The 57,218-nt window shown below is 39.8% G+C and carries 59 protein-coding genes, 1 other RNA gene and 5 pseudogenes (2 of these 65 running past the window's edge); 48 read left to right on the forward strand and 17 right to left on the reverse strand.

What is annotated here, in order from left to right:
* From ACYVQ1_RS06070 to ilvC, 5 genes are all read left to right on the forward strand, one after another.
* Positions 1–1,507 carry the 3' portion of a DAK2 domain-containing protein gene (locus tag ACYVQ1_RS06070; RefSeq protein ID WP_461250153.1) on the forward strand. Its footprint begins 161 nt before the window's first position, so 1,507 of the gene's 1,668 nt are visible here — the last part of the coding sequence; its start codon lies off the left edge, out of view; the stop codon is at positions 1,505–1,507.
* 168 nt (positions 1,508–1,675) lie between these two features.
* Positions 1,676–3,397 carry a dihydroxy-acid dehydratase gene (gene ilvD / locus ACYVQ1_RS06075; protein WP_461250154.1) on the forward strand — a complete coding sequence of 574 codons (1,722 nt, stop codon included), beginning with the start codon at positions 1,676–1,678 and terminating at the stop codon, positions 3,395–3,397.
* 133 nt (positions 3,398–3,530) lie between these two features.
* The gene (locus ACYVQ1_RS06080) at positions 3,531–5,231 is read left to right on the forward strand and encodes an acetolactate synthase large subunit (protein WP_461250155.1); all 1,701 of its coding nucleotides are present in this window, start codon (positions 3,531–3,533) and stop codon (positions 5,229–5,231) included.
* Positions 5,224–5,700 carry an acetolactate synthase small subunit gene (gene ilvN, locus ACYVQ1_RS06085; RefSeq protein WP_461250156.1) on the forward strand — a complete coding sequence of 159 codons (477 nt, stop codon included), beginning with the start codon at positions 5,224–5,226 and terminating at the stop codon, positions 5,698–5,700. The genes ACYVQ1_RS06080 and ilvN overlap by 8 nt, the downstream gene beginning before the upstream one ends.
* Positions 5,701–5,775: 75 nt before the next feature.
* The gene (ilvC, locus tag ACYVQ1_RS06090; protein WP_064523521.1) at positions 5,776–6,798 is read left to right on the forward strand and encodes a ketol-acid reductoisomerase; all 1,023 of its coding nucleotides are present in this window, start codon (positions 5,776–5,778) and stop codon (positions 6,796–6,798) included.
* 154 nt (positions 6,799–6,952) lie between these two features.
* On the opposite strand, the gene tyrS is transcribed toward ilvC, so the two are convergent.
* Positions 6,953–8,209 carry a tyrosine--tRNA ligase gene (gene tyrS, locus ACYVQ1_RS06095; protein ID WP_461250157.1) on the reverse strand — a complete coding sequence of 419 codons (1,257 nt, stop codon included), beginning with the start codon at positions 8,207–8,209 and terminating at the stop codon, positions 6,953–6,955.
* 101 nt (positions 8,210–8,310) lie between these two features.
* Here tyrS and pbp1b point away from each other — a divergent pair, with 101 nt between their 5' ends.
* From pbp1b to ACYVQ1_RS06180, 17 genes and pseudogenes are all read left to right on the forward strand, one after another.
* Positions 8,311–10,734: a penicillin-binding protein PBP1B gene (gene pbp1b / locus ACYVQ1_RS06100; RefSeq protein ID WP_461250158.1), complete on the forward strand. Its 2,424-nt coding sequence runs from the start codon at positions 8,311–8,313 to the stop codon at positions 10,732–10,734.
* A 359-nt stretch (positions 10,735–11,093) separates the two neighbouring features.
* Positions 11,094–14,675: a DNA-directed RNA polymerase subunit beta gene (rpoB, locus tag ACYVQ1_RS06105; RefSeq protein WP_347105863.1), complete on the forward strand. Its 3,582-nt coding sequence runs from the start codon at positions 11,094–11,096 to the stop codon at positions 14,673–14,675.
* 100 nt (positions 14,676–14,775) lie between these two features.
* Entirely contained in the window at positions 14,776–18,414 is a 3,639-nt protein-coding gene (rpoC, locus tag ACYVQ1_RS06110) for a DNA-directed RNA polymerase subunit beta' (RefSeq protein WP_037603707.1), read from the forward strand.
* Positions 18,415–18,576: 162 nt separating this feature from the next.
* Entirely contained in the window at positions 18,577–18,939 is a 363-nt protein-coding gene (locus tag ACYVQ1_RS06115; RefSeq protein ID WP_455443589.1) for a DUF1033 family protein, read from the forward strand.
* Positions 18,940–19,019: 80 nt separating this feature from the next.
* Positions 19,020–19,958: a competence type IV pilus ATPase ComGA gene (gene comGA / locus ACYVQ1_RS06120; RefSeq protein ID WP_461250159.1), complete on the forward strand. Its 939-nt coding sequence runs from the start codon at positions 19,020–19,022 to the stop codon at positions 19,956–19,958.
* Positions 19,840–20,940: a competence type IV pilus assembly protein ComGB gene (gene comGB / locus ACYVQ1_RS06125; RefSeq protein WP_461250189.1), complete on the forward strand. Its 1,101-nt coding sequence runs from the start codon at positions 19,840–19,842 to the stop codon at positions 20,938–20,940. Before comGA ends, comGB begins: the two co-directional genes overlap by 119 nt.
* Positions 20,941–20,948: 8 nt before the next feature.
* Entirely contained in the window at positions 20,949–21,263 is a 315-nt protein-coding gene (comGC, locus tag ACYVQ1_RS06130) for a competence type IV pilus major pilin ComGC (protein ID WP_037611125.1), read from the forward strand.
* Positions 21,223–21,651, forward strand: coding sequence for a competence type IV pilus minor pilin ComGD (comGD, locus tag ACYVQ1_RS06135; protein WP_461250190.1), 429 nt, complete (start codon positions 21,223–21,225; stop codon positions 21,649–21,651). The genes comGC and comGD overlap by 41 nt, the downstream gene beginning before the upstream one ends.
* Positions 21,652–21,682: 31 nt before the next feature.
* Positions 21,683–21,913, forward strand: a complete 231-nt coding sequence (comGE, locus tag ACYVQ1_RS06140; RefSeq protein ID WP_002887015.1) for a competence type IV pilus minor pilin ComGE — start codon at positions 21,683–21,685, stop codon at positions 21,911–21,913.
* Positions 21,900–22,337 carry a competence type IV pilus minor pilin ComGF gene (gene comGF, locus ACYVQ1_RS06145; RefSeq protein WP_037601472.1) on the forward strand — a complete coding sequence of 146 codons (438 nt, stop codon included), beginning with the start codon at positions 21,900–21,902 and terminating at the stop codon, positions 22,335–22,337. The genes comGE and comGF overlap by 14 nt, the downstream gene beginning before the upstream one ends.
* Complete coding sequence (comGG, locus tag ACYVQ1_RS06150; RefSeq protein WP_021144683.1) at positions 22,315–22,632, forward strand: competence type IV pilus minor pilin ComGG; 318 nt, start codon at positions 22,315–22,317, stop codon at positions 22,630–22,632. The genes comGF and comGG overlap by 23 nt, the downstream gene beginning before the upstream one ends.
* 44 nt (positions 22,633–22,676) lie before the next feature.
* Positions 22,677–23,633: a class I SAM-dependent methyltransferase gene (locus ACYVQ1_RS06155; protein ID WP_014632544.1), complete on the forward strand. Its 957-nt coding sequence runs from the start codon at positions 22,677–22,679 to the stop codon at positions 23,631–23,633.
* 56 nt (positions 23,634–23,689) lie between these two features.
* Complete coding sequence (locus ACYVQ1_RS06160) at positions 23,690–24,883, forward strand: acetate kinase (protein WP_064523500.1); 1,194 nt, start codon at positions 23,690–23,692, stop codon at positions 24,881–24,883.
* 251 nt (positions 24,884–25,134) lie between these two features.
* The gene (locus ACYVQ1_RS06165; protein WP_002885716.1) at positions 25,135–25,332 is read left to right on the forward strand and encodes a helix-turn-helix transcriptional regulator; all 198 of its coding nucleotides are present in this window, start codon (positions 25,135–25,137) and stop codon (positions 25,330–25,332) included.
* Positions 25,333–25,343: 11 nt separating this feature from the next.
* Positions 25,344–26,000 carry a lysostaphin resistance A-like protein gene (locus ACYVQ1_RS06170; RefSeq protein WP_461250160.1) on the forward strand — a complete coding sequence of 219 codons (657 nt, stop codon included), beginning with the start codon at positions 25,344–25,346 and terminating at the stop codon, positions 25,998–26,000.
* A gap of 371 nt (positions 26,001–26,371) precedes the next feature.
* Positions 26,372–27,574, forward strand: a pseudogene (locus tag ACYVQ1_RS06175) (IS110 family RNA-guided transposase).
* Positions 27,575–27,760: 186 nt separating this feature from the next.
* Positions 27,761–28,074: pseudogene (locus tag ACYVQ1_RS06180) on the forward strand (transposase); the annotation flags it as partial.
* A gap of 94 nt (positions 28,075–28,168) precedes the next feature.
* Here ACYVQ1_RS06180 and ACYVQ1_RS06185 read toward each other — a convergent pair.
* The 5 genes and pseudogenes from ACYVQ1_RS06185 to ACYVQ1_RS06205 form a co-directional block, all read right to left on the reverse strand.
* Positions 28,169–28,321: pseudogene (locus ACYVQ1_RS06185) on the reverse strand (transposase); the annotation flags it as partial.
* A gap of 80 nt (positions 28,322–28,401) precedes the next feature.
* Entirely contained in the window at positions 28,402–28,662 is a 261-nt protein-coding gene (locus tag ACYVQ1_RS06190) for a hypothetical protein (protein WP_461258410.1), read from the reverse strand.
* Between the two features lie 28 nt (positions 28,663–28,690).
* Positions 28,691–28,831 (reverse strand): transposase, encoded by a 141-nt coding sequence (locus tag ACYVQ1_RS06195; RefSeq protein ID WP_461250191.1) that lies wholly within the window; start codon positions 28,829–28,831, stop codon positions 28,691–28,693.
* The gene (locus tag ACYVQ1_RS06200; protein ID WP_461250161.1) at positions 28,809–29,570 is read right to left on the reverse strand and encodes an IS110 family RNA-guided transposase; all 762 of its coding nucleotides are present in this window, start codon (positions 29,568–29,570) and stop codon (positions 28,809–28,811) included. Before ACYVQ1_RS06200 ends, ACYVQ1_RS06195 begins: the two co-directional genes overlap by 23 nt.
* Before the next feature lie 220 nt (positions 29,571–29,790).
* Positions 29,791–30,117: pseudogene (locus ACYVQ1_RS06205) on the reverse strand (ISL3 family transposase); the annotation flags it as partial.
* Between the two features lie 128 nt (positions 30,118–30,245).
* On the opposite strand from ACYVQ1_RS06205, the gene ACYVQ1_RS06210 reads away from it, so the two are divergent.
* The 7 genes from ACYVQ1_RS06210 (at position 30,246) to ACYVQ1_RS06240 (ending at position 35,911) form a co-directional block, all read left to right on the forward strand.
* The gene (locus ACYVQ1_RS06210) at positions 30,246–30,371 is read left to right on the forward strand and encodes a hypothetical protein (protein WP_455454760.1); all 126 of its coding nucleotides are present in this window, start codon (positions 30,246–30,248) and stop codon (positions 30,369–30,371) included.
* A 20-nt stretch (positions 30,372–30,391) separates the two neighbouring features.
* A complete protein-coding gene (locus ACYVQ1_RS06215) occupies positions 30,392–30,514 on the forward strand; it encodes a hypothetical protein (protein WP_461250162.1) in 123 nt (40 codons plus the stop codon).
* Between the two features lie 246 nt (positions 30,515–30,760).
* Positions 30,761–31,765: a peptidase M50 family protein gene (locus ACYVQ1_RS06220; RefSeq protein ID WP_461250163.1), complete on the forward strand. Its 1,005-nt coding sequence runs from the start codon at positions 30,761–30,763 to the stop codon at positions 31,763–31,765.
* Positions 31,749–33,122: a HesA/MoeB/ThiF family protein gene (locus tag ACYVQ1_RS06225; RefSeq protein WP_461250164.1), complete on the forward strand. Its 1,374-nt coding sequence runs from the start codon at positions 31,749–31,751 to the stop codon at positions 33,120–33,122. Before ACYVQ1_RS06220 ends, ACYVQ1_RS06225 begins: the two co-directional genes overlap by 17 nt.
* 209 nt (positions 33,123–33,331) lie before the next feature.
* A complete protein-coding gene (locus ACYVQ1_RS06230) occupies positions 33,332–34,165 on the forward strand; it encodes an ABC transporter ATP-binding protein (protein WP_455454764.1) in 834 nt (277 codons plus the stop codon).
* Entirely contained in the window at positions 34,158–34,871 is a 714-nt protein-coding gene (locus ACYVQ1_RS06235) for an ABC transporter permease (RefSeq protein WP_455454765.1), read from the forward strand. The genes ACYVQ1_RS06230 and ACYVQ1_RS06235 overlap by 8 nt, the downstream gene beginning before the upstream one ends.
* 377 nt (positions 34,872–35,248) lie before the next feature.
* Complete coding sequence (locus tag ACYVQ1_RS06240; RefSeq protein ID WP_461250165.1) at positions 35,249–35,911, forward strand: lysostaphin resistance A-like protein; 663 nt, start codon at positions 35,249–35,251, stop codon at positions 35,909–35,911.
* A 26-nt stretch (positions 35,912–35,937) separates the two neighbouring features.
* Here ACYVQ1_RS06240 and proC read toward each other — a convergent pair whose 3' ends face one another.
* Positions 35,938–36,708, reverse strand: coding sequence for a pyrroline-5-carboxylate reductase (proC, locus tag ACYVQ1_RS06245; RefSeq protein WP_461250166.1), 771 nt, complete (start codon positions 36,706–36,708; stop codon positions 35,938–35,940).
* Positions 36,709–36,723: 15 nt separating this feature from the next.
* Complete coding sequence (pepA, locus tag ACYVQ1_RS06250) at positions 36,724–37,791, reverse strand: glutamyl aminopeptidase (protein WP_461250167.1); 1,068 nt, start codon at positions 37,789–37,791, stop codon at positions 36,724–36,726.
* Between the two features lie 99 nt (positions 37,792–37,890).
* On the opposite strand from pepA, the gene ACYVQ1_RS06255 reads away from it, so the two are divergent.
* From ACYVQ1_RS06255 to tadA, 8 genes are all read left to right on the forward strand, one after another.
* Positions 37,891–38,175: a DUF4651 domain-containing protein gene (locus ACYVQ1_RS06255; RefSeq protein WP_461250168.1), complete on the forward strand. Its 285-nt coding sequence runs from the start codon at positions 37,891–37,893 to the stop codon at positions 38,173–38,175.
* Complete coding sequence (locus ACYVQ1_RS06260; RefSeq protein WP_461250169.1) at positions 38,172–38,486, forward strand: thioredoxin family protein; 315 nt, start codon at positions 38,172–38,174, stop codon at positions 38,484–38,486. The genes ACYVQ1_RS06255 and ACYVQ1_RS06260 overlap by 4 nt, the downstream gene beginning before the upstream one ends.
* Before the next feature lie 3 nt (positions 38,487–38,489).
* Positions 38,490–39,014: a hypothetical protein gene (locus tag ACYVQ1_RS06265; protein WP_461250170.1), complete on the forward strand. Its 525-nt coding sequence runs from the start codon at positions 38,490–38,492 to the stop codon at positions 39,012–39,014.
* Positions 39,015–39,045: 31 nt separating this feature from the next.
* On the forward strand, positions 39,046–39,669 hold the full coding sequence (gene ytpR / locus ACYVQ1_RS06270) for a YtpR family tRNA-binding protein (protein WP_461250171.1): 624 nt from the start codon (positions 39,046–39,048) through the stop codon (positions 39,667–39,669).
* A 137-nt stretch (positions 39,670–39,806) separates the two neighbouring features.
* Positions 39,807–40,838 (forward strand): YeeE/YedE family protein, encoded by a 1,032-nt coding sequence (locus ACYVQ1_RS06275; protein WP_060971581.1) that lies wholly within the window; start codon positions 39,807–39,809, stop codon positions 40,836–40,838.
* Positions 40,839–40,852: 14 nt separating this feature from the next.
* A complete protein-coding gene (locus ACYVQ1_RS06280) occupies positions 40,853–41,080 on the forward strand; it encodes a sulfurtransferase TusA family protein (protein WP_260231683.1) in 228 nt (75 codons plus the stop codon).
* A gap of 228 nt (positions 41,081–41,308) precedes the next feature.
* A complete protein-coding gene (locus tag ACYVQ1_RS06285; RefSeq protein WP_002885697.1) occupies positions 41,309–41,701 on the forward strand; it encodes a single-stranded DNA-binding protein in 393 nt (130 codons plus the stop codon).
* A gap of 761 nt (positions 41,702–42,462) precedes the next feature.
* Positions 42,463–42,981, forward strand: coding sequence for a tRNA adenosine(34) deaminase TadA (gene tadA, locus ACYVQ1_RS06290; protein WP_461250172.1), 519 nt, complete (start codon positions 42,463–42,465; stop codon positions 42,979–42,981).
* Positions 42,982–43,066: 85 nt separating this feature from the next.
* On the opposite strand, the gene ACYVQ1_RS06295 is transcribed toward tadA, so the two are convergent.
* From ACYVQ1_RS06295 to ACYVQ1_RS06305, 3 genes are read right to left on the reverse strand one after another with little or no spacing between them, the layout of a single operon-like run.
* Positions 43,067–43,321, reverse strand: a complete 255-nt coding sequence (locus tag ACYVQ1_RS06295; protein ID WP_461250173.1) for a hypothetical protein — start codon at positions 43,319–43,321, stop codon at positions 43,067–43,069.
* A gap of 52 nt (positions 43,322–43,373) precedes the next feature.
* Positions 43,374–43,541 (reverse strand): class IIb bacteriocin, lactobin A/cerein 7B family, encoded by a 168-nt coding sequence (locus ACYVQ1_RS06300; RefSeq protein ID WP_461250174.1) that lies wholly within the window; start codon positions 43,539–43,541, stop codon positions 43,374–43,376.
* Between the two features lie 21 nt (positions 43,542–43,562).
* Positions 43,563–43,721 carry a class IIb bacteriocin, lactobin A/cerein 7B family gene (locus ACYVQ1_RS06305; protein ID WP_461250175.1) on the reverse strand — a complete coding sequence of 53 codons (159 nt, stop codon included), beginning with the start codon at positions 43,719–43,721 and terminating at the stop codon, positions 43,563–43,565.
* A 321-nt stretch (positions 43,722–44,042) separates the two neighbouring features.
* On the opposite strand from ACYVQ1_RS06305, the gene ffs reads away from it, so the two are divergent.
* The 7 genes from ffs (at position 44,043) to ACYVQ1_RS06340 (ending at position 49,103) form a co-directional block, all read left to right on the forward strand.
* Positions 44,043–44,128, forward strand: an RNA gene (gene ffs / locus ACYVQ1_RS06310) — signal recognition particle sRNA small type.
* 14 nt (positions 44,129–44,142) lie between these two features.
* The gene (locus ACYVQ1_RS06315; protein ID WP_461250176.1) at positions 44,143–44,982 is read left to right on the forward strand and encodes a methyltransferase domain-containing protein; all 840 of its coding nucleotides are present in this window, start codon (positions 44,143–44,145) and stop codon (positions 44,980–44,982) included.
* Positions 44,983–45,095: 113 nt separating this feature from the next.
* Positions 45,096–45,848, forward strand: a complete 753-nt coding sequence (locus ACYVQ1_RS06320) for an HAD family hydrolase (RefSeq protein WP_461250177.1) — start codon at positions 45,096–45,098, stop codon at positions 45,846–45,848.
* An 85-nt stretch (positions 45,849–45,933) separates the two neighbouring features.
* The gene (gene dapD / locus ACYVQ1_RS06325) at positions 45,934–46,632 is read left to right on the forward strand and encodes a 2,3,4,5-tetrahydropyridine-2,6-dicarboxylate N-acetyltransferase (RefSeq protein ID WP_461250178.1); all 699 of its coding nucleotides are present in this window, start codon (positions 45,934–45,936) and stop codon (positions 46,630–46,632) included.
* Positions 46,633–46,708: 76 nt separating this feature from the next.
* Positions 46,709–47,842, forward strand: coding sequence for an N-acetyldiaminopimelate deacetylase (locus ACYVQ1_RS06330; RefSeq protein WP_461250179.1), 1,134 nt, complete (start codon positions 46,709–46,711; stop codon positions 47,840–47,842).
* A 68-nt stretch (positions 47,843–47,910) separates the two neighbouring features.
* Positions 47,911–48,438 carry a 5-formyltetrahydrofolate cyclo-ligase gene (locus ACYVQ1_RS06335; RefSeq protein ID WP_060971573.1) on the forward strand — a complete coding sequence of 176 codons (528 nt, stop codon included), beginning with the start codon at positions 47,911–47,913 and terminating at the stop codon, positions 48,436–48,438.
* Entirely contained in the window at positions 48,429–49,103 is a 675-nt protein-coding gene (locus tag ACYVQ1_RS06340) for a rhomboid family intramembrane serine protease (RefSeq protein WP_461250180.1), read from the forward strand. The genes ACYVQ1_RS06335 and ACYVQ1_RS06340 overlap by 10 nt, the downstream gene beginning before the upstream one ends.
* Before the next feature lie 45 nt (positions 49,104–49,148).
* On the opposite strand, the gene galU is transcribed toward ACYVQ1_RS06340, so the two are convergent.
* The 6 genes from galU to ACYVQ1_RS06370 all read right to left on the reverse strand — a co-directional run bounded on the left by galU (position 49,149) and on the right by ACYVQ1_RS06370 (position 54,570).
* Positions 49,149–50,063 (reverse strand): UTP--glucose-1-phosphate uridylyltransferase GalU, encoded by a 915-nt coding sequence (gene galU / locus ACYVQ1_RS06345; RefSeq protein ID WP_060971572.1) that lies wholly within the window; start codon positions 50,061–50,063, stop codon positions 49,149–49,151.
* A 17-nt stretch (positions 50,064–50,080) separates the two neighbouring features.
* Positions 50,081–51,103: an NAD(P)H-dependent glycerol-3-phosphate dehydrogenase gene (locus ACYVQ1_RS06350; protein WP_060971571.1), complete on the reverse strand. Its 1,023-nt coding sequence runs from the start codon at positions 51,101–51,103 to the stop codon at positions 50,081–50,083.
* A 118-nt stretch (positions 51,104–51,221) separates the two neighbouring features.
* A complete protein-coding gene (locus tag ACYVQ1_RS06355) occupies positions 51,222–51,782 on the reverse strand; it encodes an MptD family putative ECF transporter S component (RefSeq protein ID WP_002891982.1) in 561 nt (186 codons plus the stop codon).
* Between the two features lie 8 nt (positions 51,783–51,790).
* A complete protein-coding gene (locus tag ACYVQ1_RS06360; RefSeq protein ID WP_060971570.1) occupies positions 51,791–52,582 on the reverse strand; it encodes a formate/nitrite transporter family protein in 792 nt (263 codons plus the stop codon).
* Positions 52,583–52,698: 116 nt separating this feature from the next.
* Positions 52,699–53,949, reverse strand: coding sequence for an NAD(P)H-dependent oxidoreductase (locus ACYVQ1_RS06365; protein ID WP_002885631.1), 1,251 nt, complete (start codon positions 53,947–53,949; stop codon positions 52,699–52,701).
* Positions 53,950–53,967: 18 nt separating this feature from the next.
* Positions 53,968–54,570: an NADPH-dependent FMN reductase gene (locus ACYVQ1_RS06370; protein WP_002886986.1), complete on the reverse strand. Its 603-nt coding sequence runs from the start codon at positions 54,568–54,570 to the stop codon at positions 53,968–53,970.
* 206 nt (positions 54,571–54,776) lie between these two features.
* Between ACYVQ1_RS06370 and ACYVQ1_RS06375 the strand changes: the two genes are divergently transcribed.
* The 4 genes and pseudogenes from ACYVQ1_RS06375 to ACYVQ1_RS06390 all read left to right on the forward strand — a co-directional run.
* The gene (locus ACYVQ1_RS06375; RefSeq protein WP_002886985.1) at positions 54,777–55,223 is read left to right on the forward strand and encodes a dUTP diphosphatase; all 447 of its coding nucleotides are present in this window, start codon (positions 54,777–54,779) and stop codon (positions 55,221–55,223) included.
* Between the two features lie 9 nt (positions 55,224–55,232).
* Positions 55,233–55,699, forward strand: a pseudogene (locus tag ACYVQ1_RS06380) (isochorismatase family protein).
* Positions 55,696–57,057 (forward strand): DNA repair protein RadA, encoded by a 1,362-nt coding sequence (gene radA / locus ACYVQ1_RS06385; RefSeq protein ID WP_461250192.1) that lies wholly within the window; start codon positions 55,696–55,698, stop codon positions 57,055–57,057. Before ACYVQ1_RS06380 ends, radA begins: the two are co-directional and overlap by 4 nt.
* An 88-nt stretch (positions 57,058–57,145) precedes the next feature.
* Positions 57,146–57,218, forward strand: partial view of a TIGR00266 family protein gene (locus ACYVQ1_RS06390; RefSeq protein ID WP_037598509.1) — the beginning only. It continues 623 nt past the right edge of the window; 73 of the gene's 696 nt are visible here — the first part of the coding sequence; the start codon lies at positions 57,146–57,148; its stop codon lies beyond the right edge, outside the window.

Below are 57,218 nucleotides of genomic sequence, written 5' to 3' on the forward strand. Positions count from 1 at the left end.
TGTCGCAGATCAATCAGCTTCAACAGTTGGTGAAGTTGGTCAGATTTTATCTAAAGGTCTTTTGATGGGTGCCCGTGGTAACTCGGGTGTTATCACGTCACAATTGTTCCGTGGATTTGGTCAAAGTATCAAGGATAAAACGGAACTTGATGGTCAAGATTTAGCTCATGCCTTCCAAGCAGGGGTTGAAGTTGCCTATAAAGCAGTTATGAAACCTGTCGAAGGAACAATCCTTACAGTATCACGTGGTGCAGCTTCAGCAGCGATTAAGAAAGCTGAATCTACAAATGATGCTGTTGAGGTTATGCGTGCAGCTCTCGATGGAGCTAAAGCTGCCTTGGCTAAGACACCAGAGATGCTTCCAGTTTTGAAAGAAGTTGGTGTGGTAGACTCAGGTGGTCAAGGTTTGGTCTTCATTTATGAAGGTTTCTTGTCAGCCCTCACAGGTGAGTATATCGCTTCAGAGGACTTCCAAGCGACACCTGCTACGATGACAGAGATGATCAATGCAGAACACCATAAGTCAGTTGCTGGTCATGTTGCAACAGAAGACATTACCTTCGGTTACTGTACGGAAATCATGATTGGTCTCAAACAAGGTCCGACTTATGTGAAAGACTTTGATTACGAAGAGTTCCAAAATTACTTGAGTAACCTTGGGGATTCTCTTCTTGTGGTTAACGACGATGAAATTGTAAAAGTTCACGTCCATACAGAGGATCCAGGTCTTGTTATGCAAGAAGGTCTTAAATATGGGGCTCTTGTCAAAGTTAAGGTTGACAACATGCGTAACCAACACGATGCACAAGTTCAAAAAGAAGAAGCTATCCAAGCTGCACCTTCTGCTCCTAAAGACTTTGCCCTTATTGCAGTTGTTGCCGGAGATGGACTTGCAGATATCTTTAAATCACAAGGTGTTGACTATGTGATTTCAGGTGGTCAAACAATGAACCCATCAACAGAAGATATTGTTAAAGCTATTGAACAGGTCAATGCTAAGAATGTAATCATCTTGCCAAATAATAAAAACATTTTTATGGCAGCGCAATCAGCTGCTGAAGTAGTAGATGTCAATGCGGCTGTTGTTGAAACACGTACAGTTCCACAAGGATTTACAAGTTTGCTTGCTTTTGATCCTAGCCAAAGTATCGAAGCTAATGTTGAAGCTATGACAGCTAGTCTTTCAGATGTAACAAGTGGTAGCGTGACATTGGCGGTACGTGATACAACTATTGATGGTCTTGAGATTCATGAAAATGATATCCTTGGTATGGTGGATGGTAAGATCCTTGTGTCTACACCAGATATGGACCAAGCCCTTCTTGACACCTTTGACAAGATGATTGACGAAGACAGTGAAATTGTTATGATTTACGTCGGCGAAGAAGGTAATCAAGAACAAGCTCAAGCACTTGCGGAAAAATTGGAAGAGGTTCACGAAGATATCGAAGTTGAAATCTTCCAAGGAGACCAACCAGTTTATCCATACCTCTTCAGTGTTGAATAATTTTGAATAATCATTTAGGAAGTCTTAGGGCTTCCTTTTTGTTTTGTCAGTTTTGATATAGCAGGGATATCTTTTCGGAATTGCAAAAATATTCTGAAAACTCCTTGACATTACTTTCCAAAGTGGTAACATATGTTGTAAGAAATTTTATAGATTGAAGGTAACATCATGAGAAGTGATATGATCAAAGTTGGTGTTGATAAGTCACCAGCACGCGGACTTTTGTATGCGACTGGGCAAGTTAAATCTGCCAAGGATATGCAAAAGCCCTTCATTGCTATTTGTAACTCTTATATTGATATTGTTCCAGGGCATGTTCACTTGCGTGAATTGGCAGATATTGCCAAAGAAGCTATCCGTGAGGCTGGTGGTATTCCTTTTGAGTTTAATACCATTGGTGTGGACGATGGGATTGCCATGGGGCATATTGGGATGCGTTACAGTCTTCCATCTCGTGAATTGATTGCCGATTCTGCAGAAACAGTTATTAATGCCCACTGGTTTGACGGGGTTTTCTACATTCCTAACTGTGATAAGATTACACCAGGGATGATTTTGGCGGCTATGCGTACTAATGTGCCAGCAGTATTTTGTTCTGGTGGACCTATGAAGGGTGGCGTTGACATGACTGGTCATCAAGCGACGCTATCAAGTTTGTTTGAAGCTGTAGGTACCTACCAGGCTGGAGATATGAGCAAGGAAGAGCTCGATTATTTGGAGAAAAATGCTTGTCCAACTTGTGGTTCATGCTCAGGAATGTTTACCGCTAACTCAATGAACTGTTTGATGGAAGTTTTGGGCCTTGCCCTTCCAGGTAACGGTACTATCCTAGCTGTTTCAGATGAACGTCGTGAATTGGTTCGTCAAGCAGCCACAAAATTGATGGATAACATCAAAAATAATGTTCGCCCACGTGATATTGTGACCAAAGAAGCCATCGATGATGCGTTTGCTCTAGATATGGCCATGGGTGGTTCAACCAATACTGTTCTTCATACTCTTGCTATTGCGCGTGAGGCCGGTATTGACTATGATCTTAAAGACATTAACGAGATTGCCAAGAAGACCCCTTATCTCTCTAAAATTGCACCTTCAAGTGTTTACACTATGCATGATGTCCATGAAGCTGGTGGTGTTCCAGCCATTATCAATCAGTTGATTAAAAAAGGTGCTATTAAGGGTGATCGTATTACAGTTACTGGTAAAACTTTGAAAGAAAACGTAGCTGGTACTGAAATCAAGAATGAAGAAATTATCCATCCAATTGAGCATCCTATCTCACCAGTTGGTGGTTTGTCTATCCTTTACGGAAATATTGCTCAGGATGGAGCTGTTATCAAGGTCGGTGGTGTAGATCCATCTGTTAAAACTTTCCGTGGTAAAGCTATTTGTTGTGATTCACAAGATCAGGCCCTTGAATTGATTGATAATGGAACAGTTAAGAAGGGCCATGTCGTTGTCATTCGTTACGAAGGTCCTCAGGGTGGGCCTGGTATGCCAGAAATGTTGGCACCAACTTCTAAGATTGTCGGACGCGGTCTTGGTAAGGATGTGGCTCTGATTACGGATGGTCGTTTCTCAGGAGCTACTCGTGGTATTGCTATTGGTCACGTTTCTCCAGAAGCAGCAGAAGGTGGTAATATCGCCCTAATCGAAGATGGGGATGAAATCGTGATTGACCTACCAAATCGTACCCTTGATCTGCTTGTCGATGATGCAACCCTTGAAGAACGCCGCAAACATTTGAAACCTTTCAAATCAAAAATTTCAAGTGGTTGGTTGCGTCGCTATACAGCCTTTGCTAAATCAGCCAATGTTGGCGGAACTTTGATGAGTGACGAAGAATTCGAAGAACGTAAAGCAGAACGTCAATCACAAGAAAAAAACTAAGAACATTCTTTCCGAAGAGTTTGTGATATTTTTCTCTGAAACCCTTGCAAATTTAGTTAAAAATGTTATCATAGTATACAAGGTTTTGAATTTTTAGACAATTCGAAAAAAACAACTGCTAAAGGAGGTCCATGTGAAGAAAATTGAACTTGAAGAAGCACGCTCTGGTGCTGATTTAATTCTTGATACACTTCTTGAACTTGGGATTTCAACTATTTTTGGGTATCCTGGCGGAGCGGTTCTTCCTTTGTATGATGCTATTTACAAAAATGAAGAGATTAATCATATCTTATCTCGTCATGAGCAAGGAAGTCTGCACGAAGCTGAGGGTTATGCTAAATCAACTGGGAAACTTGGTGTTGCTCTTGTAACGAGTGGCCCCGGTGCAACGAATGCTATTACCGGCATTGCAGATGCTATGAGTGATAGTGTACCTCTCCTAGTCTTTACAGGTCAGGTTGCAACACCAGGTATTGGTAAGGATGCCTTCCAAGAGGCTGACATTGTCGGAATTACCATGCCAATTACTAAATACAACTACCAGATTCGCGATACGGCTGATATTCCGCGTACTATTCGAGAAGCGGTTTATATCGCAACGACAGGACGTCCTGGTCCGGTTGTTATCGACCTTCCAAAAGATGTTGTAGCTAAGGAAACAGCCTTCATCAACGATCCTGAAATCAATCTTCCAAGTTACCAACCGACGCTAAGACCAAACGAGATGCAAATTAAGAAAATCTTGAAACAGTTGGGCAAAGCTAAGAAGCCGGTTATTGTAGCTGGGGGTGGAGTGGCTTATTCTGAATCTGCTAAGGAGTTAGTTGCTTTTGCAGAACGCTACCAAATTCCAGTTGTTACAAGTCTTCTAGGTCAGGGAACAATTGCTACTAGTCATCCCCTCTTCTTGGGTATGGGTGGTATGCACGGTTCATATGCATCTAATATTGCTATGACTGATGCTGACTTTATGATTGCCATAGGTTGTCGTTTTGATGACCGCTTGACAGGTAATCCAAAAACATTTGCTAAGAATGCCAAGGTTGTTCATATTGATGTGGATCCGGCTGAGATTGGCAAGATTATTGCGGTAGATTTACCAGTTGTTGGTGATGCCAAGAAAGCTCTTGAAATGCTCTTAGCAGAACCAGTGGTTAAGAACAACACTGAAAAATGGATTGAAAAAGTCACAAAAGATAAAGAGCGTGTACGTTCTTACGATAAGAAAGAACGTATGGTACAGCCTCAGGCAGTTATCGAGCGTATCGGTGAATTGACTAAGGGTGATGCAGTTGTTGTCACTGACGTTGGGCAACATCAAATGTGGACAGCTCAGTATTATCCATACCGAAATGAGCGTCAACTGGTGACATCAGGTGGTCTTGGAACCATGGGATTTGGTGTTCCAGCAGCAATTGGTGCTAAAATTGCTAATCCTGATAAAGAAGTTATCCTCTTTGTTGGTGATGGTGGTTTCCAAATGACGAACCAAGAATTGGCTATTTTAAATATTTACAAGGTGCCAATCAAGGTTGTTATGTTGAATAACCACTCACTTGGTATGGTGCGTCAATGGCAAGAGTCCTTCTACGAAGGGCGCACGTCAGAGTCTGTCTTTGACACTCTTCCTGATTTTCAACTAATGGCTCAAGCTTATGGCATTAAGTCTTATAAGTTTGATAATCCAGAAACGATTAATCAGGATTTGGAAGTTATCAAAGAGGATGTGCCGATGTTCATCGAGGTTGATATCTCTCGTAAAGAGCATGTTTTGCCAATCGTTCCAGCTGGTAAGAGTAATCATGAAATGTTGGGGGTGAAGTTCAATGCGTAGAATGTTAACAGCTAAACTTCAGAACCGCTCAGGTGTTCTTAATCGCTTCACTGGAGTGCTTTCACGCCGTCAGGTCAATATTGAGAGTATTTCCGTTGGAGCAACGGAAAATCCTGATGTTTCACGTATTACAATTATCATTGATGTGAATTCTCATAATGAGGTTGAGCAGATTATTAAACAGCTTAATCGTCAGATTGATGTGATTCGCATTCGTGACATCACTGATCGTCCCCACTTGGAGCGTGAGGTTCTATTGGTCAAGGTGTCGGCACCAACTTCTAAACGTGCTGAAATCTTGGCAATCATTCAACCCTTCCGTGCTTCGGTGGTGGATGTTGCACCAAGCTCTATCACTATCCAGATGACTGGTGATGCTGAAAAGAGTGAGGCGCTTCTACGAGTTATTCGACCTTACGGTATCAAGAATATTGCTCGTACGGGTGCTACTGGATTTACCCGCGATTAAAAAATCCATTATAAATTTGTTAACCCAGCCTTAAAAAGGCAATTAAATATTATTTTAGAAAAGAGACATACTACTATGGCAGTTCAAATGGAATATGAAAAAGACGTAAAAGTACCAGCACTTGATGGTAAAAAAATAGCCGTTATCGGTTACGGTTCACAAGGTCACGCTCACTCACAAAACTTGCGTGATACAGGTCACGATGTTATCATCGGTGTTCGTCCAGGTAAATCATTTGATAAAGCTAAAGAAGATGGTTTTGATACTTACACAGTAGCAGAAGCAACTAAATTGGCTGATGTTATCATGATCTTGGCTCCAGACGAAATCCAACAAGAACTTTATGAAGCAGAAATCGCTCCAAACCTTGAAGCTGGTAACGCTGTTGGTTTTGCTCACGGATTCAACATCCACTTTGAATTCATTAAAGTACCAGCAGATGTTGATGTATTTATGTGTGCACCTAAAGGACCAGGTCACTTGGTACGTCGTACATTTGAAGAAGGCTTTGGTGTACCTGCTCTTTACGCAGTATACCAAGATGCTACAGGTAACGCTAAAGACATCGCTATGGACTGGTGTAAAGGTGTTGGTGCAGCACGTGTTGGTCTTCTTGAAACAACATACAAAGAAGAAACTGAAGAAGATTTGTTTGGTGAACAAGCAGTTCTTTGTGGTGGTTTGACTGCCCTTATCGAAGCTGGTTTTGAAGTCTTGACTGAAGCTGGATATGCTCCAGAATTGGCTTACTTTGAAGTGCTTCACGAAATGAAATTGATCGTTGACTTGATCTACGAAGGTGGATTTAAGAAAATGCGTCAATCAATTTCAAACACTGCTGAATTCGGTGACTACGTATCAGGTCCACGTGTTATCACTGAACAAGTGAAAGAAAATATGAAAGCAGTTCTTGCTGACATCCAAAACGGTAAATTCGCTAACGACTTCGTTAACGACTACAAGGCTGGACGTCCAAAACTTACTGCTTACCGTGAAGAAGCTGCTAACCTTGAAATCGAAAAAGTTGGTGCTGAATTGCGTAAAGCAATGCCATTCGTTGGTCAAAACGACGACGACGCATTCAAAATCTATAACTAATGTGATAGTCTCGAAAACCAGCCTAGTGCTGGCTTTTTTGTGTTCTGAAGAGAGTAGTTGGGAATCAATCCTACTGCTCTTTTTTGGTAGATAAATTGTAAAATATAGTGCAACAAAAAAACTCACTCTATTAAGGAGTGAGAATAGCCATAAATTAGTAAGTCAAGACAAAGTTTTTCTTCTTACCACGACGGATAACAGTAATTTCATTATCAATTTTATCTGTATCTGAGAGAGTGTAATCCAAGTCTTGTACACGTTCACCGTTGATGTAGATAGCGCCGTTTTGGACATCTTCACGTGCTTGACGTTTAGATGGTGAAATTTTTGCATTGACGAGAAGTTCAACGATGTTCAGATTTTCATCTGCTGAAATTTCATAAGTTGGGACACCGTTAAGGGCAACTTTAAGGTCGCGTGCTGAGAGAGCTTTAAGGTTACCAGCGAAGAGTTGTTCAGTGATGTGAACAGCTTGTTCGTAGGCTTCTTTACCGTGAACCAAAGTAACAACTTCACGAGCCAAAACCTTTTGTGCCAAACGTTGGTGACGAGCTTGGTCAAATTCTTTACCGATCTCTTCGATTTCTTCAAGTGACAAGAAAGTGAAAATCTTCAAGAAGCGAACGGCGTCATCATCCATGACGTTGAGCCAGAATTGGTACATTTCGTAAGGGGTTGTTTTAGTAGCATCAAGCCAGACAGCGTTACCTTCTGATTTACCGAATTTCTTACCAGTTGAATCTGTGATAAGTGGTACAGTGATGACGTGTCCAGATTTATCTGCTTTACGACGCAAGAGCTCAGTACCTGCTGTCATGTTACCCCATTGGTCAGAACCACCAATTTGGAGGGTTACGCCGTACTTATCGTTGAGTTCATAGAAATCGTAACCTTGCATGATTTGGTAGGCAAACTCAGTGTAAGAGATACCTGTTTCGATACGTTTCTTAACAGATTCTTTACTCATCATGTAGTTAACTGTGAAGTATTTACCTACGTCACGCAAGAAATCAATGAAGCTGACTGAACCAAACCAGTCATAGTTGTTGACCATAACGGCCTTGTTGTCACCATTTTCAAAATCAAGGAAACGAGAGAGTTGTCCTTGGATTTTTTCAACCCAACTTTCAACAGTTTCTTTGGTTTGCAGGCTACGTTCAGCATCTTTAAATGATGGGTCACCAATCAAACCTGTTGCACCACCAACGAGGGCGTAAGGCTTGTGTCCAGCCAATTGAAGTCGGCGACTTGTAAGGATAGCGACAAGGTGTCCAAGGTGGAGACTGTCTGCTGTTGGGTCATAACCAGTGTAGTATGAGACTGGTCCCTCTTCAAAGGCTTTTACAAGGGCTTCTTCATCAGTGGTTTGAAAAATCAAGCCACGTGCTTTTAGTTCTTCAAAAATTGTCATGATATTCTCCAGTAAAGTATATTCTGCACCATTATACCAAAAGAAAGCAACCCTATGCAAGCTTTGTCAAAGTTTGTTATAATAGGCTTTGAGGTATTTCTATGAATTTTGAAAAAATAATAAATTATTTTAGGCGACTAGGGCAGACTATTCGTACAAAGTTTGCTGGTTCTAGGTCTAAAAGAGGAGATAAATCTTTTAAAGAAAGGAAAGCTACGACTGGATCTAAGTGGAATCGTAAGCAAGCACGGAAGTCGCCTGAGGATGGGATGACACTCTTAGACATGGGTGATATTTTCTTAAAAACCTTAAAGCTCTTGTCTGATTTCTTTTATGTGGTTATTATCGTTCTTACCTTATTCGGTGCAGGAATTGGTTTGGGTTATCTGGGGAGTCAAATTGAGTCTGTTCCGTCGATTAAGGACAAAACCTTGTTGAATCAGATTAGTGAGGTTAGTTTGGTATCTTCGATGAGCTATTCCGATTCCAAGAAGATTGCGGATATTGATACTGACTTGCTGAGAACACCTATTGAGAGCGATGCGATTTCTAACAATGTCAAAAATGCCATCATTGCGACTGAGGACGAAAATTTTAAAAAGCATAAGGGTGTTGTACCAAAGGCAGTTTTTAGGGCTTTGGTGTCATCAGTTTTGGGGGTTGGCTCTTCAAGTGGTGGTTCGACGCTAACGCAACAGTTAATCAAGCAACAGGTAACAGGCGATGCGCCAACCTTTAAACGTAAGGCGGCGGAGATTATCTATGCCTTACAATTGGAGCGTCGCGCTTCTAAAAATGAAATTTTAACCGATTATCTGAATGTTTCTCCTTTTGGACGTAACAACAAGGGGAAAAATATTGCTGGTATTGAGGAGGCTGCTCAAGGTATCTTTGGGGTATCTGCAGCGGATTTGACAGTTCCTCAGGCGGCCTATCTGGCAGGTTTGCCACAGAGCCCGATTGTATACTCACCTTATACAGCTGACGGTCAATTAAAAAATGCAGAGGATCTTTCTTATGGCTTAGCACGTCAGCAAGATGTACTCTACAATCTTTATCGCGGTGGCTATTTAGATAAGTCGCAGTATGAAAGCTATAAGGATTATGATATCACTAAAGATTTCAAGGCTGGTGAGAAGTCTGATGCCGTAAGTCATGACTATTTGTACTATTCTGTCATGTCTGAGGCTCAGGATGTCATGTATGATTATCTCGTTAAACGTGACAAGGTATCGAGTCAAGATTTGAAAAATGATAAGACCAAGGAAAGCTATCGTGAGAGGGCCCTACAAGAGCTACAAACCGGTGGCTACAGCGTTAAGACAACTATTGATAATGCAGTTTATAATGCGATGCAAGATGCTGCGAGTCAATATGGTGGCCTCCTCGACCAAGGTGGGAATAGTGGAGTTGAAGTCGGAAATGTGCTCATGGATAATGCGACTGGAGCAATTCTAGGATTTGTTGGTGGTCGTAGTTACGAAAATAATCAAAATAACCATGCCTTTGATACGGCACGCTCCCCAGGCTCATCTATTAAGCCTATTATTGCTTATGGAATTGCTATTGATCAAGGTTTGATGGGTAGCTCAAGTATCCTTTCTAACTACCCAACTAATTTTACGGGTGGAACGCCTATTCTCCATGATGGTGATAAGGGTACAGCTATGATGAACCTACAAGAGGCACTCAATACCTCGTGGAATATTCCAGCCTTTTGGACTTATCAAATGCTTCAACGTCATGATGTTGATGTTGAGGGTTACATGACCAAGATGGGCTATAAGATTGCTAACTACAATATCGAGAGTTTACCTCTTGGCGGGGGAATTGAAACCACGGTTGCCCAGCAAGTAAATGCCTATCAGATGCTTTCAAATGGTGGCGTCTATGAGAAGGGTCATATGATTGATAGTATTACTGACCGGACTGGCGAAGTTATCTATCAGCATAAATCTGAAGGGGTTCAAGTCTTTTCAAGAGCTACGGCTAGCATCATGGATAACCTGCTCAAGGAAGTTGTGGTTAAGGGAGCGACAACTCAATTTCATTCTGAATTGAAAAATGTCAATGGTGCAGCAGCCTCAGCTGACTGGATGGGTAAAACAGGAACGACAGATAACTTTGCGGATGCTTGGTTGATCGTCTCAACGCCTGGTATTACTCTTGGTGGTTGGGCTGGTTATGACAATAATACACCAACCAATTCTAAAACGGGTTACACCTACAATGCGCAATATATGGCTCGTTTAACTTCCGCCATCTACAATGCCAATCCAGGTATTTTTAAAACGGGAGATAAGTTTAATATCGATTCAAGTGCTATTAAGGCAAGTGTGCTCAAATCAACAGGCCTTAAACCAGCAACAGTGTCTGTCAATGGTCGTAATGTTTCTGTAAGTGGTGAAATGGTTGATACTTATTGGGCTAAAAATGGGCCTGGAGATACAACCTACAAATTTGCTATTGGTGGAACTGACAGTGACTATCAAAAAGCCTGGTCTAGTATTCTTGGAGGCCATTAGGAATTCCCAAGAATACTTGCAAAAAAGCAAAAAATTAGGTATAATGTAGACAACTATTTGTCGTCTTACTTGGTTGAAATATTGTCCAATCAAGAGATACAGCAGTTAAATCAACGTTTTTTCGGTCAGATTTAGCTGCTATTTTTGTGCTTATTTTTAGGATTTTCAAGTGTTGTAACTCATATTTAAAGGTTCTAAAAATTCACAAACTAAGTTTTTTGCTTATCCTTAATCAGATAAGTGGATGTTAGTGTTGAATCACTTGTTAATGGGACAAGTAACTGAACAAGGCAGAAGACAAATATTTAAAGTGCACGACTTGCAAAGCAGGTCTCGAATGTAGAAAAGGAGTAGAAGACTTGGCAGGACATGACGTTCAATACGGGAAACATCGTACCCGTCGTAGTTTTTCAAGAATCAAAGAAGTTCTTGATTTACCAAACTTGATTGAAATCCAAACGGATTCATTCAAAGAATTCTTGGATACTGGTCTTAAAGAGGTTTTTGAGGATGTACTTCCTATCTCAAACTTCACAGACACTATGGAATTGGAATTCGTTGGTTACGAATTGAAAGAGCCTAAGTATACACTTGAAGAAGCTCGTATCCACGATGCATCATACTCAGCACCTATCTTTGTGACTTTCCGTCTTATTAACAAAGAAACTGGTGAAATCAAAACTCAGGAAGTCTTCTTCGGAGATTTCCCTATTATGACTGAGATGGGTACTTTCATCATCAATGGTGGTGAACGTATTATCGTTTCTCAGTTGGTGCGCTCACCTGGTGTTTACTTTAACGATAAGGTTGATAAAAACGGTAAAGTGGGTTATGGATCAACAGTTATCCCTAACCGTGGGGCATGGCTTGAGCTTGAAACAGATTCAAAAGACATTGCCTACACTCGTATCGACCGTACACGTAAGATTCCATTCACAACGCTTGTGCGTGCGCTTGGATTCTCAGGTGATGACGAAATTGTTGATATCTTTGGTGATAGCGAGTTGGTTCGTAATACCATTGAAAAAGATATCCACAAAAACCCAGCAGATTCACGTACTGATGAAGCGCTTAAAGAAATTTATGAACGTCTTCGTCCAGGTGAACCAAAAACTGCCGACAGCTCACGTAGCTTGCTTGTAGCTCGTTTCTTTGATCCACGTCGTTATGACTTGGCTGCTGTTGGTCGTTACAAAGTCAATAAAAAACTTAACATCAAGACACGTCTTTTGGGACAAACAATTGCTGAAAACTTGGTAGATCCTGAAACAGGTGAAATCCTTGTTGAAGCTGGTACTGAAATGACACGTGATGTGATTGATTCAATCGCAGAATACTTGGATGGTGATTTGAACAAATTTGTATACACACCAAACGATTATGCGGTGGTTACAGAACCTGTTGTTCTTCAAAAATTCAAGGTTGTTGCACCAAATGATCCAGATCGTGTGGTTACAATTGTTGGTAATGCCAACCCAGATGATAAAGTTCGTGCTTTGACAACAGCGGATATCTTAGCTGAAATGAGTTACTTCCTCAACCTTGCCGAAGGTATCGGTAAAGTAGACGATATCGACCACCTTGGTAACCGTCGTATCCGTGCGGTTGGTGAATTGCTTGCTAACCAATTCCGTATTGGTTTGGCTCGTATGGAACGTAACGTACGTGAGCGTATGTCAGTTCAAGATAACGAAGTCTTGACACCACAACAAATCATCAATATTCGCCCTGTAACTGCAGCTGTTAAAGAATTCTTCGGTTCTTCACAGTTGTCACAGTTCATGGACCAACACAACCCATTGTCAGAGTTGTCACACAAACGTCGTTTGTCAGCCTTGGGACCTGGTGGTTTGACACGTGACCGTGCCGGATATGAAGTTCGTGACGTGCACTACACGCACTATGGTCGTATGTGTCCAATTGAAACACCTGAAGGACCTAACATCGGTTTGATCAATAACTTGTCTTCATACGGACACCTTAACAAGTATGGTTTCATTCAAACACCATATCGTAAGGTTGACCGTGCAACTGGTAAAGTAACCAACGAAGTGATTTGGTTGACTGCTGATGAAGAAGATGAGTACACAGTTGCTCAGGCTAACTCTAAATTGAACGAAGATGGAACATTTGCAGAAGAAATCGTTATGGGTCGTCACCAAGGTAATAACCAAGAGTACCCATCACACCTTGTAGATTTCGTGGATGTTTCTCCTAAACAGGTAGTTGCCGTTGCGACAGCATGTATTCCTTTCTTAGAAAACGATGACTCTAACCGTGCCCTTATGGGTGCCAACATGCAACGTCAGGCTGTGCCTTTGATTGATCCTAAAGCACCTTATGTTGGTACTGGTATGGAATATCAAGCTGCCCACGATTCAGGAGCTGCAGTTATCGCCCAACACGACGGTAAAGTTGTCTACTCTGATGCTGATAAAGTTGAAGTTCGTCGTGAAGATGGTTCTCTTGATGTTTATACTATTCAAAAATTCCGTCGTTCAAACTCAGGTACTGCCTATAACCAACGTACTTTGGTTAAGGTTGGCGATATTGTTGAAAAAGGTGACTTTATCGCTGATGGTCCATCTATGGAAGGTGGAGAAATGGCCCTCGGTCAAAACCCTATCGTCGCATACATGACATGGGAAGGTTACAACTTCGAGGATGCCGTTATCATGAGTGAGCGTCTTGTGAAAGATGACGTTTATACATCTGTTCACTTGGAAGAATTCGAATCAGAAACACGCGATACAAAGCTTGGGCCTGAAGAAATCACACGTGAATTGCCAAACGTTGGTGAAGAAGCCCTCAAAGACCTTGACGAAATGGGTATTATCCGTATCGGTGCTGAGGTTAAAGAAGGTGACATTCTTGTTGGTAAGGTAACACCTAAGGGTGAAAAAGACCTTTCTGCTGAAGAACGTCTTCTACACGCTATCTTTGGTGATAAATCTCGTGAAGTACGTGATACGTCACTCCGTGTCCCTCACGGTGGTGATGGTGTCGTTCGTGATGTTAAAATCTTCACACGTGCAAACGGTGACGAATTGCAATCAGGTGTTAATATGCTTGTTCGTGTTTACATCGCTCAAAAACGTAAGATCAAGGTCGGAGATAAGATGGCCGGTCGTCACGGTAACAAAGGGGTTGTTTCTCGTATTGTTCCGGTTGAAGACATGCCTTACCTTCCAGACGGTACACCAGTTGATATCATGTTGAACCCACTTGGGGTACCATCACGTATGAACATCGGTCAGGTTATGGAACTTCACCTTGGTATGGCTGCACGTAACTTGGGTATCCACATCGCAACACCAGTCTTTGATGGAGCAAGCTCAGAAGACCTCTGGGATACTGTTCGTGAAGCAGGTATGGATAGTGATGCTAAGACAATCCTTTACGATGGACGTACAGGTGAACCATTTGATAACCGTGTGTCAGTTGGTGTCATGTACATGATCAAACTTCACCACATGGTTGATGATAAACTTCACGCTCGTTCAGTAGGTCCTTACTCACTTGTTACCCAACAACCTCTTGGTGGTAAAGCACAATTTGGTGGACAACGTTTCGGTGAGATGGAGGTTTGGGCCCTTGAAGCTTATGGTGCATCAAATATCCTTCAAGAAATCTTGACTTACAAGTCAGATGACGTTAACGGACGTTTGAAAGCCTATGAAGCTATCACTAAAGGTAAACCAATTCCAAAACCAGGTGTACCAGAATCATTCCGAGTACTTGTTAAAGAATTGCAATCACTTGGTCTTGATATGCGTGTCCTTGATGAGGATGACTACGAAGTTGAATTACGTGATCTTGATGAAGGTGAAGACGATGATGTCATGCACGTTGATGATCTTGAAAAAGCACGTGTACAACAAGCCAAAGAAGCTGCTGAATTAGAAAAAGCTAAAGAAGAAGCTTCAGATAAAACAGAATAAAATAAGCTTTAGAGAGGGAGTTCACTCTCTCTGCTAAGGTAGCTGATAAAGGTGAGAATAGCGCTGCTATTGTCAATAGAACAAAAGAAAGGTAATACTAGTGGTTGACGTAAATCGATTTAAAAGTATGCAAATCACACTAGCTTCACCAACTAAGGTCCGTTCATGGTCTTATGGTGAAGTTAAGAAACCTGAAACAATCAACTACCGTACGCTCAAACCAGAACGCGAAGGTCTCTTCGACGAAGTGATCTTTGGTCCTACCAAAGACTGGGAATGTGCGTGTGGGAAATACAAACGTATCCGTTATAAAGGTATCGTTTGTGACCGCTGTGGTGTTGAAGTAACACGTGCTAAGGTTCGTCGTGAACGTATGGGTCACATCGAGTTGAAAGCACCAGTATCACACATCTGGTACTTCAAGGGAATCCCTTCTCGTATGGGATTGACTTTGGACATGAGTCCTCGTGCGCTTGAAGAAGTTATTTACTTTGCAGCTTACGTGGTTATTGATCCAAAGGAAACACCACTTGAACCAAAATCTCTCTTGACAGAACGTGAATATCGTGAAAAATTGCAAGAGTATGGACACGGTTCATTTGTCGCTAAAATGGGTGCCGAAGCTATCCAAGATCTCTTGAAACAAGTAGATTTGGAAGCTGAAATTGCTGAACTCAAAGAAGAGTTGAAAACAGCAACTGGTCAAAAACGTGTTAAAGCTGTTCGTCGTTTGGACGTTCTTGATGCCTTCTACAAGTCTGGTAACAAACCAGAATGGATGGTGCTTAACATCTTGCCAGTATTGCCACCAGACCTTCGTCCAATGGTTCAATTGGATGGTGGACGTTTTGCGGCATCTGACTTGAACGATCTTTATCGTCGTGTTATCAACCGTAACAATCGTTTGGCTCGTTTGCTTGAATTGAATGCCCCAGGTATCATCGTGCAAAACGAAAAACGTATGTTGCAAGAAGCGGTAGATGCCCTTATCGATAATGGACGTCGTGGTCGTCCAATCACTGGACCAGGTAGTCGTCCACTTAAATCTTTGAGCCACATGCTTAAAGGTAAACAAGGTCGTTTCCGCCAAAACTTGCTTGGTAAACGTGTTGACTTCTCTGGACGTTCCGTTATCGCCGTTGGTCCAACACTTAAAATGTACCAATGTGGTGTGCCACGTTTGATGGCCATCGAACTTTTCAAACCATTTGTGATGCGTGAAATCGTTGCGCGTGAATACGCAGGTAACGTGAAAGCCGCTAAACGTATGGTTGAACGTGGTGATGAACGTATTTGGGATATTCTTGAAGATGTTATCAAGGAACACCCAGTACTTCTTAACCGCGCACCTACCCTCCACCGTTTGGGTATCCAAGCCTTCGAACCTGTCTTGATTGATGGTAAGGCCCTTCGTCTTCACCCATTGGTATGTGAGGCCTACAATGCCGACTTTGACGGTGACCAAATGGCCATCCACGTTCCATTGTCTGAAGAAGCTCAAGCTGAAGCACGTTTGCTCCTTCTTGCGGCTGAACACATCCTTAACCCTAAAGACGGTAAACCGGTCGTAACGCCATCTCAGGATATGGTTCTTGGTAACTACTACTTGACTATGGAAGAAGAAGGCCGTGAGGGTGAAGGTATGGTCTTCAAGGATATTGATGAGGCAGTTATGGCTTATCGTAATGGTTATGTTCACTTGCATAGCCGTGTCGGTATCGCAGTAGACAGCATGCCTGATAAACCTTGGAAAGAAAACCAACTTCACAAGATTATGGTTACAACTGTTGGTAAGATTCTCTTTAACTCAATCATTCCAGCAGAAATTCCATATCTTCAAGAAACAACAAATGAGAACTTGACAGATAGTACACCAGATAAGTACTTCCTTGAACCAGGTCAAGATATCCAAACAGTTATTGATAGTTTGGAAATTAATGCACCATTCAAGAAGAAAAATCTTGGTAACATCATCGCTGAAACCTTCAAACGTCTTCGTACGACTGAAACATCAGCCTTCCTTGACCGTTTGAAAGACCTTGGTTACTACCACTCAACACTTGCTGGTTTGACAGTGGGTATCGCCGATATCCCAGTTATCGATAACAAACAAGAAATTATCGATGCTGCTCACCACCGTGTTGAAGAAATTAACAAGGCCTTCCGTCGTGGTTTGATGACAGATGATGACCGTTATGTTGCTGTTACAACAACATGGCGTGAAGCGAAAGAAGCACTTGAAAAACGTCTGATTGAGACACAAGATCCTAAGAACCCAATCGTTATGATGATGGACTCAGGAGCTCGTGGTAACATCTCTAACTTCTCTCAACTTGCCGGTATGCGTGGTTTGATGGCTGCTCCTAACGGACGTATCATGGAATTGCCTATCCTTTCAAACTTCCGTGAAGGTTTGAGCGTTTTGGAAATGTTCTTCTCTACTCACGGTGCGCGTAAAGGTATGACCGATACGGCCCTTAAGACAGCCGACTCAGGTTACCTTACTCGTCGTTTGGTTGACGTTGCCCAAGATGTTATCATCCGTGAAGATGACTGTGGAACAGACCGTGGTCTTCTCATCCGTGCGATTACTGACGGTAAAGAAGTTACGGAAACACTTGAAGAACGTCTTCAAGGTCGTTACACTAAGAAATCAGTTAAGAATCCTACAACAGGTGAAGTAATCGTAGGTCCAGATACTTTGATTACTGAAGACATGGCTGCTGCTATTGTCAATGCTGGTGTTGAAGAAGTAACTATCCGTTCAGTCTTTACATGTAACACACGTCACGGTGTCTGCCGTCACTGTTACGGTATCAACTTGGCAACAGGTGATGCGGTTGAAGTTGGTGAAGCAGTTGGTACTATCGCCGCTCAATCTATCGGAGAACCTGGTACACAGCTTACTATGCGTACCTTCCACACCGGTGGGGTAGCCTCAAACACCGATATCACACAGGGTCTTCCACGTATCCAGGAAATCTTTGAAGCACGTAACCCTAAAGGGGAAGCGGTTATCACTGAAGTTAAAGGTACTGTTATTGAAATCGAAGAAGATGCCGCAACACGTACTAAGAAAGTCTTCGTTCAAGGTAAGACTGGAATGGGTGAATACGTTGTTCCATTTACAGCTCGTATGAAAGTTGAAGTGGGTGACGAAGTACACCGTGGTGCAGCCTTGACAGAAGGGTCAATCCAACCTAAACGTCTCCTTGAAGTGCGTGATACCTTGTCAGTTGAAACTTATCTTCTTGCAGAAGTACAAAAAGTTTACCGTAGCCAAGGGGTAGAAATCGGTGATAAACACGTCGAAGTAATGGTTCGTCAAATGCTTCGTAAAGTACGTGTTATGGATCCAGGTGATACAGATCTCCTTCCAGGTACACTCATGGACATTTCTGACTTCACAGATGCTAACAAGGATATTGTTATCTCTGGTGGTGTTCCTGCAACATCTCGTCCAGTCCTTCTTGGTATTACGAAAGCCTCACTTGAAACAAATTCATTCTTGTCAGCGGCTTCCTTCCAAGAAACAACACGTGTGCTTACAGATGCAGCTATCCGTGGTAAGAAAGACCATCTCCTTGGTCTTAAAGAAAATGTTATCATTGGTAAGACTATTCCTGCTGGTACAGGTATGGCTCGTTACCGTAACATTGAACCACTTTCAGTTAACGAAGTTGAAGTTATTGAAAATATTGCTGTTGATGAAGCAATTGTGGAATCATCTGAAGACTAAAACGAAATCAAAAGAACTCACAATTCATTGTGAGTTCTTTTCGTATTTATATGACTAGAATTTCTTCAATTTTTGATAAATATAAAATATAAGACCATTTTTTTTATCTTTTCCAGAAAATTTTGTATAATAGGAACACCAAAGATGAAGTGAGAAAGAAAAATGTACCAAGTAGTTGAAATGAAAGGGGATTTGGAACCGTGGTGGTTCTTAGAAGGCTGGCAAGAAGATATCATCAGTACTAAGGAATTTGAAAATTTTTATGATGCCCTCAAGTACTATAAAAAACTTTGGTTTGCCATGGAAGAAACCTTGCCAAGCTATATCAGCCGTAGTAGTGTCATGACTGCTTTTTGGAACCAAGAGGATAAACACTGGTGTGAGGAGTGTGACGAATATCTGCAGGTCTATCAATCGATTGCTCTTTTGGATGATTGGCAGGAAATTCCTGAGGAAAAATACCGTCCGGGATATGAAAAGCGAAATGACCTTCCAAATCATGCCCACTGTAAAATTAAACGTTAAACAATGCAGAAGCTCGAATTTTTTCGGGCTTCTTTTCATTTTCTTAAACTTTTTACGAATAGGTCTATGAGGAGGTCCTTATGGTAACAGAATTTGCTAAGGAAATGATCAAAAATGCTGATAGTTGTGGGGCTCAAGACATCTATGTCATTCCACGTCAGGATAATTACGAGCTCTATATGCGAGTTGGCCAAGAGAGGAGATTGATTGATGTATATCGGCCTGATTTCATGGCTAGTCTTATTGGTCACTTTAAATTTGTGGCGGGAATGATGGTGGGTGAGAAGCGTAGGAGTCAACTAGGTTCCTGTGACTATGATTGTGGTGGTCAAAGGGTTTCTCTGCGTTTATCAACCGTTGGGGATTATCGCGGCTTAGAAAGTTTAGTTATTCGTGTTCTACATTCCGAACGTCGAGAATTGGTGTATTGGAATCAAGGAATCCAGCCGATTATGGATGCTTTGGATTATCGTGGCTTGTATCTCTTTGCAGGTCCCGTAGGTTCTGGAAAGACTACGCTTATGCATGAATTGGTTCAGGAGCGTTTTAAGGGACAGCAGGTGATTTCGATTGAAGATCCTGTGGAAATTAAACAGGATAATGTCTTGCAACTCCAGGTAAATCAAGCAATTGACATGACCTATGATAATTTGATTAAGCTATCACTACGTCATCGCCCGGATGTTTTGATTATTGGAGAAATTCGGGATAAGGAGACTGCTCGAGCGGTTATTAGAGCTAGTCTGACAGGAGTGACTGTTCTTTCAACTATTCACGCAAAGAGTGTGGCAGGTGTTTATGAGCGTCTTCTGGACCTCGGTGTAGATAAGTCTGAGTTGGATAATGCTCTTCAAGGGATTGCCTATATGCGTTTGATTAAGGGAGGAGGTGTGATTGATTTTGCCAGTGAAAATTTCCAAAGCCATTCGTCAACCAGCTGGAACCAACAGTTGGAAGGCTTGGTTCAACAAGGACATCTCACTGAAGGGGATATCCAAGGGGAAAAAATTAAAGATTAATCAGCAAGTCAAGGTTATCCAGCTTTTCAAACAACTTCTAAAGGCAGGGTTTACTTTAACTGAAATCGTAGCCTTTTTGGAGCGAAGTCACTTGTTGAAAGAATCGTCATTATCTCTTATGAAAGCAAGCTTAATGCGAGGCGACAGGCTAGACCAGATGTTTGCGTCAGTGGGTTTTTCGGACAATATTGTTACTCAGATTGCCCTTGCTGATAAGCACGGTAATCTTCTAGGGAGTTTAACCAAGATTGAAACCTACATGCTTCGTATGACCAAGGTTCGTAAGAAACTCATGGAGGTAGCGACCTACCCTATCCTACTCCTGGGTTTCCTGATTCTGATTATGTTAGGACTTAAAAATTATCTTTTACCGCAACTGTTAGAGGGTGATGGTAAGGATAATTGGGCTGTACAGTTGGTTCAAATCTTTCCTCAGCTCTTCTTTGTGAGTTTGTGTGGACTTCTTGTATTAAGCTTAATTCTTTATCTATGGGTCAAACGCCAGCCAGCTCTTGTCTTTTATCGACGAATGGCAAAAATCCCTTTTATAGGGCAAACTGTCAGGCTATATACGACTGCCTATTATGCTAGGGAATGGGGAAATCTCTTAGGGCAAGGTATTGACTTGCTAGACTTAGTTGCTCTAATGAAAGAGCAAAAATCAAAGCTCTTTCGTGAGCTGGGGGCTGATTTAGAGGAAGCCTTGATGCTCGGACAGAGTTTTCCTGACCGTATTGCTAGTCACCCTTTCTTCACTAAGGAACTATCCTTAATTATTGCTTATGGAGAGGCTAATGCTAGGTTGGGCTATGAGTTAGAAGTCTATGCTGAAGAGGTTTGGCAGGCTTTCTTTAACCGTCTTAATAAGGCAACAACCTTTGTGCAACCCCTCATTTTTGTTATTGTTGCTGTCGTGATTGTAATGATCTATGCAGCTATGCTATTACCAATGTATCAAAATATGGAAGGAATGATGTCATGAAAATGATGTTGAAAAAATTGAATGCCGTTAAATTACGAGCTTTTACACTGATTGAAATGCTAGTCGTGCTTCTCATTATCAGTATTCTCCTTTTGCTCTTTGTACCTAACTTGAGCAAGCAGAAGGATTCTGTTAAAGAGACTGGAAATGCGGCTGTGGTCAAGGTCGTGGATTCTCAAGCAGAACTTTATGAAATGAAGAATAACAAGACAGCTAGCTTAGCCGCTCTTGTTTCAGAAGGTCAAATCACGCAAAAACAGGCAGATTCATACAATGATTACTATGCGAAACATGGTGGCGAAAGCCGCTCAGTGGCCAATTAGAGCCTTTACCTTGTTGGAGAGTCTGGTGACTCTAGCAGTGGTTGCCTTTCTCACTCTGAGTTTATCAGGCTCAGTCACAGGTATTTTTCAGCAGGTTGAGACTAATCTTTTTTATCTGCGCTTTGAGTACCTATACCGAGATAGTCAGCGCTTGGCAGCGGCGGAAGGGTCCAATGTTGAATTGCAGTTGTCCAAGGATAAAATCAGTAACGGAAAATCAAGTCTGGTGATTCCTAAAAATATACATCTGGATAAGGGGCAGAAGCTAGTGTTTGATGCCAAAGGAGGCAACTCTAGCCTCACAAAGATTCGTTTTTCAAGTGATAAGGAGGTGGTGACCTATCAGCTTAACATGGGCAGCGGTAAATATAAAAAGACGGTCTCTTAGAGGCTATATTCTTATCGAAAGCTTGGTAGCAATGGCTGTCTTAGTACTCGTCAGTGGTCTTATCTTGGATCAGATCAATACCAATCGTAGGCTAATGGCTAGGAATCTACACCAACAGGAGGTTTTGAGTGTGGCAACCATGGCAGTTCAGACAAAACAGGATCAGTTGACCTTAAATGGTATCACAGTGACAGTAAAACGTAGCCAGCAAGGTATCGCGGTTTATGAATCAGGAAAGGAGATTATTCATGTCTCTCAATAGCAAGGTTCGTGCTTTTACCCTTTTGGAATGTCTAGTAGCCCTATTGGTGATTGCTGGTTCAGTTCAAGTTTATCAAGGTCTGACTACAGTATTGGTGAGCAATGTTAAGCAAGTCAAACAACAAGAAAACCAAGACTGGCTTCTATTTGTTCAACAGATGGAGGCAGAGTTAGAAGGTTGTCAGTTGGTAAAGGTAGAAGGGAACAAACTCTATGTTAAGCAGGATAATCAAGACCTGGCTTTTGGCCTTTCAAGTGCTACTGATTTTCGAAAAACAAATGCTGACGGTCGAGGCTACCAACCCATGCTTTTCAATGTAAAATCTAGTACGATAAGTCAAAATAACCAGATAGTCACCATCCAAGTGACTCTAAAAAATGGGCTACAAAGGAGTTTTGTTTATGCTTTTGAAAAAACAGGTTAGGGGAGGCGTTCTTCTCTACGCTCTTTTTATGGCTGGCATTTTCACACTTCTTCTGCATGTTTATCTGGAGCGGGTGGTTGCTAGCTCTAGACAGAACCAAGCGCAAATGATATCCAGTCAGAGTCGTCTCATGGCAGAGATGACCATGGACTTGGCGGACAAGGAAGCAGGGGCTTTTAGTTTTTCCCAGGGAACTACGACTTACGAGGTTAAGGACAAACAAGTGATTGTTAGAGTTGCCAGTAAAGGCCAAATCAAGACCTATCGTTATGTGAAGAAGCAGGAGCAGAAATAGAAATTCTCTTTCCTTTTTGATATGATAGAAGGACGGAGGAAATCATGAATTTTGAAGCAATTGAGACAGCCTTTGAGCTGTTGTTAGAAAATGTCCAAACCATTGAAAATGATCTTGGAACCCATGCTTACGATGCGCTTATTGAGCAAAATTCCTATTATTTGGGGGCTGAGGTAGCTAATGAAGTCATCATCAAAAACAACGAGAAATTACGTGCCCTTAATCTAAGCAAAGAGGAGTGGCGTCGCGCTTTTCAGTTCTTGTTTATCAAGCTAGGGCAATTGGAAGCCTTACAAGCCAATCACCAATTTACACCTGATGCTATTGGATTTATCATTCTTTACCTACTTGAAGGTTTGACCAAGGACGACCAATTAGATGTTTTGGAGATTGGTTCGGGGACAGGAAACTTGGCTGAAACTCTTCTAAATAATAGTCAGAAAAACCTTAATTATATGGGAATGGAAGTTGACGATCTCCTTATCGATTTGTCAGCTAGTATTGCTGATGTGGTGAATTCAAGTGCAGTTTACATCCAAGAAGATGCTGTTCGACCACACATTCTCAAAGAGAGTGATGTTATTATCAGTGACCTACCTGTTGGTTACTACCCTAATGATGAGATTGCGAGTCGTTTCAAGGTTGCAGCAACTGGTGAACACACCTATGCCCATCACCTTCTCATGGAGCAATCACTCAAGTACTTGAAGAAAGATGGTATTGCTATTCTTTTGGCACCAACTAATCTTTTGACAAGCCCACAAAGTGACTTGCTTAAGAAATGGCTATCAGGCTATGCTGATATTATTGCTGTTATCACCCTTCCAGAAGCAGCTTTTGGCAATAAACATAACATGAAGTCTATCTTTGTGCTTAAAAAACAAACTGAAAACGCTCCTGAGACCTTTGTTTATCCACTTAGCGATTTGCAAAACCCAGAGGTCCTCAAAGATTTTACAGAGAATTTCCAAAAATGGAAATCAGATAATTCCATTTTCTAGCAAAACATGGTAGAATAGGACTATATTATTGAAAGCGTTTTACAAAGAGGTGGCTTATGACAAAAACAATAGCAATTAATGCAGGAAGCTCAAGCTTGAAATGGCAACTATATGAGATGCCAGATGAAGTTGTTCTTGCTAAGGGTTTGATTGAACGTATCGGTTTGAAAGATTCTGTTTCAACAGTAAAATTTGATGACCGTTCAGAATCGCAAACTCTAGATATTGCTGACCATGTTCAGGCAGTAAAAATCTTGCTTGATGATTTGATTCGTTTTGATATTATCAAGAGCTATGATGAAATTACAGGTGTTGGTCACCGTGTGGTTGCTGGTGGAGAATATTTCAAAGAATCAAGCTTGGTGGATGAAGATGCCTTGGCTAAGATTGAAGAATTGTCAGCCTTAGCACCTTTACACAATCCAGGTGCAGCTTCAGGGATTCGTGCCTTTAAGGAGCTCCTCCCAGATATTACAAGTGTTGCTGTTTTTGATACAGCCTTCCATACATCTATGCCGGAAGTGGCCTACCGTTATCCAGTGCCTAATCGTTACTATACAGACTACCAAGTCCGTAAGTATGGAGCACACGGAACTAGCCACCAATATGTTTCTCAAGAAGCAGCTAAGTTGTTAGGTAAGCCAATTGAAGAAACTAAGATTATCACAGCCCATGTGGGAAATGGTGTTTCAATTACTGCCGTTGATGGTGGTAAATCAGTAGACACGTCAATGGGGTTGACACCACTTGGTGGCGTTATGATGGGAACACGTACTGGGGATCTTGACCCTGCGATTATTCCATTTGTTATTGACCGTGAACCTGAGATGGCAGATGCTGAGCGTATCCGTCACGTCTTTAATAAGGAATCAGGTCTTCTTGGCATTTCTGAAAAATCAAGTGATATGCGTGATATCATTGCTGGTAAGAATGCTGGCGATGAAAAATGTGCCTTAGCTTATAATCTTTATGTGGATCGTTTGCGTAAATACATTGCTCAATACTTCGGTGTGTTGAACGGAGCAGATGCTATCGTCTTTACAGCAGGTATTGGTGAAAACTCTGCAGAAGTTCGTGCTTCAGTTTTGGATGGTCTCACATGGTTTGGTATTGAAGTGGATCCTGAAAAGAATGTCTTTGGACATGTAGGCGACATTACAACAGCAGAGTCAGCTGTTAAAGTATTTGTTATCCCAACAGATGAAGAGTTGGTGATTGCGCGTGATGTTGAGCGCCTTAAAACTAAATAAGTTATCAAAAATTTGATAAGACCAGAAAAGTTGGCTGAGTGATTGGCTAGCTTTTTTGAATGCACTGACAGAATCATTCGAATATTTCTATTTATGTGTAATTACTATAAGTAAAGAAAACTTTACAAAAAATGTAAAAAAGACTTTACAAAACATGTAAAGTGAACTATACTATAAATGTAAAGTTAACTTAACAAAGAAAAGTAAGGAGTTTAACTATTTGAGAATAAACGATAAGGTTGAGGTGCCACATGGAAACAAAAATTCAGGAACTTCGCAAGGCTAATAAGATTAGTCAGGCAGAGTTAGCAGATGAGATGGGGGTCACGAGGCAGACCATCATTTCACTCGAAAAAGGTCGCTATAATGCGTCGTTGGAACTGGCTTTTAAAATTGCTAGATATTTTGGAAAGACTATTGAAGAAGTCTTTATTTTTGAGGAAGATTAAGGAGAAAAGATATGTTTAAACAAGTCATGAAGAAAATTGGTGTTATTGTTTTAGCGCTCACTCTACTAATCTTAGATTTAACACTATTAGGTGCTTTCCCGCTACTTACTCAGGATGGTAAGTTTTCACTTGTGGAGCAAATAGGTTACGGTATTTGGGCATTAGGGAGTTTGGCTATTTTTATCGTGATTGCTTATAGATTTAAACTCTTATCGCTTAAAGAGATTAATTGGAGACGTCTCGTTGCGATTGCTTCTCTTAATCTCGTCATCTTTTTCCTAGGTGATCTTCTAGGGTATTTTATTGGTCAGTTAACACACAATGCGACTATGGAAAATCAAGATGCTTTAAATGCTATCTTTGCCCACGTACCATTCTATCTTCACCTAGTAGTCGCCGGTTTTATTATTCCGATTATGGAAGAAATCATTTTTAGGGGACTCTTAGCAAAGGTGCTCTTTGGAAAATACTTTAAGACGGGTCTTGTTATTTCCAGTCTTCTCTTTATGGCTGGTCACTCAGCATTTACGCTTCAGACAATTGTCATCTATGGTATTATGTCAGCTGGTCTTGCGATAACATATTATAAGACTAAGCGTATCGAGTACAGTATGGGTGTTCATATCTTAAACAATAGCATAAGTATACTACTCAGTCTTTTCGTTTAAGGTAAATATGATGTTTAACTCTATGAATGAAATAGTTTTAAACTATTCTTTTAAAGGATAATAAAGGGAGTGTTAAGATATGTTAATAAAAATGTTATTAGGAAAGAGAAAAACAGAGGCTGAGTTTAAGAAATATATTACACGAGTAGCGGAGCCCACTGAAAAAGTAATCTCTACAGTTTAAATAACATAAAAAACATACTAAGATTAGTAGTGAAGAAATCTCCGACGGGAGAGAGTACTCACTACTTTTTCTTTATGTTAAAGTAGAGGTGTCTTGTTAAGTCGTGGCTTCTTATGGCGCTAGACGTCGAGTATTGAAAATGAAATCACTAAAATAAGGAATCATTCAAGACAAAGAGGTAAACATAATGCGGACAGTTTTTGGAATTGATGTGAGTAAAGCAAGCTCAGAAGTCGCTATTCTTGTGAATGGTGAAAGGGTTCATGGCTATACTATGCCTAATGACATTATCGGATTTTCTCGTCTACTGATGGATCTAAAGACCGTGAGTAACCCTGAAATTATTTTCGAAGCTACTGATGTCTACTCTCGCCGACTTCAGGCTTTTCTAGAAGAAAACAGCTATGACTATACATGTCTTAATCCTTTGGAAGCTAAGAAGCAACTTGATGGATTACGAGTTCGGAAAACCGATAAGATTGATGCAGAGAAACTAGCTTCGTCACAATTCGTTTTAAGCCGTAAGCCAACTTACGTTCAAGAAGAAGTCTATCAAAACTTGCATGATCTTAGCCGATTCTACCAAAATCTGACAGAGGATATCGTAAGGACGAAGAATAGGCTGCACAAAGTTCTTCAAGTCGCCTTCCCAGAAATCGAGATTCTACTATCTACTCCTACAGGTGAGCAATATTGGAATCTCGTGTCCATCTTCCCAACAAAGCATTGGGTGTTGGAATTATCAGAAGTTGAGTTGAAAGAGACTATTCGCAACTCAACCTCTAAACGCATTTCAGAGAACAGAGTAGGTAACTTGGCTGAGAAGTTAGTTGGACTGGCAAAGCAATCGTATTCTGCCACTTCAAAAACCTCTCCTATGATAGAAGAGGTTAAGTATAATGCACAGGAACTTATAAGGTTGACAAACCGTCGGGAACAAGTTTTAGAACAGTTGGTAGAGTTAGCTAAACCTCTACCTGAATATGAGATTCTTCTCTCTATTCCTGGTATCGCAGAAACAACGGCTACAAGCGTTATTGGCGAATTAGGAGACATTCGTCGTTTTAAGTCTGCTAATCAAATCAACGCTTTTATCGGTATTGATCTCAACCACTATGAATAGGGAGATTTCCTAGGTCAAGAGCATATCACTAAGCGTGGGAATCCTTATGCAAGAAAAATTCTGTACAAATGTATTCACAATATCGCTACAGCTAGCCATACCAATCCTTGCCATATCGCAGATTTCTATGAGAAACGCAAAAGACAATCGCAGACAACTTCAACCAAGCCACACACGATTGCCTCTATACATCGCCTTATTAGGACAATATATTATCTTAAAATGCATAATAAACTTTACGACTATACTTTAGCCCAAAGTCATTAAAGTCATCTATGCCCTATAATTCTAACACCTTGTTTCAAAAAATTCCAGATAAGGTGTCGTTTTTATATGCTCAAATGTCAGAAAAAACGGCTTAAACTATTCCTAAAAAAATTCCCTTCATGAACTTTCAGAAATAATGTTGAGTCAGAAACCGTATTATACTTGACAAATGGTAGAAAAGAGCCTATTAAGTATTGTCAAATCTGCCCTTCAAAAGTGAGGTGTTATAAAGAGAGGGCTAAGTCTAAAACTTATTCTACTCCCCTTAAAAGTGATGAACACCTCTTTCAGAAGAGATTTCAGAAAACAGCATATTTTAAAGAAAAGACTAGACATCGCTACAAGATAGAAGCCAAGAATGCGGAACTTAAATACAGACATGGTATTGATGTGGCTAGAGCATCAGGTCTTTTCAATATGGAATTACAAGCGGGAACGACTATATTCGTGGTTAAGTGGTTAATATGAAGAGGATTATAGCTTTAATAAACTCAAAATAAGTAAACAAAAGGAGTAATCTACCTAAATATGAGATAGATTACTCCTTCTTTATGTTATTTAAACTGTAGAGATTACTTTTTCAGTGGGCTCCTATCAGGTCCTCTCTTTTTGTATGTTTAGAGTGATGAAAATACACTTCCTAAAGTTAATAAAGTTTCTAAAACCGAATCCCAACCGTTTGATGTCTTTAAATAACTTGTTAGTCGCTTCAAGTTTTTCGTTTAAATGGTCTGTTTCTAGTGCGTTTTATTTGAAAAAACATCAAAAATAGCGCAAAAAACTCTTCTTGTGCTATACCATAATTGAGATTTTTTAAATTTTTGGTGTTAGAACTGTTGCCTCAGTCCTAGCACTTTTTCTTTGTCGTATTCTTGGTGTGCTGCGAGAATTTTGTAAATGATACGAAGCAGCTTATGAGCGCAAGCAATGACGGCTTTCATCTTACTTCCTCTTTGGGAAATTTTGCTATAAAAGGATGAAAATGCGCTGTCTTTAGAGTGAGCCGCAATCAATCCAGACATTGTCAGTGCCTGTTTGATGTAACGATTTCCTTGTGTGATGTGCGAGGATTTTTTTAATACCAGCACTTTCGTATGAACCAGGGCAGAGTCCTGCTCAAGATGCTAAATGTGCGTCCGATTGAAAAGCCCTCACATCTGGTCCAATCTCAGCTAAAATAGTGGCTGCACAAGTTTCACTCACACCAGGAATTATTTGAAGTAATCTATTTTCTTCAGGGAAACTCCTTTTCGATATAAGCTATTATTTCACTCCTTAATTTATTCATGAGTTTTTGATACAATTGATATTCTTCTAGGCTTTGGTCCAAGAGAAATCGATCCTCCAGTGACAACTTCCCATTCATGGCCTCCATTAATTCTTCGGGACTTGCTTTGACATGCTTGTGAATACAAGCTGTCACATTGTCATAATCAATGAGTTCCCCATTGATAAAGAGCGTTAAAAGAGACTGTCCTGTCTTAGAGAAGATATCAGAAAGATAGCTGGTTAGTTTGATATTAGCACGTTGTAAGAGGTTATGAAACTCATTCTTTATTTGAGTTTGACGTTGTTTGTAAGAACGTAACCTACGAGTGAGTAAACGTAACTGCATCACTTCAGGGCTTGGAATGTAAGATGGCTCAATAAGTCCACAACGTCCGAGCTGTGCAATCCATTCGGCATCTTTCATGTCTGTTTTTCGACCAGGCACATTCTTAATATGTTGGGGGTTAGCTAATATCAAATTGAGTTCTGAGTCTGAGACTATATTAAAGAGTGGTACCCAATATTGGCCAGTGCTTTCAAAAAAGACATGTGTGACGTGATTTTCCAATAACCAATCTAAGGCGTTTTGGAGAGCTATAGTTGTTGTACCAAATTTTTTCTGAATCTTTTTAGGTTTATTGCTTTCTAGTGGACCATCTAGAATACAACAAACGATAGACTTTTGGTGGACATCAATTCCACAACAAGTTTCAATCATAACTTCCATTACAAAAACCTCCTGTTAACTATTGAACAATAGAACAAGAGGCTATTAGTAATTTTATTTTCATGCTCAAGGCATATTCGAGTTATCTCATGACTCTTGTTCATCCAGTTTTTGTTACAGGCTAGGCAAAGCCCTATTAAAGACCACGGATTTGTATTGTTCACCTTCATTATAAGCCGAACTTTCTTTTCTGTCATGAGTTAGCAGGCTAAGCCTGCTTAGAGTTTTTGATGTGTTGTTTGTGTTTAAGAAAAGTCCTAAAGACAGTTTGAAAGTAATGATTGACCTTGCTCATATTTTGCTCTATGAGTTCGAAAAACTCATCTATTCTTTTCTGTCAAAAGTGAAAAAGCAAAAACTGATAGAGGTTATAATAATTAGCGAGTTCTCTTGAAAAGTTTAGTGTCTTCTCTACGACTTCATGTTATGCTAAAGTTTAGCGGGAAGTCTTTGAATAAAACGAGTTGAGAGATAACTTACGACTGTCCTTTTGAAAGAGTCGCCAGTGATTTTTCAAGGCTCTATAAGGCAGCGACTTCTTATCAAAATGATAATTATTATAAATAGATTTGTATTTACTTACTATTATATAATATTTAATTTGACATCTACCTTACTTTCTAATATAATCAATTACGTAATCGATTACAAAAAAATATGAAAAAGGTGATACATATGTCAGATGAAGTATTCTTATTTGAAGAAATTGAAGAAATCGTAGCCCCTACCGATGGTGAATTTTGGGGGGGAGTTGTAATTGGAGTTGGAGTTGTTCTCATAATTGGAGCAGCTTGTTGTTAAATAGATAGAGAGTGATAATCATGCAAGATAATTTTTTATTTGAGGAAATTGAAGAAATATCAGTACCAGTTAGTGATTTTTCAGTTGGACTTGCTACAGGTATTGGAATTGGTATAGGAATCCTTGCTCTTGTTGGCTGTTGATGTTGAGCTTTATTAAATTAGAAAGCGATAAAATAAATATATTTGCGGAATAATTCTCTGTTTTAGTTAAATAATTTACTAACATCAAGTTTTTTCAATTTTATTTTAGACAGTCATTTGATTTTTCCGTAGTAGTCTTGTAGTAAGAAATCAATAGAATTAGTCATTGTTTTATTGGTTGCGGACTGAGGGGCTAGAGTATACTTTACTCAGTCCCTCTTTTATTTATTAAAGGTTAGGTTTATTATGAGAATAGTTGATAAAATCAAGATATTATCTACTCCTTATGAGGGACACTATCATCTATATATACCATCTAATAAGAAACATGTATTAGTTGGGAAACAAGAAAAAAAATGGTTAGAGCAACTAATAGGTCAAGACTTTACGATATCGGATTTATTGGTATTAGTAGGTGAGAAACACTATTTAAGATTTTATGCTGCACTCAGTAAGATGGGCCTTATAGATTCTATGAAATCAAGAAAGATAAATATTTTTAAAATATCTTGGGATTTTAATATAACATTATCTGAAAAAATAATCTATAAAAAATTTAATAAAGTTTTTGAAAAAATCTTATTTGGCATTTTCCCACTGTCACTTATTTTGCAATGTTTTATTATTTATGTTTATAGGGCAGATATTTTTACTAATTTCCAAAACTTCCCAATAACGCTAAATACTCTTTTATTTTGGTGGCTTGTTGTTATTATATCTGCAACGATACATGAATTTAGTCATGCAATAGTTGCGAAAAATTATCAAATTGAAATTCCGAATTGTGGAATAATGCTACTTTTGTTTAATTTGGCTTTTTTTGTAGATTTAAGTGGGGTGCAATTCCTAAAAAATAAAAAACAATTTTTGAAAATTATGTTGGCAGGAATTGCTTCAAATTCTATTTTATCACTTATAGGTTTACTTGTTTCAGTGTTTACATCATATAAATTGTTTGGACTCTTATTTTTTATCATTAACTTGGGTATGATTTTTATTAATTCGATTCCTTTTTTTCAGTATGATAGTGGTATCATTTTAAGATACTTGAATTCCAACAATAATAACTTGAATTTTCAATACATAGTTCAGCTTTTAATAGCATTTATTATTATTTATTTCCCTTTGAATCAACTATTACACTTTTTGATACCTAATGTTATTGTTCGTAGTATAGGAGGAGTGGTTATTTCTATACTGCTTTCTATATTATATATGAGAGAAAGGACGAAATATGTTCTACGTAAGTAGTTATGTTTTTGCTTATGAAAAAGAAGGTATAATGTATTTGCGTGGTCGGAGTATGCGCGAAATAGCCATAGAATCTCAAATCTCACAAGAATTTATCAACGATTTATTTAATAGTTGTAAGGAACTGTTGGAGATAGAAGAAGTATTAGGCAGTGAACTAACATTTGAACTATTAAATGAACAAATTTTAATTTCGGATGAGATAGATATTGACAGTAGATATTCTAGAACTAAAGGTTACTATTCGTTATTTTACGATGAAGATTATAAGAAAATACAGGATAAAACGGTATTAGTGTTAGGAGCAGGAGCTTTAGGATGTCATATATCTCTAAGTCTGAGTATGTATGGAGTGAAGAAACTTATCGTCGTTGATTATGATATAATAGAATCATCAAATTTAAATAGGCAAATTCTTTATACCGAGTCGGATGTTGGTAAGGAAAAGATTAATGTTCTTTCTGAAAAAATACACAAGTATAATTCAGATGTTCAAGTAGTACCTATTTCTATTAAAATTGCTTCAGTAGAAGAATTAGAAAAAATTGTTGCGGAATATGGGAGTATAGATTTTATCGTTAAAGCAATTGATACACCCATTGATATTATAAAAATTGTCAATCAATTTGCTGTATTACATAAGATTCCCTACGTATCAGGAGGGTTTAATGGATGCTATCTTATTATTGATAATATATATATCCCTACAATCAGTTGTTGCTTTGGTTGTCGGAATATAAGCAAAGACATAAATAAGTACAAATTATCTGATAAGACAAAGTGGCCGACAACACCAGAGATGCCTGCTATTTTGGGTGGGATAATGACTAATTTAATAGTTAAAATATTCCTGGGGTGTTATAATGAAATTCTAATAGATAACGCTTATGTTTATAATATGAGAACTCATGCTCTAATTCAAGAAAAATATGTTCTGGAAGATGGAGAATGTCCAGTTTGTAAAAAAAATAATAAAGTGAAAGATAATAATACTAGATTGAAAACATTTATTCGATTAGTTTGTTTTTTCTTATTATCAGGAGGAGTAGCTCTTTTATCTGCTATTGGACAGTTCGCTGTTATAGAAACACAATTGATAGTGTTGTTTTTGGGTATTATTTTTGCTATGTATTATGCTTACTACAATAAAGATATCCAAACATCGTTGGAAAATATAGTATGTTTTTTTTCATCGTTTGAGATTTTATTTTTGCTTGTTAATATTAGAACAATTATTCAGTTACCAGTGGATATTATTATTAGTGTCATGTTATTCTTAATGTTGTGGATATTTATTATGTTAGGAATAGTGTGTCTTAGTTATTATTTGACTTTATTATTTAGTAAGGAGGCTTAGTATGTTTAAAAAAATAGGCTTAATTAGCATTTGCATATATATAATCATTTTATACTTTTTGAGATCGTATCATATTATCAATAATAATGAAACAATCTTGCTAACGGTTATCTGCTTAATGTTATTGTTTTTTTTAAAACATTTATTTGACAAAGATAAGTAAATAGATATTTAGTAAAAATGTAGAATATAAAGGAGGTGCAATGAGTATGATTGAAGTTAGCCATTTATCAAAAAGTTTTGGAGATAAAATAGCTTTAAATAATATAAGCTTCACTGTTAAAAAAGGGCAGATTTTTGGATTTTTAGGACCATCTGGTTCAGGAAAGACCACAACGATTAATATTCTTACTGGGCAGCTCCTTGCCGATAAAGGGCAGGCTATTATTTTAGACCAAAAATCTCAAAACTTAACAAGTGGTGAATTGAAGAGAATTGGATTGGTTAGCGATACAAGTGGATTTTATGAGAAAATGTCTCTGTATAACAATCTTCTTTTTTATAGTAAATTTTATAATGTTAGTCGATCACGCGTTGATAATTTGCTAAAGCGAGTAGGATTATATGAGAGCCGCAATTTGGTAGCTGAAAAATTATCCACTGGAATGAGACAGCGAATGCTTTTGGTACGAGCACTTATCAACAAACCCGATGTACTTTTTCTTGATGAGCCGACCTCAGGTATAGATCCCACAACTTCTCGAACAATTCATGATTTAATTTTAGAATTGAAAACAGGAGGGACAACAATTTTTCTAACGACTCATGATATGAATGAAGCAACTCTTTTATGTGATTATGTTGCCCTATTAAATAGGGGGAAATTAGTTGAGCAAGGGGCTCCTTCTGAACTCATTCAAAGATACAATAAAGATAAAAAGATTAAGGTTACAGATTATAACGGAAATCAGTTAACTTTTGATTTTGCATCACTAAAACAGTTGTCTCAGGCTGAGATAGAAAATATTTTTTCAATTCATTCATGTGAGCCTACTTTAGAGGATATCTTTATCACATTAACAGGAGGAAAGCTAAATGTCTAAACAATTATGGGCTTTGATTTGGTTACGTTGTCAAATTGTACTTTCCAATAAGAGTATTTTATTGCAAGTTTTAGTGCCATTTGCTTTCACATATTTTTATAAATATATTATGGAAACACAGGGGAAGGTCAGTGACCAACAAGCATTAGTTCTTCTAATGATGTGTTTACCTTTTTCTTTGGCTTTGGCTGTTGGAAATCCTATAACTGTTATCTTGTCTGAAGAGAAAGAAAAGTACAATTTACAAACGCTTCTGTTGAGTGGTGTTAAAGGTTACGAATACATTTTATCAACTATGTTTCTTCCTTTTTTGTTGACTTTTGTGATTATGGGAACTACTCCTCTTATTTTAGGTGTTACGATTGTACATACTTTTAATTATATTACAATTGTTCTTTTAACCTCTTTCTCAATCATTTTATTCTATTTATTGATAGGTTTAACTGCAAAGAGCCAAGTAGAAGCTCAGGTTATCAGTCTTCCTGCTATGATTTTAGTTGCTTTTTTACCGATGCTATCTGGTTTGAATAAGACAGTTGCAAAGATAACAGATTATAGTTTTATGGGACTGTTTACTAAGTTTTTCACAAAATGGGAGGATTTTTCATGGAGTAAAAGTCTAATTCCTAATCTAACACTACTTATTTGGATTGTTCTTTTATTAACTTTAATTACGATAAGTATTAGGAAAAAGAAAATTTCTTAATTTAGTTATTTTAATGATTATAAATGCAAGTTGGAAGAAAAATGAATTGATGTTCTTGATAGCAAATTATACGGACTAATCTTATTGTTATATTTTAATTTGAGTGTATAAAAAAAGAAAAAGAACGAAAGCGTCCACACTAATTGAACTGCACCCTAAAAGTTAGACAGAAAAAATGGCTCTCTGTCAACTGTAGTGGGTAACGAAAAGTTAGTATCTAGGGAGGACCTGGCAGGGAGCCCACTGAAAAAGCCATCGATTGATGACTTTTTCAGTGGGCTCCTTAATTATACCTCTATTTTCATATTGTCTTGTCAATAGATCTATATTGTATTATAATAAAGATACAAATAAATAATGAAAAGAGGTGGCTTCTCGTGAACAAAGGGTCAATTTTCAAACGCTTTCTTTATTTTTTACTAGCTTTCCTAATACTAATTATTGATCAAGTTCCAACCATCTATTTAGGTGTCAAAGATACAAGGTTAGTCTGTCTCTTAATTTTTGTCTTGCTTCTCATGAGCGCAGGAGCTCTTTTCTTAGGAAAACGTCTTGGGCTTTTCGAAGGCTTTAAGGCACTTTCTTCCCTGAAGGCCTGGGGGATGATTGGCTTGACCTACCTAGGTATTTATATCGTTACTAGGATTGGTTCTATGGTCATGATGATGGAAGGTGTTAGTAATAGCACCAATCAGGCAGCCATAGAAAATGCCCATATGAATCCCTTCCTTCTCATAACGTTTACGGTAATTATGGCACCGATTGTGGAAGAGCTGGTTTTTCGAGGGCTCCTCATGGGACGTGTCTTTAACCCCGATTCTATTGTTGGCTTGATTGTTAGTAGTTTACTTTTTGGTCTTGTTCATATGCCGAATAGTATTGGTGTTTGGATTATATATGCAGGTATGGGGTTCGCCCTTGGGATAGCATATCGTAAGTTTCAAAAGTTAGAATACTGTATCATGGCGCATATTATTAACAATAGTATTGCGGTTTCAATGTTGTTACTCTTGCAATTTTTAGCGCCATATATCAAATAAAGCTCGGAAGATTCCGAGCTTTTTTCTTATAGTTTCTTAGCTTTAGCAATGGTTGTATCAATACTTGAAACTACACTATGGGTGAGGCCTGTACGCTCAAGGTCCATGAGACCAGCGATAGTGGTCCCAGCAGGGCTACAGATCTTGTCAATAAGATCATGTGGGCTGTCGCTACCAAGACTGAGATTTTCAGCGGTAGCTAGAACCGTCTGTGTGGCAATGGTCAGAGCGACCTGCTTACTTAGGCCATTTTTGACGCCAGCCTTAGCCAGAGCCTCGATAAAGAGGGCGATATAGGCCGGACTAGAGCCAGCTAGGGCAGTGAAGGTATCAAAGTCCTTCTCAGCCAATTCAACAGTGGTTCCAAAACTGTCTGTGATTTCCTTGGCAACTGCCAAAAGGTCCTCGGATACCTTATCATTAGTACAAAGACCAGTAGTGCTTTTGAGAATTTGAGCATTAAGGTTCGGCATGATACGAATAAGAGGAAGGTCTGGACTGGTGAGGGAAGCAAGGCGTTCTAAGGTCACTCCAGCAGCCATACTCATGATAGGTTGATGGAAATTGAGGTCAGTTAGTACCTTATCAAACATTTGAGGTTTGATGCCAAGAATGACTAAGTCAGCATTATCCAACAATTCTTGATGGGAAGCAGCAGCTTCAACCTCTAGTTCCTCTGCAATTTGGCGTGAACGAGCCAAGGAAGACCCTGAAATAATGATACGATGTGAGCTTGTATTTAGGCCGTTGATAATGGCTGTCGCCATCTTTCCAACGCCAATAAAACCAATAATCATGGGTTACTCCTTGTCTTAGTAGTTTTTAATCAAATCTACTGTTGAACGATCCAACTTCTTAACAATCGCTTGTAAGAAGGCTTGTGCCTCTAGGAAGTCATCCATCGCATAAAGGGTTTGGTGCGAGTGAATGTAACGGGCACAAACACCGATAGTTGTTGATGGTACTCCAGCATTTTGCAAGTGAGCGGCACCAGCATCTGTTCCGCCCGCAGCACAGTAGTATTGGTATTTGATACCAGCTTCTTCAGCTGTAGTTAAAAGGAAATCTTTCATATTTGGCAACATGATGTGACCTGGGTCGAAGAAACGAATAAGGGTACCATCACCTACCTTACCTTGATTACCATAGATATCACCTGCAGGAGAACAGTCCACTGCAAAGAAAACCTCAGGATCAAATTTAGTGGTAGAAACATGGGCACCACGTAAACCAACTTCTTCTTGAACGTTGGCACCAGCAATTAGAGTATTATTGAGTTCTTGATCTTTAACGTTTTCCAAGAGTTCACGAATCATGAGAACACCATAACGGTTGTCCCAAGCTTTAGAAATGACATTCTTTTGATTGGCTGTGAGAATCGTTTCTGATTCAGGAATGATGACATCACCAGGGAAAACACCGTAGGCATTAGCCTCTTCTTGGTTGGCAAAACCAGCATCAAAGACGATATCAGAAACACTAGGAAGACTTGAAGCTCCGCCGCTGGCACGTAAGAAATGAGGTGGCACCGAACCTGAGATGACAGGATAGATACGGCCATCACGAGTGTGTAGGGTGAAGCGTTGAGAGCTGACAACCAGTGGGTTCCAACCACCAAGTTCGACGACACGGAAAGTCCCGTCTGCCTTGATTTCCTTAATCATAAACCCAACTTCGTCCATGTGGGCAGCCACGAGCACCTTAGGGGCATTTTCCGCCTGGCTATGTTTGATACCGAAAATACCACCGAGACCATCTGTTTGGACCTCATCTACGAGTGGTGTAATATTTTGGCGAAGGTAGTCGCGTACTGGCGCTTCAAATCCTGAAGTGGCACTGAGTTCAGTTACTTCTTTAATCTTGTCAAATAGGGTAGTCATAAAATCCTCCTTGAGTAGTACTTGCTACTATTTTAGCACGATTCTTAAGAGATAGGTAGCCTCTCCCCATTCATCTAAAATTATGGTAAAATGTTTCTTATGAAACGTAAAACATTGGCCTTGTTTGCTGGAGGCGTAGGAGCTTTAGGTCTCTTGGCAATGGCAGAGAAGTATAGACAGTCACGTGCAGAAATGAAGAAAGCTGCATTAATCCAAGATATTAGACAAGAATTATCACACCTGGGGACTATCGCAGTCCTCTATACGAATCCCACTGATAAGGAAAATCCAGGGCTTACAGGAGGTATCGTCTTAGAGGATGGACGTGCCTATAGCTTTGTTTATGCAGAGGATATCTTGACCTATGAGGAGGAGCAGGTATGATTATTCCTAAGAATCTTGAAGAACTGGCAAGCTATGTCGAAAGTGATCAAAAGGTGGTTTTCTTTTTCACTGCCGACTGGTGTCCAGACTGCCAGTTCATCTATCCCGTTATGCCTGAAATCGAAGCCCTCCATCCAGATATGACCTTTGTGAGTGTTAATCGTGATGATTATATGGCTTTGGCACAAACTTGGAATATTTTTGGTATCCCAAGTTTTGTCGTGACTCAGAAAGGTCAGGAATTGGGACGCTTGGTCAATAAAGCTCGTAAAACCAAAGAAGAAATCAATGCCTTTTTGTCGGAGATTTAAAAGATGAAAATAAATCACTTTCCTAACATCTCTTTTGATATTTCAGAAACCAAAGAAAAGTATCTGACAGAAAAAAATGAGAGGATCATCGAAGAATTATGCCAAGTTTTAGTAGAGCATTCCAAAATTGAAAGTGATATCTTCCTAAAACACCAAGAAATAAACACCTACAAAAAGGAAAATAATCTTCCTACACATCAAACTATTCCTGGAGAAATGGAGTTATTTGATGAATTTAAAGTGAAGTTGACTCCTTTAGCTCAAAAACACTTGACTGATAACTGTTATAAAAGAGGTTTTTCAGCTTCTTTTGGTTCTCCAGGTACCTATGATTTTGTGTTAGAGCCCTGTCGAGTTAAGTTTATTATGAAGAGTAAGGCTAAGATGTTTCTCGAATTTTCCTATGGGAATGATTTTTGGTACCATAAACAATTTATCGTAAAATTAACAGAGAGTGACTGGAAAATTGACAAGATTAGTTATCGCTATGGTAGTAATGATGATTCTTGGCATGTCAGTCGATTTTAAAATCTATAAAAGAACTATTGAAGGAGAATCCATGATTTTTGCATACAATAAGGAACAAGTTGGCGACGTTTTGTTGGTTATCTTGGAAGATACTAAAGACATCAAACGTAGCGTAGAACGTAAAGGTAAGGTGGCGCGTGTCACAGCTGATGAAACAGGCAAGACTCTTGCTTGGAATATTTTTGAAGCCTCAAGCCTCATTGATATCGAAGGTAACGGTCAAGTTTTCTTGTCAGACCAAGATGTAGCTGTCTTGAACAAGGAATTGGCTAAAGAAGGCTTTGAAGAGCGTTTGGAAAATACACAAGGTCCAGTTTTTGTGGTTGGACAAATTGATGAAATGGTTGCACATCCAGATAGTGATCACCTTAACATCTGCCAAGTGAATATCGGTGATAAGAAGGTCCAAATCGTTGCAGGAGCACCAAACGCAGCGCTTGGTCTTAAAACTATCGTAGCCCTTCCTGGTGCTATGATGCCTAGTGGTGCCCTTATCTTCCCAGGAAAGCTTCGTGGTGAAGATAGTTATGGTATGATGTGTGCCCCACGTGAGTTGGCACTTCCAAATGCTCCACAAAAACGTGGTATTATTGAACTTGATGATTCAGCAGTAGTTGGTGAGGCTTTTGATCCAGCCAAACACTGGAAAGGGTAAATAAGACAAGAAACGGTAAATAAGCCGTTTTTTTGTTTGTCATAAAGAAAGTTTATAGCCAATCATAAAAAAGAAAGATTATGCAAGTTACAATATTTTTTTTAAAATGTAATCAACATTTATTTTAGGAGGTACTTATGCTTACAACTGTTCTTTCTGGTGGGCTCATTGGTCTGATATTTGGATTCATTTTGCAACGAACTCGTTTCTGCTTGACTGGTGGTTTCCGAGACATGTACATTGCACGTAATAATACATTATTTTACGCTTTTCTTATTGCAATCACAGTAGAAAGTATAGGAGTACTTTCCCTGGTTAAATTAGGTATTATTGGAAACCCTTATGAAGAATTTTCCGTGTTAGGAGCAATTGTGGGCTCCTATCTATTTGGTATTGGAATTGTTCTTGCTGGGGGATGTGCCACAGGAACGTGGTATCGTGCCGGTGAAGGTCTCCTAGGTAGTTGGGTTGCACTATTCTTTTATATGACAAGTGCAGCAGCTATGAAATCAGGATTTCTTGTTCCTTTGAATCAATTAATAGCCAAGCGATGGGTAATTAATGATGATTTAGCTGGTCAATTAGGAGTTCCGGTTTGGTATTTTCTTGTTTTCTTAGTAGCTATAACAAGTTTTGTTGTCATTCGAGAGTTACGTAAGCCCAGACGTCAGATTGCTTCGCTTCCATCAAAATATAAGGGAGTGAGACACTATCTTTTTGAGAAAACTTACCATAAATATTTTGCAGGACTTCTAATAGGTCTTGTTGCTTTTATTGCTTGGCCTGCTAGTCAGTTGACGGGTCGTGTTGGAGGGCTAGGGATTACAACTCCCTCAGCACATCTAATTAGTTATATTATTACAGGAGATAGTAAACAGCTTGGTTGGGGTGTTTTTCTTGTATTGGGGATTTTTCTTGGTTCCTTTCTTGCTGCAAAGGGTTCTCGAGAGTTTCGTTGGCGCTTGCCAGACTTGTCAACCATCGGTAAGAGCACACTAGGGGGTATTTTTATGGGAATCGGTGCTTCATGGGCTGGTGGCTGTACGATTGGTAATGGTTTAACAGCTACAGCAATTTTTTCTAGTAAGGGATGGATTGCTTTACCAGTGACTATTTTAGGTGTTTGGACGGCTTCCTATATTATCTTTGTAAAACCCAACAAAAATTAAGAGGAGAATATCATATGGCTTTGATAAAACTTGAAACGGGTGGATTGGTATGTCCATTCCCATTGATTGATGCGAAGAAAAAAATGGCTGAATTAGCTACAGGTGATGAGTTGTTGATAGCTTTCGATTGTACGCAAGCAACGGAAAGTATACCAAACTGGGCTGCAGATAATGATTATCCTGTGACGCGCTTTGATCAAGTCGGTCCTGCTTCATGGGAAATTGTAGTTCAAAAACGTTGAGCTAGCTAAACGAGTAGAGAAAATTTATCATTCAACTGCTGTCATGAAAATATCTGAGAGAGCAGTATTACTAGAAAAGTAATAACCTTCTATTTACTAGGATTATTAGGACAATTTGGATATGTAGACTGGAGTGTTAGTAAGAATCCTCTCGAGAGAATCTGTAAAGCTATTTAAAATAATCTATTTTTTACTTCCACTTACGAATAGATAGGTGGAGGTAAAAAAATGTATAACAAAGTTATTTTAATTGGACGTTTGACAGCGACTCCTGAAATGGTTAAGACTGCTAGCGATAGGTCTTTTACACGTGTTACAGTTGCGGTTAATCGTCGCTATAAGACGCAAAATGGTGAGCGTGAGGCTGACTTTATTACAGTGGTTGTCTGGGGGCGTTTGGCTGAGACCTTAGCCTCTTATGCTAGCAAGGGGAGTTTAATTTCTCTTGATGGTGAGCTTCGTACCCGTAAGTATGATAAGGATGGTCAAACCCATTACGTTACTGAAGTGCTTTGTTCCTCTTTCCAACTTCTGGAGAGTCGTGCTCAGCGTGCTGTTAGGGAAAATAATCCTGACAATGACTTGGCTGACCTCGTCTTGGAAGAAGAACTTCCCTTCTAGTTTATCCTTTGTCTAGCTATCTAGGTCTACTATCTTTGAAGCTACCTCTCAAAAAAAAATCATTATCTTGTTCCATATCTTGTTTTGAAGAATTGTTGGAGATAAAACATTAAACACCTGTTAGACTAATAAACAGTAAAATTAGATAAGACTTAGGATGATAGGGGGTTAAAAGTATAGATAGAGTAGAGAAAGTTATTCGAAAAACCTTAAAATGCAGTTATAACATGGTTTTTTGCTATTTGGTTAATTAGCCAAAACAGTGTACACAATTAACAGTTCTTTCTCATTTATATCATTGTTTTATTACCAATTTTTAAATTAAATGATAGAGGTTTCGTGATAAACTATAGGTGGGTAAGGAAAAAGCTATAAAAGTTACTTTTATAGTAGGCATTATTTGTTTGGGAGGAAAGTGTGAAATATCACAACTAGAACACTATCCTTGCAATTGTTTGAGGCAGTTGCATTTTTGTTTATTGTTGTGAGACCACAGGTCCATAATTGATTTCACAGACAATTGACTATGACACTCCGACTGACATATGAATTAGGATGTTAAGCGGTCGTTGACTTTTCGTCTAGCCTTGGGGGAACACATTGGTGTGATTCCTAAGACTCACCAGACTAATGTGTTTGAAGCTAGGATGATTCGTCTTAGCTTTTTTTGTGTCCTTTAGAAAGGGAATGTTTTTCTTATGCTATAATAGAAGGACGAAGCGAGACGTCATCTCGTTAATCTTGGAACAGGAGTAAGACTAATGCTTGACTATAGCCAAGAAGATAAAGAGTTCTTTATGTCTGAGGCTCTTAAGGAGGCCCAAAAATCTCTAGATAAAGCAGAAATTCCAATTGGTTGTGTTATTGTTAAGGATAGAGAAATCGTTGGTCGTGGGCATAATGCGCGTGAGGAGCTCAATCAAGCTATTATGCATGCAGAGGTCATGGCCATTCAGGAGGCCAATAGAACTGTGGGCAACTGGCGTTTGTTAGACTGCACCCTTTTTGTGACTATTGAACCCTGTGTCATGTGTAGTGGGGCCATTGGCCTGGCTCGTATTCCCAAAGTTATCTATGGAGCATGCAATCAAAAATTTGGTGGTGCAGGTAGCCTTTATGATATCCTAAGCGATGAGCGTCTCAATCATCGCGTAGAAGTTGAGACTGGTGTCATGGAGGCGGACTGTGCTAAGATTATGCAAGACTTTTTCCGCCAGAGTCGCGAACGCAAAAAAGAAGCCAAACGATTGGCTAAATTAGAAACAATGCAAGATATGTAAACAAAAGTGCAAGTCCCTTTGGACTTGCATTTTTAATGGAAGATGAGTATTTTTGTTTTCCTGAAGACAGTTTAAGTCACTCTTTCTATGCTTTATTTTTTTCTTGCTCTCTTGTCAAAAGAAAAATAGGCATGAAGAGGAGAAGTGTTCCAAAAGCGGATTTCAAATTAGTGTCAATAATTGGTGTTCCTAATCGTACATGAAAGATAAGGTTGATTAGGAGTATGAGAAGTAGGCTACTGATAATTCCAGCTAAAGCGATTTTTACGAGTAAATAGTTGTTCATTTTAGGTGACTGATTAGCAGTAGTATCATTTGTTTGATTTCTTGTATGTTTCATAAGTTATCATCCTCAAAATCTTGGAGATGTCAGTTGAAGTTAAGTTCTTTTATTAGTGTGTGAGATTGTAGAAAGATTTACTCGCAGCATAGCTTAGATCATAAGTCAGTTTTGCGCCAGCAATTCCTACTGAAATAGCAGCCCAAGGAACAGTACCACCTGATACGATTTCGAGTTCTTGGGTAGTCATTTTCTTACGGTTGTTGATTGTTTTAGTCATTGTTCATATTGTCCTTTCTTCTTATCGAGCAGTATCCATGTAGCCGTTGTAGGCACCAAGGCAAATCATAGTTCCAATAGGTCCTGAAGCTAGGCAGAGCCCTCCAACGGCAAGGTTGGTCTTCCATCCGCCTCCTGTTACTGAGGCTAAATCAGAAGTGTTCATTTCTTTGTTAATCATTGTCATTCTCCTTTTTTTATTTTTGGTGAATTTTTAAATCTCATACCCTCTCACCGCGAGTTAAGTGATATGTTAAACATGACTTCTCCTTTCAATAAAATCAGTCATGTCACTGGCTTATGGAGCTTCCCTCAAGCTATGGATTTATTATAAGGCGTCGAGAAATAAAAAAGTAGTGACATAAATGTCACTATGGTAAGTTTTATACTTTACCAAAGCTTATACTAACGGGAGGAAACAAAGGGGATTGATAGGGGATAGGTCTAGCTAGTCTTATCGTAAGTTCTCTACTTGCAATCACTTCGATTTATGGTATAATATTTTTCGGAGCAACATCTGTGCGTGAAGCGGGTCAGGGGAGGAATCCAGCAGCCCTAAGCGATTTCAGGTGTGTGCTCTTTTTTTGTGTTAAGGAGGATTTATGGCCAAATTTAGTGTTTTTAAAGATCAAGAGAGCCTTTTTGCTTGTCCAATCTGTCAGGTGCCAATGCATTTGGATTTGTCTAGCTTGGTTTGTCAGAATAGGCATACCTTTAATATAGCTAAGCAGGGCTTTGTCAATTTTTTAAGACAGACTAAGGGAGATAAGCACTATGATATGGCTTCTTTTGAAAAGAGGAGTCAGATTTTAGCAGCAGGCTATTACGATCCTATCCTGAAGGTGATTTCAGAGCGCTTGCGTGACCTTCCTGGACACTCGCACGTGTTAGATGTTGCCTGTGGTGAAGGCTATTATAGCCGTCAGTTGGCTCAAGAGTTTGACAAGGATTTCATGGCCTTTGACTTGGCTAAGGATTCAATCCTTCTTGCGGCACGTCAAAATCCTCAGAAAAACGTAGCTTGGTTCGTTGGTGATTTGGCTCAATTGCCCTTACGTGAACACAGTATCGATGTCATTTTAGATATCTTTTCACCAGCTAATTATCAAGAATTTGGAAGACTTTTGTCTGATCAAGGCTTGATTTTCAAGGTTATTCCTCACGAAGATCATCTTAAAGAGTTTCGCCAACTGTTACCGGAGGCGCAGGCTTATTCTAACCAGGATGTTCTGGAACATTTTCAAGAGTCTTGTGAGCTTTTGGAGCGTGTGACGATTGCTAAGACTTGGTCTATGCCATCAGAGCATGTTCAAACATTTGCTGAGATGACACCTCTTTTCTTCCATGCCAATAAGGATACTTTGGACTTGACTTCAGTGACGCAATTAACCGTTGCGGGAGAGCTGCTGATTGGTCGTATTAGAGATGATAAGCAATCCTAACAGTCGTTGGGATTTTTTTGATGGGAAAATATCTCAGTTAGCTTGTTTGGTCTTCCTAAAAGGTGTATGATGGGAGCAATAAGTAAGAAAGTTTCAGTAATGGGTAAAAAGTGATGAAAAATAGAGCCTATAAGAACTACATTTTTGATTTCTATGGTACCTTGGTTGATATCCTAACCGATGAGAAGGATCCTATGTTATGGGATAAATTAGCCCAACTTTACCAAGCTTATGGGGCGGATTATAAGGGTGAAGGTCTTAAAAAATCTTATGCTAAGCGTGTGGCTCAGACTCGTAAGGAGTTAATAGAGATTAAAGGAGTTGGTTATCCAGAGGTTGATTTAGCTCACATTTTCAACCAGCTTTATGTAGATGGGCGGTCTCAGTCTAGTTGTCATAATCAGCCAGAAGATTGGGGCCAACTGATAGCTATGGTATTTCGCGTCTTATCTCGTAAGCAGTTGTTAGCTTATCCGCATACCAAGGAGGTTTTGACCTTTCTAAAAGAGCAGGGCTGTCGTCTCTATCTCTTGTCTAATGCTCAAGCAGCCTTTACTAATGCTGAGATTGACTTAATGGAGTTAAGATCTTACTTTGATGCCATTTACCTGTCTTCGGATGTGGGTATCTGTAAGCCTCAACCTGAATTTTTAAAGCAAGTTTTGGATGATCATGGGTTAAAGCCATCTGAGACTGTCATGGTGGGAAATGACCTGACGACTGATATTGCTGTGGCTGAGGCAGTTGGGATCGATGGTATCTTGCTGAATACCTTCCCTTATTCTCGTCGAGAGTTGGAGAATTCCCCAATCAAACCAGATCGAGTGATTACTGACATAGAGGCTCTAAAGACAAATTTTACATAAAAATACACTCTATTTGGCAAAAGCAAAGACAATTATCAGAATTTTTGGTATAATAATTCCTAACTTTATGTGAATGGAGAATCTCATGACTGCACAAAAAATGTCTGCACAAGAAATTATCGCTTTTATCGGTAATGCTGAAAAGAAAACGAATGTTAAAGTAACTTTTGAAGGGGAATTGGCAACTGCTGTTCCAGCTTCTGTCACTAAGCTTGGTAATGTTCTTTTCGGAGACTGGAAAGATATCGAACCACTTCTTGCGAATTTGACTGAAAACAAGGACTATGTTGTGGAACAAGATGGCCGTAACTCAGCTGTTCCATTGCTGGATAAACGTCACCTTAATGCGCGTGTCGAACCAGGCGCTATTATCCGTGACCAAGTAACTATCGAAGATAATGCTGTCGTTATGATGGGTGCTGTTATCAACATCGGTGCTGAAATTGGTGCTGGTACTATGATTGATATGGGCGCAATCCTTGGTGGCCGTGCTACTGTTGGTAAAAACAGCCACATCGGTGCGGGTGCGGTCCTTGCTGGAGTAATTGAACCAGCTTCAGCAGACCCAGTTCGTATCGGTGACAACGTTCTTGTTGGTGCTAATGCTGTTGTTATTGAAGGTGTTCAAGTTGGTAACGGTTCAGTCGTTGCTGCTGGAGCTATCGTTACTCAAGATGTTCCTGAAAATGTGGTTGTAGCTGGTGTTCCAGCTCGTATCATCAAGGAAATCGATGAAAAAACACAACAAAAAACAGCACTCGAAGACGCTTTGCGTAACTTGTAACATATTGATAGTAGAGGCCTGTAAGGCCTCTATTTCTAGATTCTCTATAAAATAAGACAATAAAAAGGGTAAAAACATGACACTTGATTTAATTAAAATCAGACGAGACCTTCACCAAATTCCTGAAATTGGTTTGGAAGAATTTAAAACTCAGGCTTACCTCTTAGAACGTATTGTTGAAATGACTGAAGGTAAGGACTTTGTGGAGCAACGTACTTGGCGTACAGGAATTCTTGTCTATCTTCACGGGCATGCTCCTGAAAAAACCATTGGTTGGCGTACAGATATTGATGGCCTCCCAATCGTAGAGGAAACAGATCTTGACTTCAAGTCTACTCATGAAGGTCGTATGCATGCTTGTGGACACGATATGCACATGACCACAGCACTTGGTCTTTTGGACCAGATGCTTCAAGTACAGCCTAAAAATGATATGCTCTTCCTCTTCCAACCAGCCGAAGAAAATGAAGCTGGTGGTATGCTTATGTATGAAGATGGTGCCTTTGGAGATTGGTTGCCAGATGAGTTCTATGGCCTCCACGTCCGTCCAGATTTCAAGGTAGGTGATATTGCGACTAACACAAGTACCCTTTTTGCTGGGACTTGTGAAGTCCTTGTTACTTTCAAGGGGAAAGGTGGACATGCGGCCTTTCCACATGAGGCCAATGATGCTCTTGTAGCAGCTTCTTACTTTATTACTCAAGTGCAAACGATTGTCAGTCGTAATGTTGACCCTATTCAGGGTGGGGTAGTTACCTTTGGTTCTTTCCATGCAGGAACTACTAATAATGTTATCGCTGAAACTGCAGAGGTTTATGGAACTATTCGTACCCTTACTCAGGAAATGAGTCTCCTTATCCAGAAGCGTGTGCGCCAGATTGCAGAAGGTGTAGCAGCTAGCTTTGGTATGGAAGTGGATATCATGTTGAAACAAGGTGGTTATCTTCCTGTGGAAAATAATCCAGTCTTGGCCAAAGAGTTGATGGCCTTCTTTGATGCTAGCCCAGAAGTTAACCTGATCGATTGTCCACCGGCTATGACTGGAGAGGATTTTGGTTATTTGCTTAGTAAGGTTCCTGGTGTCATGTTCTGGTTGGGAATCGACACACCATATGCACTTCACCATCCTAAGATGAGTCCAAACGAAGATGCCCTCGCTTTTGCAGTGGCTGAAATTGGAAAATTCCTTAAACACAAGGCAGAAGCCTAATCAGAGTCGATAAAGCTAAAAAATCTACCAAGTCTGACTTTTGGTAGATTTTTTGATATGATAAACCTATGAAAAATGAACTTAGAAAAACAGTCTTGGCTCAATTAACTTCACAAGAACCTGAGACTAAGGCTAAGATAGATAAACATCTTTTGGAGCAATTGATTGCCTTACCTGCTTATAAAGAGGCTCAGGTGATTGCGACTTATTTGTCTTTTCCTCATGAATATGATACCAGTCTTTTAATCAATCAGGCTTTAAAGGATGGTAAACGACTTTTGATTCCTAAAACATATAAACAAGGTCGAATGATTTTTGTGGATTATGATCCAGATAATCTTGTTGCTACCTCTTTTGGCTTGATGGAACCTGCGTCTGATTTGGCTGTGGAAAAATCAGAGATTGATTTGATTCATGTGCCAGGAGTAGTTTTCAATGATGAAGGCTATCGCATTGGTTACGGAGCAGGTTACTATGACCGCTATTTGTCTGATTTTGAAGGGGATACAGTTAGTACGGTTTATCCTTGCCAGAAACATGATTTTCAACCAGACAGCTATGATATTCCTGTTAAGGAGGTCGTCACATGCCAGTAAATGAGTGGAAAAAATACCCAGCAACCTATCTATTGTTGGGGCTTACGACGTTGACTTTTATCTGTCAATATCTTTTAAACGGCTTTCAAGCGACTTCGCCTTTGAGCCTTTTTAAGATGGGAGCTATGTACGGTGCGTTTGTTCAGTACAGTCCCTTGAACCTTTGGCGTCTTGTAACACCAATTTTTGTGCATATAGGTGTTGAGCATTTTCTATTTAATATGCTTGCTCTTTACTTTATGGGGAAAATGGCTGAGCAGATTTTTGGGACTCCACGTTTTCTAGGGCTTTATTTGTTAGCTGGTGTTATGGGCAATGCCTTTACCTTACTTTTTACGCCTAATGTTATTGCAGCTGGTGCTTCGACATCCTTGTTTGGACTTTTTGCGGCTGTTGTGATTCTTGGTTATTACAGTCACAGCCCCTTGCTTAATCAGTTAGGCCGTAATTATTTGGCTTTGATTGTTATTAACTTAATCTTCAACCTTTTTACACCTAGTGTTGGGATTATAGGCCATCTCGGTGGTTTAGTTGGAGGTGCTCTTGCCGCTATCTTTTTGGCGAACAAGGTTGAAAGTCGCTTATTTAGTAGAGGTTGGCGTTCTACAGCTCTTTTAACCTATATTTTACTATTGCTGATTCTTCTAGGATTCACTTATTTTTAAGTCATATGAAAAATCCATCGAATGTTATGTTCGATGGATTTTATTTTAGTCTTTTTTAGCTGCTTTGCCTTCAAGTTTGTGGCCCAAGTCAATGAGGTATTGCTTGAGGTCATCTTTAACTTGAGGATGTTTAAGTGCGTAATCGATAGACGTTCTCATGAATCCGAATTTGTCACCGACATCATAACGGTTTCCAGTAAATTCGCGAGCAAAGACGCGTTGTGTCTTGTTAAGTGTATCGATGGCATCAGTCAGTTGGACTTCGTTTCCAGCACCTGGTTTTTGAGTTTCCAAAATACCGAAAATTTCAGGTGTTAGAAGGTAACGTCCGATGATAGCAAGATCACTTGGTGCATCTTCTGGATTTGGTTTTTCAACGAAAGTTTCAACGCTATAACGTCCATTTTCGCCTTTGCCTTGAGGGGCGATGACACCATATGAAGAAACTTCTTCGTGAGGTACAGGCATAACTGCAATGGTTGATGCATGTGTTTCCTCATAGTCGTTAATGAGCTGCTTAGTCAAAGGTACTGCTTTGTCATTAGTGATATCCATGAGGTCGTCACCAAGCATGACAACAAATGGCTCATTTCCGACAAATGCTTTGGCTTGAAGAACTGCATCTCCAAGACCACGCGGATGGCTTTGACGGATAAAGTGGAGGTTGATAGCAGTGGTGTCATTAACCAATTTCAACAAGTCTGTCTTACCTTTTTGTTCCAAGTTGTATTCTAACTCGAAGTTTGAATCAAAGTGGTCTTCGATAGAACGTTTTGACTTACCAGTAACCACCAAGATATCTTCAATACCTGATTTGAGGGCTTCTTCAACGATAAATTGGATGGTTGGCTTGTCAACGATTGGCAACATTTCTTTGGCCAAGGCCTTAGTAGCTGGTAAAAAGCGTGTTCCGAGTCCTGCAGCGGGGATGATAGCTTTTCTAACTTTTTGATTTTTCATGAGAACTCCTTAGATTTTTATTTTTTATCCCATTCATTTTCAGAGCGCAATTCATTGGACATCATATTGAGAATAGATTCCTTGATATCAGCACCCTCATAGATAGATTTGTAGATTGCTGTTGTAATTGGCATGTAGACACCGAGTTCTTGGGCGATTTCGTAGGCAACCTTTGTGGTTGAAATACCTTCGATAACCATTCCCATGTTACGTTCAATGTTTTCTAGTTTTTCACCACGACCGAGCGCATCCCCGGCACGCCAGTTACGTGAATGGATAGAAGTTCCTGTAACAATAAGGTCACCAACCCCAGATAGACCGCTGTAAGTCAAAGGATCGGCACCGAGTTTCACACCAAGACGAGTAATTTCTGCAAGTCCACGAGTAATAACGGCTGCCTTAGCATTGTCCCCATATCCCATACCGTGGAGGGCACCTGCACCTACCGCGATAATGTTTTTAAGAGCACCAGCTGTTTCAACACCAATCACATCTGAATTGGTGTAGAGGCGGAAGTAGTTATTACTGAAAATGCCTTGGACATAGCGTGCCACTTCAAGATCCTTAGATGCTGCTGTAATCAAAGTGATATCGCGAACGATAGTTTCTTCAGCGTGGCTTGGACCAGATACGACAACAATGTCACTGCGAAGTTCCTCAGGAATCTCTTCTTCAAGGATTGTTGAAAGACGTTCGTGTGTTCCGGGTTCCAATCCTTTTGAAGCATGCATGACAACGACTTTGTGGTCCAAAAGTTCGGCAACTTGTTTAGCAACTAAGCGAGTAACCTTGGTTGGAACAACAAAGAGAACAGCGTCGACACTATCTAGGGCTTCAGACAGTTCCTTGTAGGCTTTAATGTTTTCATCCAAAACCACATCCTTGAAGTAGCGGGTGTTGGTGTGTTTCTCGTTAATTTCATCAATTTGTTCAGGGATGTTTCCCCAAATACGGACCTCGTGTCCGTTGTCGTTGAGTACCTGAGCAAGGGCAGTTCCCCATGAACCAGGGCCCAAGACAGCGATTTTTTGTTTTTTCATCATTAGGTCTCCCTTTAGGTCCTTTCTAACAAAGTAGAAAAAGACTGTATTCTTTCTCATTATAACATAAGAAAAGCATGTTTGTCTTGTACTCTCTGTTAGGAAGGCTGATTGCCATTTATTTTTTCAGCCAATTTTGGGCAATGTAGCCTCCAATGAGGGCAGCCATGAGCGTTCCTCCAATCAGGATTAAGATATGACTGCCTGTAAAGGGAACCATAACTTGATTTACATAATCTTGAGTTTTCCCTTTGGCCAGGAGTTGTGCGATATAAGCTTTGGGCGCAAGCCACATGGTGATAATGGGTGCTAAGTTTCCTAGAGAAAAGATCATATAGGAGAGTAGATTAAGTTTATTATTCTCATAGTTCCCTTTCTTAGCTAGAAAATCAGCGACAAGGCCAGCTAAAAAGCTAGGAAGAAAGGCTAGAACAAAGTGCCCAGAGGCAAAGAAGAAGAGTGACATAAAGATACCCAGACAGGTAATAGCTCCAAATTGTTTTGTTTTTCTGATAAGCCCCAAATAGACCCAACCTGCAAAGATAGCAGCTAAAGCAGGCGTATGATACATATTTTTGACTTTGAAAAAGATTAAATCAATGGCAACTGCAAGGGCTAGGCAAATAAAATAGAGTAGAATAGCTAGACTGGTTTGTTTGATGAATGTCTTTTGACGCATGAGGTCTCCTAATCAATGTGAGGTGTTTTAGTTTTATTGAGCCAAGAGTATGCCAAACCAATGAAAATACCTCCGCCAATCCAGTTACCGAAGAAAACGACTATCCACTGACGTAGAATATTTGCCAAAGTGAAATTATCCACAGCATCACGCACACCGTTGAAACCGAGCAACATGAAAGAGGCAAAGTTAGCAATCAAGTGTTCATTAATCAAAAATACAAACATAAAGATAGCTGATAGCGCAATGAAAATCTTAGCAGATTCTTCTTTGAGGAGCATGTAGCCCAAGATGGCAATATTAACGAACATATTCGCTGTAATACCTTCTGTAAAGTTCATCCAATCTGTTTTTCCAAGCTTGGTTGAGACAGCGGTAACTAAGAAACTCTTGTCAGTCAAATGTTGGAAAGAGAAGGATTGGTTGAAGAACCAGGCCAAGATAAGGGCGCCGATAAAATTAAAGAAGGTACAGTAGAGGAGGATGGTACACACCTTGCTCCATTTGATTTTACCATAATAGGCACCACTGGTCAGGAACATCATGTTTGAAGTAGCCAACTCTCCATTGAATATGAGAACGAAGACCAGTCCGATGGCAAAGATAAAGGCAAAGACAAAACGAGAAAGGGCTGGAATACCTGTTGCGATAACATCTGCACCAATAATTCCTACAGCAGTCGACATGGTAAGATAAGCTCCTGCAAGCATAGAACGCAAGGCATAGCGCCCCAGACTTTCGTCAAAGAGAGCTTCTTTTTTAGCACAAGCAGCGAATACTTTTTCTTGAAATTGAGACATAGGTTTACCTCTAAAATATGTAGCATGGAGCATGGCAAATGCGCAAGCTCGAGTGAAACTTAATCTAGGATGACCATGAAAAAAAGTCAGGACAGTTGTCCCAACTTTTCCAAGTCTTAATATGAGGATGCTCCAGATGTGGCATCTGCGGCTGGGGCTGCGTCGCCACCATGACCACCCGCATCTGATGCACCAGATGTGGCGTCGCTACCGCCATGACTAGCTGCAGCTGGTGCAAAAGGACCGCTTCCTCCGACAAGGCGTTGACCAGTTGTTTCGAGATACCAGTCAAGCCATGGTTTAAAGTTAAAGACGATTTCATTGATTCCTGCATAAGAACCATCATCATAGTACATAGCCTGATAGTTATGCGTATTGATAACTCCTTCAGGTGACCCTGGAACAATCGTACGAACATATTCTTGGTTACCATTACGAAGTGTACCGATAACCCATTCCACATTTTTCATACGAGCTGGTGGAAGTGAGCCGTGAACAGTTGACATACGGCTACCAGATTGAGGTGGTACACGTTTGGCGAACATAGTATCAGGATCTTGATGGGCGTTATTGTAGTAGAGGAACTGGTTGTTATCATCGGCATAGGTCAATTCAAATGGCATAGCCTTGAGGAACATGTCAATTTGATTAACCGTCAAAATACCGTGGTCCAATTTCACGTAGGTATCACCAGATACCGCACCAGTGATTTCAGCTACTTTTTCTACCCACTCTGGATCGTCAGGATCAACTTCGGTAACAGTTGTAGCGATTGGGTTGTTACAATCCAAGTCTTCAGGTTCAATTGGTTTTGGTTTTTTCAATTTAGAAACCACTCCTACATATTGGATGAAATTGTCTAAGCATTGTTCAAGGAAATTAATAGTACCTTCGTTGGTAATGTTTCCCTCAAGGTCAAAGGCTTCTTTAGCCTTTCCAAGCAAGAATTCATTACCTGGAAGTGTATAGGCATTGACGCCAGGTGCTTCAAGGATTTTACGCAAATGCACTTGGGCACGTGAAGTTCCTTGGTCGTAGTAAGAAGCACCAACAATCATTACAGGCTTGTTTTCAAAAGGGTGCACTTCGAATGATAGCCACTCTAATACTGATTTAAGTGCTGCAGAGATAGTGTGGTTGTGCTCAGGTGTTGCAATGATGACACCGTCAGCGCGTGTAATTTTGTTATTAAGTAAGCGAAGTTGGAAACTTTCATCCCATTTTTCATCTTGGTTAAACATAGGAACTTCATCAATTTCTAAAACTTCAAGTTCAAATTTTATTTTAAAATGTCTTCTGATAAATTCGAGCAGTTTACGGTTATATGATTGGTCATAATTTGCTCCAACGAGTCCAACAAATTTCATAGTTTATATTCTCCTGTCTTATAGGCTTTCCCAGTCGAAGTCTTCAGCTTCTTTATGTAATAACTCTGTAGCATGTGAGAGTTTACCAGTAATTTTGACGTAGAGACGGAAGTCATCGAAAATAGCATCTAATTTTTTGATGACATCGAGGTCAACTAAATCACCATTGCTATCAAAAGCTTGAAGGGAATGTGAAAGCAAGAATTCGTCTGGAAGCACATTAGCTTTGATTTCTGGAGCATTCAAAATTTGACGAAGTTGTAGCTGTGCACGAGAAGCTCCTAGAGTTCCATAAGATGCTCCTGTAATCATAACAGGCTTATTCAAAAGAGGGAAAACACCGTATGAGACCCAAGCTAAAGCATTCATGAGAACAGCTGGAATTGAGTGGTCATACTCAGGTGTTCCAATAATAACCCCATCAGCCTCATCGATTTTTTTAACGATTTCAAGGACACTTTCTGGCAATTGTTTGTTAGCGGGTTTGTTAAAGACAGGGAGGTCTTTGATTTCAACAAGTTCGATGTCTGCCTTATCTGCAAAATGTTTCTGAATATATTGCAATAATTGTCTATTAGTTGAACGTTTTGAATTCGTACCAACAAGTCCGATGAATTTCATGACAATTCTCCTTAAAAGTATTATATCTAATACTATGTTAGCGTTTTCCTAGTTAAAAGTCAATCTTCGTTTAATGAGAAAGTGATTAGACTATTACCTTTGTCATCTTATTTCGAATAGATTATAATGGGATAGATTTAAAAGTCTGAAGCTAGCATGGCTAGTTTTACAAGAATTAATTTATAGATGTATCGAAAGGAAAAATAATGACAAAAATTCGTGGATTTGAACTTGTATCAACCTATACAAATCAGGACTTACTGCCAAAACGGGAGACAGCTCATGCAGCTGGCTACGACTTAAAGGTGGCAGAGCGCACAGTGATTGCACCAGGAGAAATCGTCCTCGTCCCAACTGGGGTCAAGGCTTATATGCAAGCGGGTGAGGTGCTATATCTTTATGATCGTTCTTCTAATCCTCGCAAAAAAGGTCTGGTCTTGATCAACTCTGTTGGAGTTATTGATGGCGATTACTATGGAAATCCAGGAAATGAGGGTCACATCTTCGCCCAGATGAAAAATATTACGGATCAGCCCGTGACTCTTGAAGTTGGCGAACGCATCGTTCAAGGTGTCTTTATGCCCTTCTTAATTGTAGATGGAGATGAAGCTGACGGTGTTCGTACAGGTGGTTTCGGATCGACAGGGAAATAGAGAAAGAATATGGCAGACTATTTATTAGTTGTAGATATGCAGTCAGATTATGTTGCTGTAGGAAAAGCATATCATGAAGAACTGACTGCAGCTGTAAATGACAAAATTGCTAGCTATCCCAGCGACCGGGTTATCTATATTCTCAATCGTTTTTTCTGGGAGAGAAAAGATAGAAAGAAGAAATTTGCGACCGGCTTGCTGCTTGTATCTTCTCGTATCTTTGAGAAGCGTCGGGCTTCTTGCTTTACTAATCCAGATTTAAAAGATTTTTTAGAGGGGAATGCTGCTAAAAGCTTAGAGTTTATAGGGGTAGATGGCAATGGCTGTGTCAAGGCTTCTATTTTGGCAGCTGTCAGGGAGAATTATCAGGTTTCTGTCGATTTGTCCGCTGTCGGAGTTGCCAACCAGAAGAAATTTAAAAAACATTGCATAAGTGGCATTCTGTCGGAGTAATCGTAGAAGGAGAATTATCATAGCAAAGAAAAAATCAACTTTTGTTTGTCGAGAATGTAGCTACAATTCACCCAAATATCTAGGGCGCTGTCCCAACTGTTCTTCTTGGTCCTCTTTTGAAGAAGAGGTTGAGGTGCAGGAGGTGAAAAATGCCCGTGTCAGTTTGACGGGTGAAAAGTCTAAACCAACTAAATTAAAAGGAGTATCCTCAATCAATTATGCCCGCATAAAGACTGATATGGACGAGTTTAACCGTGTTTTAGGTGGCGGTGTGGTTCCGGGCAGTCTGGTTCTTATTGGAGGAGATCCAGGGATAGGGAAATCAACCCTCCTCTTACAGGTGTCAACGCAACTGGCTAACAAGGGTACAGTCCTCTATGTATCTGGAGAAGAATCTGCCGAGCAAATCAAATTGCGGAGCGAACGTTTAGGTGATATTGATAACGAATTTTATCTTTATGCTGAGACCAATATGCAAGCGGTTCGCAGTCAAGTAGAGGCCATCAAACCTGATTTCCTCATTATCGACTCTATTCAGACCATCATGAGTCCAGAGATTTCTGGCGTTCAAGGTTCTGTTTCTCAGGTTCGTGAAGTCACTGCTGAACTTATGCAGATTGCCAAAACCAATAACATTGCCACATTTATTGTTGGACATGTGACCAAGGAGGGACAACTGGCTGGGCCACGTATGTTGGAACACATGGTGGATACTGTGCTTTATTTTGAGGGGGAACGTCATCATACCTTCCGTATTTTACGAGCAGTCAAAAACCGTTTTGGTTCAACCAATGAGATTGGGATTTTTGAGATGCAGTCTGGTGGTTTGGTAGAGGTGCTAAATCCTAGCCAGGTTTTCTTAGAGGAACGCCTAGACGGTGCCACAGGTTCTGCCATTGTTGTGACAATGGAAGGTAGCAGACCTATTTTAGCTGAAGTTCAAGCTTTGGTGACACCGACCGTCTTTGGTAATGCTAAGCGAACAACGACGGGACTAGACTTTAACCGCGTCAGCCTCATTATGGCTGTTTTAGAGAAACGTTGTGGCCTTCTTCTCCAAAATCAAGATGCATATCTCAAATCAGCTGGTGGTGTCAAATTAGACGAGCCAGCTATTGACCTTGCTGTAGCCGTTGCGATTGCTTCTAGTTACAAGGAGCTTCCAACCAATCCACAAGAAGCTTTTATAGGAGAAATTGGGTTGACTGGAGAGATTCGCCGAGTAACTCGCATTGAACAGCGTATTAATGAAGCTGCTAAATTAGGTTTTACTAAGATTTATGCTCCAAAGAATTCCCTTCATGGGATGAAGATTCCAGAAGGTATCCAGGTCATTGGGGTCACGACGGTAGGAGAAGTACTCAAAAAAGTCTTTTCTTAAAAGAATGTCTCGAAGCCAGAATTTGGAAGCGTTTGCAAAAATACCTGTTCGATGTTATACTTTTCTTAAGAATAGGGAGGTATTTATTATGCAATTTTTCACAGACAGCAACATGCAGTTCCCTTTAGTAGAGTTATCTCTTAATCAAGGTGAAACAGTCT

The organism is Streptococcus parasalivarius (assembly GCF_054785155.1).

Bases quoted from the DNA above. Each gene is read 5' to 3' on its own strand.
- ACYVQ1_RS06320 (WP_461250177.1), top strand. From the start codon at position 45,096: ATGAAAAATAGAGCCTATAAGAACTACATTTTTGATTTCTATGGTACC.
- ACYVQ1_RS06170 (WP_461250160.1), top strand. From the start codon at position 25,344: ATGTTTAAACAAGTCATGAAGAAAATTGGTGTTATTGTTTTAGCGCTC.
- ACYVQ1_RS06160 (WP_064523500.1), top strand. From the start codon at position 23,690: ATGACAAAAACAATAGCAATTAATGCAGGAAGCTCAAGCTTGAAATGG.
- ACYVQ1_RS06370 (WP_002886986.1), bottom strand. From the start codon at position 54,570: ATGAAATTCATCGGACTTGTTGGTACGAATTCAAAACGTTCAACTAAT.
- ACYVQ1_RS06340 (WP_461250180.1), top strand. From the start codon at position 48,429: ATGCCAGTAAATGAGTGGAAAAAATACCCAGCAACCTATCTATTGTTG.
- ACYVQ1_RS06335 (WP_060971573.1), top strand. From the start codon at position 47,911: ATGAAAAATGAACTTAGAAAAACAGTCTTGGCTCAATTAACTTCACAA.
- proC (WP_461250166.1), bottom strand. From the start codon at position 36,708: ATGATTATTGGTTTTATTGGCGTTGGAAAGATGGCGACAGCCATTATC.
- ACYVQ1_RS06280 (WP_260231683.1), top strand. From the start codon at position 40,853: ATGGCTTTGATAAAACTTGAAACGGGTGGATTGGTATGTCCATTCCCA.
- ACYVQ1_RS06115 (WP_455443589.1), top strand. From the start codon at position 18,577: ATGTACCAAGTAGTTGAAATGAAAGGGGATTTGGAACCGTGGTGGTTC.
- comGF (WP_037601472.1), top strand. From the start codon at position 21,900: ATGTCTCTCAATAGCAAGGTTCGTGCTTTTACCCTTTTGGAATGTCTA.
- dapD (WP_461250178.1), top strand. From the start codon at position 45,934: ATGACTGCACAAAAAATGTCTGCACAAGAAATTATCGCTTTTATCGGT.
- ACYVQ1_RS06305 (WP_461250175.1), bottom strand. From the start codon at position 43,721: ATGATTAACAAAGAAATGAACACTTCTGATTTAGCCTCAGTAACAGGA.
- ilvN (WP_461250156.1), top strand. From the start codon at position 5,224: ATGCGTAGAATGTTAACAGCTAAACTTCAGAACCGCTCAGGTGTTCTT.
- ilvD (WP_461250154.1), top strand. From the start codon at position 1,676: ATGAGAAGTGATATGATCAAAGTTGGTGTTGATAAGTCACCAGCACGC.
- ACYVQ1_RS06300 (WP_461250174.1), bottom strand. From the start codon at position 43,541: ATGACTAAAACAATCAACAACCGTAAGAAAATGACTACCCAAGAACTC.
- ACYVQ1_RS06265 (WP_461250170.1), top strand. From the start codon at position 38,490: ATGAAAATAAATCACTTTCCTAACATCTCTTTTGATATTTCAGAAACC.
- ACYVQ1_RS06330 (WP_461250179.1), top strand. From the start codon at position 46,709: ATGACACTTGATTTAATTAAAATCAGACGAGACCTTCACCAAATTCCT.
- ACYVQ1_RS06220 (WP_461250163.1), top strand. From the start codon at position 30,761: ATGAGAATAGTTGATAAAATCAAGATATTATCTACTCCTTATGAGGGA.
- ACYVQ1_RS06360 (WP_060971570.1), bottom strand. From the start codon at position 52,582: ATGTCTCAATTTCAAGAAAAAGTATTCGCTGCTTGTGCTAAAAAAGAA.
- ACYVQ1_RS06235 (WP_455454765.1), top strand. From the start codon at position 34,158: ATGTCTAAACAATTATGGGCTTTGATTTGGTTACGTTGTCAAATTGTA.
- pbp1b (WP_461250158.1), top strand. From the start codon at position 8,311: ATGAATTTTGAAAAAATAATAAATTATTTTAGGCGACTAGGGCAGACT.
- ytpR (WP_461250171.1), top strand. From the start codon at position 39,046: ATGATTTTTGCATACAATAAGGAACAAGTTGGCGACGTTTTGTTGGTT.
- ACYVQ1_RS06215 (WP_461250162.1), top strand. From the start codon at position 30,392: ATGCAAGATAATTTTTTATTTGAGGAAATTGAAGAAATATCAGTACCA.
- ACYVQ1_RS06200 (WP_461250161.1), bottom strand. From the start codon at position 29,570: ATGGAAGTTATGATTGAAACTTGTTGTGGAATTGATGTCCACCAAAAG.
- ACYVQ1_RS06365 (WP_002885631.1), bottom strand. From the start codon at position 53,949: ATGAAATTTGTTGGACTCGTTGGAGCAAATTATGACCAATCATATAAC.
- ACYVQ1_RS06355 (WP_002891982.1), bottom strand. From the start codon at position 51,782: ATGCGTCAAAAGACATTCATCAAACAAACCAGTCTAGCTATTCTACTC.
- ACYVQ1_RS06375 (WP_002886985.1), top strand. From the start codon at position 54,777: ATGACAAAAATTCGTGGATTTGAACTTGTATCAACCTATACAAATCAG.
- ACYVQ1_RS06285 (WP_002885697.1), top strand. From the start codon at position 41,309: ATGTATAACAAAGTTATTTTAATTGGACGTTTGACAGCGACTCCTGAA.
- ACYVQ1_RS06210 (WP_455454760.1), top strand. From the start codon at position 30,246: ATGTCAGATGAAGTATTCTTATTTGAAGAAATTGAAGAAATCGTAGCC.
- ACYVQ1_RS06165 (WP_002885716.1), top strand. From the start codon at position 25,135: ATGGAAACAAAAATTCAGGAACTTCGCAAGGCTAATAAGATTAGTCAG.
- ACYVQ1_RS06295 (WP_461250173.1), bottom strand. From the start codon at position 43,321: ATGAAACATACAAGAAATCAAACAAATGATACTACTGCTAATCAGTCA.
- ACYVQ1_RS06155 (WP_014632544.1), top strand. From the start codon at position 22,677: ATGAATTTTGAAGCAATTGAGACAGCCTTTGAGCTGTTGTTAGAAAAT.
- ilvC (WP_064523521.1), top strand. From the start codon at position 5,776: ATGGCAGTTCAAATGGAATATGAAAAAGACGTAAAAGTACCAGCACTT.
- tyrS (WP_461250157.1), bottom strand. From the start codon at position 8,209: ATGACAATTTTTGAAGAACTAAAAGCACGTGGCTTGATTTTTCAAACC.
- galU (WP_060971572.1), bottom strand. From the start codon at position 50,063: ATGAAAAATCAAAAAGTTAGAAAAGCTATCATCCCCGCTGCAGGACTC.
- ACYVQ1_RS06275 (WP_060971581.1), top strand. From the start codon at position 39,807: ATGCTTACAACTGTTCTTTCTGGTGGGCTCATTGGTCTGATATTTGGA.
- ACYVQ1_RS06315 (WP_461250176.1), top strand. From the start codon at position 44,143: ATGGCCAAATTTAGTGTTTTTAAAGATCAAGAGAGCCTTTTTGCTTGT.
- ACYVQ1_RS06255 (WP_461250168.1), top strand. From the start codon at position 37,891: ATGAAACGTAAAACATTGGCCTTGTTTGCTGGAGGCGTAGGAGCTTTA.
- ACYVQ1_RS06225 (WP_461250164.1), top strand. From the start codon at position 31,749: ATGTTCTACGTAAGTAGTTATGTTTTTGCTTATGAAAAAGAAGGTATA.
- comGA (WP_461250159.1), top strand. From the start codon at position 19,020: ATGGTAACAGAATTTGCTAAGGAAATGATCAAAAATGCTGATAGTTGT.
- comGE (WP_002887015.1), top strand. From the start codon at position 21,683: ATGGCTGTCTTAGTACTCGTCAGTGGTCTTATCTTGGATCAGATCAAT.
- comGG (WP_021144683.1), top strand. From the start codon at position 22,315: ATGCTTTTGAAAAAACAGGTTAGGGGAGGCGTTCTTCTCTACGCTCTT.
- ACYVQ1_RS06350 (WP_060971571.1), bottom strand. From the start codon at position 51,103: ATGAAAAAACAAAAAATCGCTGTCTTGGGCCCTGGTTCATGGGGAACT.
- comGD (WP_461250190.1), top strand. From the start codon at position 21,223: ATGCGAAACATGGTGGCGAAAGCCGCTCAGTGGCCAATTAGAGCCTTT.
- pepA (WP_461250167.1), bottom strand. From the start codon at position 37,791: ATGACTACCCTATTTGACAAGATTAAAGAAGTAACTGAACTCAGTGCC.
- ACYVQ1_RS06230 (WP_455454764.1), top strand. From the start codon at position 33,332: ATGATTGAAGTTAGCCATTTATCAAAAAGTTTTGGAGATAAAATAGCT.
- ACYVQ1_RS06260 (WP_461250169.1), top strand. From the start codon at position 38,172: ATGATTATTCCTAAGAATCTTGAAGAACTGGCAAGCTATGTCGAAAGT.
- tadA (WP_461250172.1), top strand. From the start codon at position 42,463: ATGCTTGACTATAGCCAAGAAGATAAAGAGTTCTTTATGTCTGAGGCT.